The organism is Acinetobacter sp. WCHAc060025 (assembly GCF_004209355.1).
GTDB classification, from domain to species: domain Bacteria; phylum Pseudomonadota; class Gammaproteobacteria; order Pseudomonadales; family Moraxellaceae; genus Acinetobacter; species Acinetobacter wuhouensis.
In genome coordinates this window covers 1-57,671 of record NZ_SGSX01000003.1, presented here as the reverse complement: position 1 = coordinate 57,671, position 57,671 = coordinate 1, and the positions used below count along the sequence as shown (strand labels likewise).

Annotated in this window: 53 protein-coding genes and 4 tRNA genes (1 of these 57 running past the window's edge); 36 read left to right on the top strand and 21 right to left on the bottom strand. The window is 38.6% G+C overall.

What is annotated here, in order from left to right:
• Positions 1-1,316 carry the 3' portion of a phenylalanine--tRNA ligase subunit beta gene (pheT, locus tag EXE09_RS03115; protein WP_130116314.1) on the top strand. It extends 1,066 nt beyond the left edge of the window, so the window shows 1,316 of its 2,382 coding nt (coding positions 1,067-2,382); its start codon lies beyond the left edge, outside the window; its stop codon occupies positions 1,314-1,316.
• Entirely contained in the window at positions 1,313-1,609 is a 297-nt protein-coding gene (locus EXE09_RS03110) for an integration host factor subunit alpha (RefSeq protein WP_004723042.1), read from the top strand. The genes pheT and EXE09_RS03110 overlap by 4 nt, the downstream gene beginning before the upstream one ends.
• Positions 1,610-2,021: 412 nt before the next feature.
• Here the strand turns inward: EXE09_RS03110 and EXE09_RS03105 are convergent, their stop codons facing one another.
• The 3 genes from EXE09_RS03105 to trxA form a co-directional block, all read right to left on the bottom strand.
• On the bottom strand, positions 2,022-2,282 hold the full coding sequence (locus tag EXE09_RS03105) for a hypothetical protein (protein ID WP_130116313.1): 261 nt from the start codon (positions 2,280-2,282) through the stop codon (positions 2,022-2,024).
• Between the two features lie 382 nt (positions 2,283-2,664).
• The gene (rho, locus tag EXE09_RS03100) at positions 2,665-3,933 is read right to left on the bottom strand and encodes a transcription termination factor Rho (RefSeq protein WP_068972889.1); all 1,269 of its coding nucleotides are present in this window, start codon (positions 3,931-3,933) and stop codon (positions 2,665-2,667) included.
• A 347-nt stretch (positions 3,934-4,280) separates the two neighbouring features.
• Positions 4,281-4,607: a thioredoxin gene (trxA, locus tag EXE09_RS03095; RefSeq protein WP_068972890.1), complete on the bottom strand. Its 327-nt coding sequence runs from the start codon at positions 4,605-4,607 to the stop codon at positions 4,281-4,283.
• Between the two features lie 293 nt (positions 4,608-4,900).
• Between trxA and ppx the strand changes: the two genes are divergently transcribed.
• From ppx to EXE09_RS18705, 7 genes are all read left to right on the top strand, one after another.
• A complete protein-coding gene (ppx, locus tag EXE09_RS03090; RefSeq protein WP_068972891.1) occupies positions 4,901-6,421 on the top strand; it encodes an exopolyphosphatase in 1,521 nt (506 codons plus the stop codon).
• Between the two features lie 103 nt (positions 6,422-6,524).
• A complete protein-coding gene (locus tag EXE09_RS03085; protein WP_068972892.1) occupies positions 6,525-7,349 on the top strand; it encodes an acetyl-CoA carboxylase carboxyltransferase subunit alpha in 825 nt (274 codons plus the stop codon).
• A complete protein-coding gene (tilS, locus tag EXE09_RS03080; protein ID WP_130116312.1) occupies positions 7,286-8,638 on the top strand; it encodes a tRNA lysidine(34) synthetase TilS in 1,353 nt (450 codons plus the stop codon). Before EXE09_RS03085 ends, tilS begins: the two co-directional genes overlap by 64 nt.
• Positions 8,639-8,662: 24 nt before the next feature.
• The gene (gene proC, locus EXE09_RS03075) at positions 8,663-9,493 is read left to right on the top strand and encodes a pyrroline-5-carboxylate reductase (protein WP_130116311.1); all 831 of its coding nucleotides are present in this window, start codon (positions 8,663-8,665) and stop codon (positions 9,491-9,493) included.
• A 51-nt stretch (positions 9,494-9,544) separates the two neighbouring features.
• Positions 9,545-10,114 (top strand): YggT family protein, encoded by a 570-nt coding sequence (locus EXE09_RS03070; protein ID WP_130113349.1) that lies wholly within the window; start codon positions 9,545-9,547, stop codon positions 10,112-10,114.
• An 84-nt stretch (positions 10,115-10,198) separates the two neighbouring features.
• Positions 10,199-10,486, top strand: a complete 288-nt coding sequence (locus EXE09_RS18710) for a hypothetical protein (protein ID WP_165382029.1) — start codon at positions 10,199-10,201, stop codon at positions 10,484-10,486.
• A complete protein-coding gene (locus EXE09_RS18705) occupies positions 10,471-10,641 on the top strand; it encodes a DUF2314 domain-containing protein (RefSeq protein WP_165382028.1) in 171 nt (56 codons plus the stop codon). Before EXE09_RS18710 ends, EXE09_RS18705 begins: the two co-directional genes overlap by 16 nt.
• A 132-nt stretch (positions 10,642-10,773) precedes the next feature.
• On the opposite strand, the gene polA is transcribed toward EXE09_RS18705, so the two are convergent.
• Positions 10,774-13,533 carry a DNA polymerase I gene (gene polA / locus EXE09_RS03060; RefSeq protein WP_130116309.1) on the bottom strand — a complete coding sequence of 920 codons (2,760 nt, stop codon included), beginning with the start codon at positions 13,531-13,533 and terminating at the stop codon, positions 10,774-10,776.
• 162 nt (positions 13,534-13,695) lie between these two features.
• On the opposite strand from polA, the gene EXE09_RS03055 reads away from it, so the two are divergent.
• The gene (locus tag EXE09_RS03055; RefSeq protein ID WP_130116308.1) at positions 13,696-16,419 is read left to right on the top strand and encodes a DUF2339 domain-containing protein; all 2,724 of its coding nucleotides are present in this window, start codon (positions 13,696-13,698) and stop codon (positions 16,417-16,419) included.
• 70 nt (positions 16,420-16,489) lie between these two features.
• Here the strand turns inward: EXE09_RS03055 and EXE09_RS03050 are convergent, their stop codons facing one another.
• Both EXE09_RS03050 and EXE09_RS03045 read right to left on the bottom strand, forming a co-directional pair.
• Positions 16,490-17,665, bottom strand: a complete 1,176-nt coding sequence (locus tag EXE09_RS03050) for a thiolase family protein (RefSeq protein WP_130116307.1) — start codon at positions 17,663-17,665, stop codon at positions 16,490-16,492.
• A 138-nt stretch (positions 17,666-17,803) separates the two neighbouring features.
• Positions 17,804-18,331: a GspH/FimT family pseudopilin gene (locus EXE09_RS03045; RefSeq protein ID WP_130116424.1), complete on the bottom strand. Its 528-nt coding sequence runs from the start codon at positions 18,329-18,331 to the stop codon at positions 17,804-17,806.
• 375 nt (positions 18,332-18,706) lie between these two features.
• On the opposite strand from EXE09_RS03045, the gene omp38 reads away from it, so the two are divergent.
• The 3 genes from omp38 (at position 18,707) to EXE09_RS03030 (ending at position 20,950) form a co-directional block, all read left to right on the top strand.
• Complete coding sequence (gene omp38 / locus EXE09_RS03040) at positions 18,707-19,738, top strand: outer membrane protein Omp38 (protein WP_068972901.1); 1,032 nt, start codon at positions 18,707-18,709, stop codon at positions 19,736-19,738.
• Between the two features lie 117 nt (positions 19,739-19,855).
• Positions 19,856-20,323: an OmpA family protein gene (locus EXE09_RS03035; protein ID WP_068972902.1), complete on the top strand. Its 468-nt coding sequence runs from the start codon at positions 19,856-19,858 to the stop codon at positions 20,321-20,323.
• A 93-nt stretch (positions 20,324-20,416) separates the two neighbouring features.
• On the top strand, positions 20,417-20,950 hold the full coding sequence (locus EXE09_RS03030) for a cysteine peptidase family C39 domain-containing protein (RefSeq protein WP_130116423.1): 534 nt from the start codon (positions 20,417-20,419) through the stop codon (positions 20,948-20,950).
• Between the two features lie 112 nt (positions 20,951-21,062).
• Here the strand turns inward: EXE09_RS03030 and EXE09_RS03025 are convergent, their stop codons facing one another.
• From EXE09_RS03025 to EXE09_RS03010, 4 genes are all read right to left on the bottom strand, one after another.
• Positions 21,063-22,268, bottom strand: coding sequence for an RtcB family protein (locus EXE09_RS03025; protein ID WP_130116306.1), 1,206 nt, complete (start codon positions 22,266-22,268; stop codon positions 21,063-21,065).
• Positions 22,269-22,636: 368 nt separating this feature from the next.
• The gene (locus tag EXE09_RS03020) at positions 22,637-24,100 is read right to left on the bottom strand and encodes an amino acid permease (protein ID WP_087552680.1); all 1,464 of its coding nucleotides are present in this window, start codon (positions 24,098-24,100) and stop codon (positions 22,637-22,639) included.
• Complete coding sequence (locus EXE09_RS03015; protein WP_130116305.1) at positions 24,100-25,134, bottom strand: class I SAM-dependent methyltransferase; 1,035 nt, start codon at positions 25,132-25,134, stop codon at positions 24,100-24,102. The genes EXE09_RS03020 and EXE09_RS03015 overlap by 1 nt, the downstream gene beginning before the upstream one ends.
• Positions 25,135-25,242: 108 nt before the next feature.
• Positions 25,243-26,616 (bottom strand): uracil-xanthine permease family protein, encoded by a 1,374-nt coding sequence (locus EXE09_RS03010; protein WP_068972906.1) that lies wholly within the window; start codon positions 26,614-26,616, stop codon positions 25,243-25,245.
• A gap of 174 nt (positions 26,617-26,790) precedes the next feature.
• Here EXE09_RS03010 and typA point away from each other — a divergent pair, with 174 nt between their 5' ends.
• The 5 genes from typA to EXE09_RS02985 all read left to right on the top strand — a co-directional run bounded on the left by typA (position 26,791) and on the right by EXE09_RS02985 (position 32,465).
• The gene (gene typA / locus EXE09_RS03005; RefSeq protein WP_068972907.1) at positions 26,791-28,626 is read left to right on the top strand and encodes a translational GTPase TypA; all 1,836 of its coding nucleotides are present in this window, start codon (positions 26,791-26,793) and stop codon (positions 28,624-28,626) included.
• A 107-nt stretch (positions 28,627-28,733) separates the two neighbouring features.
• Positions 28,734-30,188 (top strand): DKNYY domain-containing protein, encoded by a 1,455-nt coding sequence (locus tag EXE09_RS03000; protein WP_130116304.1) that lies wholly within the window; start codon positions 28,734-28,736, stop codon positions 30,186-30,188.
• Positions 30,189-30,348: 160 nt separating this feature from the next.
• Positions 30,349-30,780 (top strand): large conductance mechanosensitive channel protein MscL, encoded by a 432-nt coding sequence (gene mscL, locus EXE09_RS02995; protein WP_130116303.1) that lies wholly within the window; start codon positions 30,349-30,351, stop codon positions 30,778-30,780.
• A 142-nt stretch (positions 30,781-30,922) separates the two neighbouring features.
• Positions 30,923-31,537 (top strand): hypothetical protein, encoded by a 615-nt coding sequence (locus EXE09_RS02990; protein WP_228257152.1) that lies wholly within the window; start codon positions 30,923-30,925, stop codon positions 31,535-31,537.
• Positions 31,538-31,541: 4 nt separating this feature from the next.
• On the top strand, positions 31,542-32,465 hold the full coding sequence (locus EXE09_RS02985) for a hypothetical protein (protein WP_228257151.1): 924 nt from the start codon (positions 31,542-31,544) through the stop codon (positions 32,463-32,465).
• On the opposite strand, the gene EXE09_RS02980 is transcribed toward EXE09_RS02985, so the two are convergent.
• Positions 32,462-32,746: a peptidylprolyl isomerase gene (locus EXE09_RS02980; protein WP_087552675.1), complete on the bottom strand. Its 285-nt coding sequence runs from the start codon at positions 32,744-32,746 to the stop codon at positions 32,462-32,464. The genes EXE09_RS02985 and EXE09_RS02980 overlap by 4 nt on opposite strands.
• Positions 32,743-33,597, bottom strand: a complete 855-nt coding sequence (gene mutM / locus EXE09_RS02975) for a bifunctional DNA-formamidopyrimidine glycosylase/DNA-(apurinic or apyrimidinic site) lyase (protein WP_130116301.1) — start codon at positions 33,595-33,597, stop codon at positions 32,743-32,745. Before mutM ends, EXE09_RS02980 begins: the two co-directional genes overlap by 4 nt.
• A gap of 389 nt (positions 33,598-33,986) precedes the next feature.
• Between mutM and EXE09_RS02970 the strand changes: the two genes are divergently transcribed.
• The 4 genes from EXE09_RS02970 to EXE09_RS02955 all read left to right on the top strand — a co-directional run bounded on the left by EXE09_RS02970 (position 33,987) and on the right by EXE09_RS02955 (position 39,722).
• Positions 33,987-35,285, top strand: a complete 1,299-nt coding sequence (locus EXE09_RS02970; RefSeq protein WP_130116300.1) for a carbohydrate porin — start codon at positions 33,987-33,989, stop codon at positions 35,283-35,285.
• A gap of 46 nt (positions 35,286-35,331) precedes the next feature.
• Complete coding sequence (locus EXE09_RS02965) at positions 35,332-37,500, top strand: TonB-dependent receptor (protein ID WP_130116299.1); 2,169 nt, start codon at positions 35,332-35,334, stop codon at positions 37,498-37,500.
• A gap of 39 nt (positions 37,501-37,539) precedes the next feature.
• Positions 37,540-38,676, top strand: a complete 1,137-nt coding sequence (locus tag EXE09_RS02960) for an NADH:flavin oxidoreductase/NADH oxidase (protein ID WP_130116298.1) — start codon at positions 37,540-37,542, stop codon at positions 38,674-38,676.
• A 122-nt stretch (positions 38,677-38,798) separates the two neighbouring features.
• The gene (locus tag EXE09_RS02955) at positions 38,799-39,722 is read left to right on the top strand and encodes an AEC family transporter (RefSeq protein ID WP_130116297.1); all 924 of its coding nucleotides are present in this window, start codon (positions 38,799-38,801) and stop codon (positions 39,720-39,722) included.
• 246 nt (positions 39,723-39,968) lie between these two features.
• On the opposite strand, the gene EXE09_RS02950 is transcribed toward EXE09_RS02955, so the two are convergent.
• From EXE09_RS02950 to EXE09_RS02930, 5 genes are all read right to left on the bottom strand, one after another.
• Positions 39,969-40,781: a tetratricopeptide repeat protein gene (locus EXE09_RS02950; RefSeq protein ID WP_068972916.1), complete on the bottom strand. Its 813-nt coding sequence runs from the start codon at positions 40,779-40,781 to the stop codon at positions 39,969-39,971.
• A gap of 227 nt (positions 40,782-41,008) precedes the next feature.
• Positions 41,009-41,716, bottom strand: a complete 708-nt coding sequence (locus EXE09_RS02945; RefSeq protein WP_130116296.1) for a DsbC family protein — start codon at positions 41,714-41,716, stop codon at positions 41,009-41,011.
• A 139-nt stretch (positions 41,717-41,855) separates the two neighbouring features.
• Positions 41,856-42,119, bottom strand: a complete 264-nt coding sequence (locus tag EXE09_RS02940) for a hypothetical protein (RefSeq protein ID WP_087552668.1) — start codon at positions 42,117-42,119, stop codon at positions 41,856-41,858.
• A 90-nt stretch (positions 42,120-42,209) separates the two neighbouring features.
• Positions 42,210-42,827, bottom strand: coding sequence for an L-threonylcarbamoyladenylate synthase (locus EXE09_RS02935; RefSeq protein WP_130116295.1), 618 nt, complete (start codon positions 42,825-42,827; stop codon positions 42,210-42,212).
• An 86-nt stretch (positions 42,828-42,913) separates the two neighbouring features.
• A complete protein-coding gene (locus tag EXE09_RS02930; protein WP_130116294.1) occupies positions 42,914-43,576 on the bottom strand; it encodes an elongation factor P hydroxylase in 663 nt (220 codons plus the stop codon).
• A 97-nt stretch (positions 43,577-43,673) separates the two neighbouring features.
• On the opposite strand from EXE09_RS02930, the gene EXE09_RS02925 reads away from it, so the two are divergent.
• The 6 genes from EXE09_RS02925 (at position 43,674) to lysM (ending at position 47,506) form a co-directional block, all read left to right on the top strand.
• Positions 43,674-44,237, top strand: coding sequence for a YceD family protein (locus EXE09_RS02925; RefSeq protein ID WP_130116293.1), 564 nt, complete (start codon positions 43,674-43,676; stop codon positions 44,235-44,237).
• Positions 44,238-44,310: 73 nt separating this feature from the next.
• Positions 44,311-44,496, top strand: coding sequence for a 50S ribosomal protein L32 (gene rpmF / locus EXE09_RS02920; protein ID WP_004723964.1), 186 nt, complete (start codon positions 44,311-44,313; stop codon positions 44,494-44,496).
• A gap of 175 nt (positions 44,497-44,671) precedes the next feature.
• Positions 44,672-45,658 carry an ACP S-malonyltransferase gene (gene fabD, locus EXE09_RS02915; protein ID WP_087552665.1) on the top strand — a complete coding sequence of 329 codons (987 nt, stop codon included), beginning with the start codon at positions 44,672-44,674 and terminating at the stop codon, positions 45,656-45,658.
• Complete coding sequence (fabG, locus tag EXE09_RS02910; protein WP_130116292.1) at positions 45,655-46,401, top strand: 3-oxoacyl-ACP reductase FabG; 747 nt, start codon at positions 45,655-45,657, stop codon at positions 46,399-46,401. The genes fabD and fabG overlap by 4 nt, the downstream gene beginning before the upstream one ends.
• An 86-nt stretch (positions 46,402-46,487) precedes the next feature.
• Positions 46,488-46,724, top strand: a complete 237-nt coding sequence (acpP, locus tag EXE09_RS02905; protein ID WP_004723957.1) for an acyl carrier protein — start codon at positions 46,488-46,490, stop codon at positions 46,722-46,724.
• Between the two features lie 308 nt (positions 46,725-47,032).
• Positions 47,033-47,506, top strand: a complete 474-nt coding sequence (gene lysM / locus EXE09_RS02900; protein ID WP_130116291.1) for a peptidoglycan-binding protein LysM — start codon at positions 47,033-47,035, stop codon at positions 47,504-47,506.
• Positions 47,507-47,672: 166 nt separating this feature from the next.
• Here lysM and EXE09_RS02895 read toward each other — a convergent pair whose 3' ends face one another.
• Complete coding sequence (locus EXE09_RS02895) at positions 47,673-48,311, bottom strand: peroxiredoxin (protein WP_130116290.1); 639 nt, start codon at positions 48,309-48,311, stop codon at positions 47,673-47,675.
• Between the two features lie 341 nt (positions 48,312-48,652).
• On the opposite strand from EXE09_RS02895, the gene secA reads away from it, so the two are divergent.
• From secA to EXE09_RS02855, 8 genes are all read left to right on the top strand, one after another.
• Positions 48,653-51,364, top strand: coding sequence for a preprotein translocase subunit SecA (gene secA, locus EXE09_RS02890; protein ID WP_130116289.1), 2,712 nt, complete (start codon positions 48,653-48,655; stop codon positions 51,362-51,364).
• A gap of 159 nt (positions 51,365-51,523) precedes the next feature.
• Positions 51,524-51,904 (top strand): hypothetical protein, encoded by a 381-nt coding sequence (locus EXE09_RS02885; RefSeq protein WP_068972927.1) that lies wholly within the window; start codon positions 51,524-51,526, stop codon positions 51,902-51,904.
• Between the two features lie 199 nt (positions 51,905-52,103).
• Positions 52,104-53,324 (top strand): bifunctional glutamate N-acetyltransferase/amino-acid acetyltransferase ArgJ, encoded by a 1,221-nt coding sequence (gene argJ, locus EXE09_RS02880; RefSeq protein WP_130116288.1) that lies wholly within the window; start codon positions 52,104-52,106, stop codon positions 53,322-53,324.
• Between the two features lie 165 nt (positions 53,325-53,489).
• Positions 53,490-54,557 carry a quinolinate synthase NadA gene (gene nadA / locus EXE09_RS02875; protein WP_130116287.1) on the top strand — a complete coding sequence of 356 codons (1,068 nt, stop codon included), beginning with the start codon at positions 53,490-53,492 and terminating at the stop codon, positions 54,555-54,557.
• Between the two features lie 151 nt (positions 54,558-54,708).
• A tRNA-Pro gene (locus EXE09_RS02870) sits at positions 54,709-54,785 on the top strand.
• 44 nt (positions 54,786-54,829) lie between these two features.
• Positions 54,830-54,906 (top strand) — tRNA-Arg (locus EXE09_RS02865).
• Positions 54,907-54,944: 38 nt separating this feature from the next.
• A tRNA-His gene (locus EXE09_RS02860) sits at positions 54,945-55,020 on the top strand.
• 22 nt (positions 55,021-55,042) lie between these two features.
• Positions 55,043-55,119 (top strand) — tRNA-Pro (locus tag EXE09_RS02855).
• 158 nt (positions 55,120-55,277) lie between these two features.
• Here EXE09_RS02855 and EXE09_RS02850 read toward each other — a convergent pair.
• From EXE09_RS02850 to EXE09_RS02840, 3 genes are read right to left on the bottom strand one after another with little or no spacing between them, the layout of a single operon-like run.
• The gene (locus EXE09_RS02850; RefSeq protein WP_130116286.1) at positions 55,278-55,757 is read right to left on the bottom strand and encodes an OmpA family protein; all 480 of its coding nucleotides are present in this window, start codon (positions 55,755-55,757) and stop codon (positions 55,278-55,280) included.
• A gap of 35 nt (positions 55,758-55,792) precedes the next feature.
• Positions 55,793-57,010: a sensor domain-containing diguanylate cyclase gene (locus tag EXE09_RS02845; protein WP_130116285.1), complete on the bottom strand. Its 1,218-nt coding sequence runs from the start codon at positions 57,008-57,010 to the stop codon at positions 55,793-55,795.
• 4 nt (positions 57,011-57,014) lie between these two features.
• Positions 57,015-57,518 (bottom strand): YfiR family protein, encoded by a 504-nt coding sequence (locus tag EXE09_RS02840; RefSeq protein ID WP_130114314.1) that lies wholly within the window; start codon positions 57,516-57,518, stop codon positions 57,015-57,017.
• Positions 57,519-57,671: the final 153 nt, after the last annotated feature.

Genomic DNA, 57,671 nt, shown 5'->3' with positions numbered 1-57,671 from the left:
CGCAACGTTATGAACGTGGTGTAGATTTTGAATTACCAATGATTGCCATGCATCGTGCATCGCAATTGATTGCTGAACTTGCCGGTGGTGAATTTGGTCCGATTACTGTTGCTGAACAAGCAGCGTTATTGCCAACACGTGAAGCGATTGAATTGAATCAAGCGCAAGTGGATCAATTGCTTGGCTATAAAGTTGAATCAGATTTTATTACCGATGCTTTACAGCGTTTAGGTTGTAATGTAACCGTTAAAGCACAAGGTGAATGGACAGTTGTTCCGCCATCACATCGTTATGATATGGCAATTTATCAGGATTTGATTGAAGAAGTTGCGCGTATTCATGGCTATGACAATATTCAAATGAGCTTGCCAGTCATTGATGTGAGATTAGCAAAACATCAAGACCAGTTTGAATTACCACAATTACGCCAAACTTTGGTGGCTTTAGGCTACCAAGAAGCGATTAGCTTTAGCTTTGCAGATTTAAAACTTGAAAAGCAATTGAATTCACAAGTGAATCCTTTGGCATTGGCAAATCCAATCTCAAGTGATCTGGCTGTGATGCGTTCAACTTTACTTTCAAGCTTGATCCCTTGTGTGCAATACAATATCAATCGTCAGCAAAGCCGTGTGCGTTTCTTCGAGCTTGGTTTACGTTTTGATTATCAAAATGCACAAAATATTGATGATCTTAAACAGATCCCTACTTTGGCGATGATCGCTGTGGGGTCTAAGCAAGCAGAATCTTGGCATGCTAAGCCTCAAGCGATGGATTTCTTTGATTTAAAAGGTGAAGTTGAAGAAGTTTTAGCAGCAGGTCGCGTCCAAGTTGAGTATGTACGTTCTGAACGTGAATGGTTACATCCAGGGCAATCCGCTGAAATTTTGGTGAATGGTCAATCGATTGGTTATTTAGGTCGTTTGCACCCATCTTTAGAAAATGCACTCGATTTGGGCACAACTTGGGTTGCTGAGCTCGATCAATCGGCTGTTTTGCAAACTTATGTATCTAATTTTACAGAATTATCACGATTTCCATCGGTTAGACGTGATATTGCTCTTGTAATTAGTGATAAGATTAATGTCAGTGAAATTCAGCAACTTATCGAAAAGACTGGTGGAGAGTTACTCGACTCAAGTTGGTTATTCGATGTGTACACTGGGCAAGGGGTTGAACAAGGTAAGCGCTCATTGGCATTTGCATTGTTATGGCAACATCCAACTCGTACACTTGAAGATGCTGAAATTAAATCCGGTATGGATCATATTATTCAAGTGTTAGAAAGCACTTACCAAGCGACATTGAGGGCCTCATGACAGCATTAACAAAAGCAGAAATGGCTGATCATTTAAGTGAGCTTACGAGTTTAAATCGTCGTGAAGCGAAACAAATGGTTGAATTGTTCTTTGACGAAATTAGCCAAGCATTAATTGCCGGTGAACAAGTTAAACTTTCAGGTTTTGGTAACTTTGAACTACGTGACAAACGTCAACGTCCAGGTCGAAATCCAAAAACTGGAGAAGAAATTCCGATTTCAGCACGTCGAGTGGTAACGTTCCGTGCAGGTCAGAAATTCAGACAACGTGTAGGTACAGAACAAGAAGATTAATTTTCGATTCGTTATGTATAAATAAAAGCCCTGAGTATTTACTTGGGGCTTTTTTGTATGTGCGGAGCAAAGGTGAATATAATCGTTTTGAAGATCAGACTATTTGCAAAAGTTGGTTTTGAATAGATAGAGATCAATAATGAATGTTCTCTTTCCTTGCGGAGTGAGAATCAGTGTTTTGCAAGCGGGAGAAACTTCATTCTCTTGTGGAATTGTGCTCTTCATTTCTGAGCCATATATAGTTAATAGAAGTACACTTTTGGATACATTTTAAATATATAGTTTGAGTGCTTTATGAATTAGCCAAGAAGTTTATTGCTGTGTGAGTAAACTAGAGTATAGAGATATTTTTTATAGACATAAAAAAGAGAACCTAAGGTTCTCTTTTTTCTGATAATAATCTAAGTGATTATTATTGAGCAGCAGAAGCTGGAGCAGAAGCGTCAGCAACAGCAGCAGTAGCTTCAGAAGCAGCGTCAGTAGCAACTGCAGCAGCGTCAGTAGCAGAAGCAGCAGCAGCGTCAACAGCAGCAGTAGCTTCAGAAGCAGCTTCTACAGCTTGAGAAGCAGCAGCAGTTGCGTCAGCAGCAGCTTCTTCAGTTTTTTTAGCACAACCAACAAAAGCTAAAGTAGTAGCAACTGCAGCAGCAATAGCGATTTTTTTGAATAACATGGCATCACTCTCATAAATTAAATTGAGACAAAAAACCCAAGTTAGCCTGTTTATTGCTTTTTGCATGAGCAGTCTAACTGGTATGCGAATATGCTATCACTGCGCATTTTGAATTGCTACTGTCTAAATTAAAAAAACTGTCAAAAATGATGCAAAAATGATGGTTTTTTAACAGATATTTACAATTGATTTTGAGTTTTAGATTGGTTTATTAAAGGGTAAATACTTAAAAAACATGGGGAAAACTATTTATTAATTTTAATTTTCAAACATTTGCAACTTTGTGTTAAATCAAAACGCTGCAATTGTATATTTATGTAAATAATGTCAACCAAATAAAAAGGCTATCGTTATAGATAGCCTTTTTATCATTTTCTTTAAATTAGTTTGCCGCTTTACGCTTCATTTGATCAAAGAAATCATCATTGGTTTTGGTTTCTTTCATGCGATCTAGCAAGAATTCCATTGCTGCAAGTTCATCCATAGGGTGAAGTAATTTACGTAAAATCCAGACTTTACGTAGGTTTTCTTCGCTCATGAGACGTTCTTCACGACGCGTACCTGATTTTTTGATGTTCATTGAAGGGAAGACGCGTTTTTCAGCAATACGGCGATCAAGTGTAATCTCTTGGTTACCTGTACCTTTGAATTCTTCGTAAATGACTTCATCCATTTTACTGCCTGTTTCGATCAATGCAGTAGAAATAATGGTCAATGAGCCACCTTCTTCGATATTACGTGCAGCACCAAAGAAGCGTTTAGGGCGTTCTAATGCATGTGCATCTACACCACCAGTTAACACTTTACCTGATGATGGTACAACCGTGTTGTACGCACGTGCTAAGCGAGTGATTGAGTCGAGTAGAATGACGACATCTTTTTTGTGCTCAACGAGGCGTTTGGCTTTTTCAATCACCATTTCAGCCACTTGTACGTGACGCGCAGGTGATTCGTCAAATGTAGATGCAACAACTTCACCTCGAACTGTACGTTCCATTTCGGTTACCTCTTCAGGACGTTCGTCAATAAGAAGTACGATGAGGAAGCATTCTGGGTTGTTACGAACAATCGATTGCGCGATGTTTTGTAACAACATCGTTTTACCAGCTTTTGGTGGTGCAACAATGATTGAACGTTGACCTTTACCAATTGGCGCAATTAAATCGACTACACGTGCAGTTAAATCTTCAGAAGAACCATTACCCAATTCCATAACCAATTGTTCAGTCGGGAAAAGTGGGGTTAAGTTTTCAAATAAGATTTTATTACGTGAGTTTTCAGGTGTATCGTAGTTAATTTGGTTTACTTTTAATAATGCAAAGTAACGTTCACCTTCTTTCGGTGGGCGAATCGTACCTGTAATCGTATCACCTGTACGTAGGTTAAAACGACGAATTTGTGATGGGCTTACATAAATATCATCCGGACCAGCAAGGTAAGAACCCGCTGCTGAGCGGAGGAAGCCGAAGCCATCCGACAAAATCTCTAGAACACCATCACCAAAAATTTCTTCGCCATTCATTGCATGGCGTTTCAAGATGGCAAAAATGATGTCTTGCTTACGGTTACGCGCCATTCCTTCAAGGCCCATAAACTCAGCAATTTTAATGAGTTCGCCGATCGGTTTTTTCTTGAGTTCAGTTAAATTCATAGATGGTCAGATTGAATAAGGATGTGTGGAACACAGATAAAAGAGAAAAGAAGCAAAAGTCGTCCGCAGTGCAATCGTTGAGCTGAAAATGCATTTGAGCAAAAACAGACTCAGAAGCTATGTAGTTCTTTCGAGGAGAAATGTGTTAAACAATTTCTGTTGCCGAGCGGCGATCTTATGTGTTGTCTTTTAAGAAACAGGAAAAAGATAATCCTAATGTTCCTTGTGCATGAAATATAAGTGAGATCAATGTATTTGTCAAATTATAGTCAAAAAAATACGCTAGTTTTTCTAGCGTATTTTTGAATATTTAAAATTTTGCAGATCAGTACTGCAAAAATCTAAAATTAGATATTTTCATCAATGAATGAAGTCAATTTAGACTTTGGCACTGCACCGATTTGTTGTGCAACAACTTCACCGTTTTTGAACATTAATAATGCTGGGATATTACGGATGTTGTAGTTCACAGCAGTTTGTTCGCAAGCCGTTACATCAACCTTAACGATTTTAACTTTGCCTTCGTATTCATTAGAAAGGACTTCTAATACAGGTGCGATGGCTTTACATGGTGCACACCAACCTGCCCAGAAATCAACAATTACAGGAATGTCAGATTGAAGAACATCAGCGTCAAAGTTTGCATCAGTTGTATTTACGATATTGCCAGACATGGATTTTGCTCCAAAAATATTTTAAAGATGAATCTATCTATGGATATAAGTATTACACAGTCATCTTTAACAATGTAGGGGAATGCGTAAATTTTCAGGCGAATTGATTAAATTGTCCAATTGATGCTCACGATATTTACAATCGGAACTTTGAAAAAAGGGTGGTTTCTGTAACACAATTGTCATATATGCTGAAAAAATAATGACTCGTCAAATTGTCTAAATAAATGGCTTTTAAATTGCGTGCATGTGAATTAATCTAGGCAACAATTCAGTATGAGTTTGTATAAATAATGTCTGATTTTTTGATTGATGAAGAATTACTTGCTGCCATTGATATGGGGTCAAACAGTTTCCACTTGGCAATCGCACGTGTGGATCATGGTGAAGTTAAGAAAGTTGCTTCTATGTCAGAAAAAGTTCAGCTTGCTGCTGGATTGGATGAAAATAAGAATTTAACTGAAGCTGCACAACAGCGTGGTTTGGCGTGTTTAGCACGTTTTGTTGGGCGGTTGAGTTCTGTACAACCAACGCGTTTGCGTATTGTTGCGACCAATGCTTTGCGTCAAGCTAAAAATGGTCACGAATTTATTCAAAAAGCTGCCGAAATTTTACCAAAGCCAATTGAAATTATTGCAGGCCGTGAAGAAGCGCGTCTAATTTACTTAGGTGTTTCGCATACTATGGTCAATAGTGGTCGTCGTTTGGTGATTGATATTGGTGGTGGATCGACTGAGCTGATTATTGGTGAAGAGTTTGAACCGATCCATACCGAATCTTTGCAAATGGGTTGCGTTGCATTTACCAAAGCCTATTTCCCAGAAGGCGATATTAATAGTAAAGCCTTTGATAAAGCTGTAGTGGCAGCACGAAAAGAATTGACCTCAATTGCTAATACTTATAAAGCTGCTGGTTGGGATACGGTGGTTGGCTCAAGTGGAACAATCAAGGCTTGTCGTCAAATTGCGGTCAATATGGGGTGGAGTGATGAACAAGAAAACTTGACCCGTGAAGGCTTAGAAAAACTCAAAGAAAAAATGCTGAAATTCAAACATATTTCAGATATGGAGTTTGAAGGTTTAAAAGAAGATCGTCGAGCTGTTTTACCTGCAGGTGTTGCGATTTTGTATGCTGTATTCGAAGTACTAAATATTGATAAATTGGTTTACTCCGATGGCGCATTGCGTGAAGGGGTGATGTACGATCTTCTAGGGCGTTTTCAACATGAAGATGTCCGTGATCGTAGCGTACAAGCCATGATGGGGCGCTATGGCGCAGACCAAAAACAAGCAGAACGTGTAGTAGAAACCGCACAGCATTTATTTGATGGCGTGGCTGTTGCACTGAATTTAAACAGTGATGATAGTGATTTATTGCGTCGCGCTGCGTATTTACATGAAATCGGTTTAGCCATTAGTCACAGTGGTTATCATAAACATAGTGCTTATTTATTACAGCATTCTGACATTCCTGGTTTTTCGCAAATCGATCAAAACCATTTGTCACATTTGGTCGCTCATCATCGTCGTAAATTACGTCCAGATGCCAAATTAGATGTGCTCAAGGTCGGTAGTCACAAGCTTGTCTACTTATGCTTATTGCTTCGTCTTGCCGTTTTACTGAATCACAGCCGTAGCGATGAGATGCTTCCTGCCATTGAATTGACGGTGGATAATGAGCAACAATGGCATCTCAGCGTTTCTGGTGATGCCAAACAATGGCCACTGCTGGTTGCAGATTTGCATGATGAGCAAGTGCAATTTAAGCATTGGGACATTGCATTGAATATTCAGTCGGAACAGTTTATCGATTAACTTCAGGTCGGGTGATGATTGTCTGAGATCAGTCATGCAATATTACCCGAACCTAAACTTCCGAAGGGTGAACCCTCGGTAAATTAGGGATAATACTCGACTTATGAAAAGTAAAGCTGCTCAATCTAAAGCTTGGAAAACGGTTCAAATTGCACGTCATCCTGAACGTCCGCAATTTTTGGATTATGTAGGCGAAATTTTTACAGAATTTGATACCTTGCATGGTGATCGTCTTTATGGTGATGACGGTGCAATGGTCGGTGGTTTAGCACGTTTTAATGGTCAACCTGTGATGGTGGTTGGTCAGCATCGTGGTCGTAGTACCCGTGAAAAATTACAACATAACTTCGGTATGTGTAATCCAGAAGGTTACCGTAAGTCACAGCGTTTGCTTGATATGGCAGAGCGTTTCAATCTACCTGTATTTACTTTTATTGACACAATGGGAGCTTACCCAGGTGTTGGTGCGGAAGAGCGTGGTCAAGCAGAAGCGATTGCGACAAGCTTGGCTCAGCTTTCTAGTTTGAAAGTGCCTGTTATTGCGACCGTTTTAGGTGAAGGCGGTTCTGGTGGTGCACTCGGTATAGGTGTGGCTGACCGTGTGGTAATGCTTTCACACAGTATTTACTCTGTGATTTCACCAGAAGGTTGTGCATCCATTCTGTGGAAAACGGCTGAAAAAGCAGAACAAGCCAGCGAAGCACTTGCATTAACCGCAGACAAACTTCAAAAAATCGGTATTGTTGAATACGTGGTTGATGAAGGTGAGGGCGCGCATTTACATCCATTAGAAGTTATGGAAAAACTCAAGGATGTGTTACAACAAGCGCTTGATGAATTACAGCCTCTAACTGCGGAAGAACGATGCGAAGCACGTTATCAACGTTTAATGAAGTTTGGCAGCGACAACTTAGGACTCGCTTCTTAAAACAGCATTCTCAATTTGCTGAAAATACGCAATTTCTGATCGGATGTAGTGGTGGCATGGATTCCATGCTGTTGCTACATGTGATGTCTCAGCTTTTCCCCCATCAAATTCGTGCGATTTACGTCAATCATCAACTACAACAAGTCAGCGATGAATGGGCTGATTTTGTCGCTGAACAATGCACACAACTGAATATTCCTTATATCATTCAGCCTGTTCAAGTTGCTCAAGGTAATCTTGAAAATCAAGCACGCCAAGCACGCTATGATGCCTATCTACAACATTTAAAAGAAAATGAAGTTCTTGTTTTAGCACATCATCAACAAGACCAAGCTGAAACTTTATTGTTACGTCTATTCTCAGGCGCTGGTGTTGCTGGTTTGTCGGCAATGCAAGCCATTGATCAGCGTGATGATTTGACCATTTGGCGACCACTGTTAGATACGACGCGTGAGCAGATTTGCCAATGGGTAGCGCAATTACACATTTGCTATGTTGATGATCCTACGAACTTAGATACGCATCATGATCGTGCATGGTGTCGACATGAACTTTGGCATATTTTGCAAAGCCGTTATCCCAAAATGCAGCAAGCTTTGGCTCGAACCAGTTATCTAATGCAAGATGCGGATGAAATTCTCAATGAAGTTCTACAGCAAGATTTAAAGTTGTGTGGAAATGCTGAACAGCTTGATTTAGAAAAATTACAACAATTATCATTGGCACGACAAAGACAACTTTTATCCGCATGGATGAAAGGGCAGGATACTTATCGCCCCGCATTTGAAATGGTGCAACGCCTACAAGATGAAGTGATTTATTCAAAAACAGATTCGCAAGCGGCTTTACATTGGAATCAGTTTTATTATTTACGTTATCAAAATCAGCTTTATCGGATTGCACAAACACAATATTTGGCATCAAAGTCTAAGGAGTTGATTCCAATACAAGCGTTGCAATTACAGCTCCATCAACAGCTACAATTACCCGCTGGTAACTTTCAATTAGAACGTTCTAAAATAGGTTTGGCTTTTACATTGATTGGAAAACAACTGACATTGAAAGCACGTCAAGGTGGAGAGAAAATTCATCTATACGGTCGGGTCGGTGCTTGGCCATTGAAAAAAGCCATTCAAGATGCGCATATTTTTCCTTGGAAGCGTCATACAATTCAAATATTAAGTGTAGATAATGTTATGCTTGGTGTGTTTACACCAAATGGTTTTTGGTTGGCGCAATCTGAATATTGTGAAGTCGACGGTTGGCAACCAAATTTAATCTCAGCGTAACAAAACTAAGGTCGAGTGTGATTCATGAGTGCAGTGTTAAATTGTAATATTACTTTTATTGGTGGTGGAAATATGGCTCAAGCCCTGATTGGTGGCTTGTTGAGTCGTGGTTTACCTGCAACACGTATTACAGTTTCAGACCCCGTTGAAAAAGTTCGTGAATTACTCAAAGAAAAAGATGTGCATGTGACTGACGATAATGTTGCAGCGATTAAAGATGCCGATATTGTTGTATTTGCTGTGAAACCGCAAGTTTTAGGCACGGTGTTAAAACCATTAAACGGCTTATTTTCGAATAAATTGATTATTTCGATTGTCGCAGGTGCTGAAATCAAAACCATTTCAGACCTGACTGGCAATAATCGTATTGTCCGTGTGATGCCAAATACACCGGCTTTGGTGCAAACGGGTGCGCATGGTATGTATGCGAATGAAGAAGTTGAAACAAAAGATCGCGAGTTGGCGACTCAAGTTTTGGCTTCAACAGGTTTAACCATTTGGGTGGGTACAGAAGCGCAAATTGATGCTGTGACTGCGGTTTCTGGTTCTGGTCCTGCGTATTTTTTCTATATGATGGAAAGTATGATTCGTGCAGGTAAGAATATGGGCTTAGATGAAAAGGTGGCAACGGCTTTAACCTTGCAAACAGCACTAGGCGCTGCGCAAATGGCGATCACCAGTTCAAGTGCACCGTCAGAGTTGCGTAAAAATGTAACCTCACCAAATGGTACGACTCAAGCCGCGATCGAAGTATTTGATCGTGCACAAATTTCACAAAATATTCAAACAGCTTTGGCTGCTGCGCAAAAACGTAGTCAGGAATTGGCTGTAGAGTTAAGTGACAGCATTAAATAATTTTTTAATCATCGTTTTAAGCATATATTGATTTTTTAGGAACGTTCCAATATGGGTGCAAATTCTGCGCAAATTTTTGGCATTATCATTAACGTAGCGATTTTGCTCGTATTCTTTCGTTTTTTAATGCAGTTGGCGATGGTCAGTCCATACAATCCAGTGGTTTTGTCGACGGTCAAAGCAACTAAAATTGTGGATATGTTTAGCCGAATTTTCCCAACTTTAGCGAAAGGTCGTGTAAATACTGCTGCTTTGGTTTTAGTCGTTGTTCTATATCTGCTGAAGATTTTTGGCATGATGTACTTGCAAGGTGCGATACCGAATAGCCCTGTGCATTTAATTATTTTGACTTTTGTGACGATGATTCAGGATTTGATTCGTTTCTGCCGTTATTTAATTTTTGCAACGATTATCTTAAGTTGGGTGGTGATGTTTACACAGTCACGTTCACCTTATATTGAAGTGATTCAAGAGCTTGCTGAACCATTATTGGCGCCATTTCGTCGTATTATGCCCAATATGGGGATGATTGATTTATCTCCGATCTTGGCATTCCTAGCACTCTATGTTGCTGAAATCCTGATGAATGAAGTCGCTAAGGTTTTATTGACTGGTTTGTAATTCATTCTTGTATAAGTAGAAAAGGACTCGAAAGAGTCCTTTTTACTATTATTAGTTATTTAAAATAAATGAAGTATGAAAATAATGAGCAATAAAAATGATCCTATCTTTATGAATTTAGATAAGAAAGTTGACGGATACGAAAATACAATTCAATTGGCTGTAGGTTCACTTTCTATTTTCAAAAGCCAAATAGAGCAGTTATCTAAAGGTGATTTTGCTTGTGTGAAATTTTATATTCCAGAATATCAAGACGCTTCTCATGGTGCAAATATTTGGCTGATGAGTCCCTTTTTGAAGAGGGATTTTGTTATGCACAACCATTTGAGTTGCCAAAAGAATTTGAATGGATCCATGTGGGACAATGGTTGAAGTTTGCTGAAGAGGATTTATTGGATTGGTATATTTTATCTGAGAATGGGGAAATGAAAGGAGGTTATTCTTTACGTTATCAACGGTCGTTATTGTTAGAAGATGATAAGGCTGAATTTGATCAGCATATTGGCTTATCTAGATTTATTGATTGATTTTTGAAAAATGAATAAATAAAACGAAGCATTTGAGTTTTATGAAGAATAACTCTTTGAATATAAAAGAGGCACTTCTAAAAGCACCTCTTTTTAAAATTTTTATTTCAAAGTGAAAAGGTCGTTAAGGGATCAATGCGCCTCATCCCAATTACTGCCTTTACCTACTTCTACAACCAAAGGTACAGACAAGGTGCATACTTTTTGCATCACATCTTTGATTTGTTCAGCCAACTGATCTGCAATGGCTTCATCGACTTCAAACACCAATTCATCGTGTACTTGCAATAATAATTTAGCTTGATCATTTGGTAGGATTTTAGCCACTTCAATCATGGCCATTTTAATAATTTCAGCAGCAGAACCTTGCAGTGGAGCGTTAATCGCTGCACGTTCTGCACCTTTACGTACCATCATATTTCGTGCATCAATATCAGGTGTATATAAGCGACGTCCTGTAATGGTTTCAACAAAACCTTGTTCCAAAGCGACTTGACGCGTACGTTGCATATACTCGTAAATACCAGGATAGCGATGGAAATATTGTTTGATATAATCTTGCGATTCTTGGCGAGTAAAACCAAGCTGACGAATCAAACCAAATTCTGACATACCATAAAGAAGACCGAAGTTGACTGCTTTGGCTTGACGACGCTGATCTGAAGTTACATCTTCAAGTGCTACACCCAAGACTTCTGAAGCGGTACGACGATGGACATCTTGACCATGCTTAAAGGCATCGACTAAGGCATCATCTTGAGAGAAATGTGCCATTAAACGCAATTCAATTTGAGAATAATCGGCTGCGAGCAGTACACGTCCTTTCGGTGCGATAAATGCTTTACGAATTTGACGGCCAATTTCCTCACGAACTGGAATATTCTGTAAGTTTGGATCAGTCGATGACAAGCGCCCAGTCGCTGTTAAAGCTTGGTGATAACTGGTATGCACACGATGAGTATCATTATTGGCTTGCTTCACTAAAGCTTCTGTATATGTGCTTTTGAGCTTGGTTAAGCCACGATATTCAATGATCAAAGCTGTAATTGGATGGTCAATTTTTTCTAAAACCGCTTCCGAAGTACTGTATTGACCCGTTGCAGTTTTCTTACCACCTTTTAAACCGAGTTTTTCGAACAGTATTTCACCAACCTGCTTCGGTGAGGCAACGTTGAATGATTCACCCGCAATTTCAATAATCTGATTTTCCAAATTTTGAATGGTTTCTGCAAAATCGACACTGAGTTGATCTAAGAAAGTTAAATCTAGCTCAATCCCATTTTCTTCCATTGTCGTTAAAACACTGGCAACAGGCATTTCAATATTGTGCAAAATTCCACTCAGTTCAGGAATTTCTTTCAGTTTGCGATCGAGAACTTCATATAAGCGATAAGTGACATGGGCATCTTCAGCTGCATAGTGTGCGGCCGTTTCAAGCTCAATTTGATTAAAGGTTTTTTGTTTTGCACCTTTACCCGCAACTTGTTCATAGGTTGTAGTCAAATGGCTGAGGTAAACACGTGCCACATCATCCATACCATGACGTGTAGCTACAGCATTTAGTACATACGATGCCAACATCGTATCGAAATACCAACCTTGTAAATGGATGCCGTGATTCTCAAAAATATGCGCATCGTATTTTAAATGATGCCCAATTTTTTCAACTTTTGGATCTTCTAAAATAGGTTTGATTTGCTGAATGATGATTTCACGATTGAGTTGTTCAGGTGCACCTTCATAGTCATGCGCAAGTGGAATGTAATAAGCATCTTTGGCATCGAAAGCCACTGAAAAACCGACCATTTCAGCAACACGATAATCTAAACTTGTGGTTTCAGTATCAATTGCAAAACGCTTTTCAGTGCTTAAACGTTGGAATAATTTGTCCCAATCTGCTTGAGTCAAAACGGTATGGTAATTTGCCTCACCTAAACGGTCATCAACACTCGAACTGATTGCTTGATCTGGTGTTGCTTCTGATACTTGTTCAGTTTTGGCAATTTCTTTCGTGGTTTGTTTATAGACTGAACTGTTTGGATTATTCGGATGATCAAGTGATTGTAATTGGTTACGGAACTCAAGTTCAGTATAGAGATTACGAAGCTTTTCAACATCTGGATCAGCCAGTTTTAAATCGTCATAAGTCAGATTTAAATCTAAGTCGATAACAATACTTGCAAGTTGGTGATCGAGTGCAATCCCTTCAACATTGTCTTTAATATTTTGACCAACTTTACCTTTAATATTATCGACATTTTCTAAAATGCCACCAATCGAATCATATTCATTTAAAAGTTTTGCAGCCGTCTTAGCACCTACACCTGGCACACCACGGATACCATCAGAGGCATCGCCCATGAGGGTTAAATAATCAATAATTTGATCAGGACGGACACCAAATTTTTCAATGACACCATCCACATCCATTGGTTTATCTTTAAAGCTGTCTTCCAAGGTCACTTTGTCAGTGACAAGTTGCGCCATGTCTTTGTCACCAGTTGAAATCAAAACTTGGTGACCAGCGGCTTCGGCACGTTTGGCTAATGTTCCAATAATATCATCAGCTTCAGCACCCGGAAGCATGTGTAAAGGAATGCCAAGCGCACGAATTAATGCATGTAAATACGGAATTTGCTGAGAGAGCTCGTCAGGCATACTTGGACGATCACCTTTATAAATCGGTGAAAGCTCATGACGGAAAGTTGGCTCAGCGGTATCAAAAATTACAGCCATGTGCGTTGGCTGAACGCGACGCATCAATTTTTGAATTGCAGAAATTGCCCCACGAATCGCATTGGTCTGTAATCCAGTTGATGTGGTTAAAGGTGGGAGTGCGTGAAAGGCACGAAATAAAAAGTATGACCCATCGACCAATACAAATGGTGGCATTGATAAATTCCTAATCCAAATAACCGCTTTATTGTACGTGATTTTTCGCTATTGCGAAGCGACAACGGTCATCCTTGTGTTACTGAATATCTGATGAATACATGCAATGTCATCACATGACTGTTGTATCATCAAATGACTCAGGACAGAGAAAGAGCAAATATGCTGAAAGGGCAGAGTGAAATTCGCATTATTTGGTTGATGATGCTGATGATTATCGCAGTCAGTGCATGGTTTTTTGATACAAAAATCGTGACTTATATCTGTGGCTTGGCATTTGTTATGAGTGTGATGCACTATGTCGATGCCATTCAAAATCCAATGCAAGAGATTGCATCTAAAACTCAGATTCCATTGCAGAATACCTCGAAAGTCCCGCTTTATATTTCTTCGATTGTCTCTGTTGTAGGATTAACCCTACATTTTAGTTGGTTGGTCGGTTTGGGTTTAACCGCTTGGATTTTCTTTTTCCTACGATGGCTCAGGCGTTTAGAGCGTTATTTAAGTCAAGTTCAAATGCAATTACAGCGTTTACAGTCTTCAGTTGATTTACCATTTAAAACTGATCATTCAGCACATCAATCTCTTCAACATGCTCCAATTACTTCAGTAGATCGTTCGTCAACAGATAGCTTAATGACACAAGTTCGACAATGGATTTTTCAAGGTAATCCCGTGTTAAAAGTTGCCATTCTAGTTTTGGTGATCGGGATTGTGCTATTGCTGCGCTTTGCCACGGAACATTGGCAACTGAGTCTGGCGGTTAAACTTGCCATTGTTGCTTTGGTGAGTATTGGCATCACGGGATTAGGTTTTATTTTACAAAATAAAAATCGTAGTTTTGCTTTAGCATTGGAAGGGCTAGGCTTGGCAGGACTTTTTCTGACTTTATTCTTTGCCTATTACAATCAAGTGATTCCCAATATTTTCATCGCAGGAATATGTTTTGCAGTCATCATGCTTGTGACTTTGGGATTAAGTCTAAAACAGCAAAGTATCGAATTGGCTTTAATGGCAATGCTCATTGCCTATATTGCGCCTTTTACTTTACCTATTCGTAGTGCAACAGCAACCGAGCTAGTTGCCTATTATTTGGTGATTAATATTGCGATTGCGATATTGAGTACACTGCGACCTTGGAAATACCTGAATCAAATTGGTTTTTTAGTGACCGCTATTGTTGGTGGTGCTTATGTTTTTTATCATGGTTATGCACAAGAAAAATCACGATTAACACTTTTAGTTATCGCGAATATTGCAATCTTTGTTTGGTTGGGATTTAGATTTAGTCAATTAATTGCGAAACAAGATATTGAACAATTCAAATTGAAGCCTAGCCTAGATATTGCGTTAATTTTCGGTGCGCCAATCATCGGTTTTCTGTGCTTATATTTGATGTATTTTCATCAGGAATGGCATCTAGCCAGTTTTAGTTTAGCTTTTTCTGTTGTTTTCATCATTATTTATCAACTTTCAAAACGTAATCAATCCATTCAGTTGATTTCTCAAAGTTTTTTTAGTTTGGCTTTGATTTTCCTTGCTTTAATCCCACCGATTCTTTTGCATGGACAATGGAGTGTTGTCGGTTGGGCGATTGAAGGTTTATTGATTTTTGCTTTTGCACTATATCAACAATCCAATATTAGCCGTTATATGGCTATGGCATTGCTGATCGTGGCGGGTTGTTCGAGCCTGTATTATTTAGTTGAATTGGCAAATTTTCCAACCACCATGTATTGGTGTTTAAGTCTAAGTTATGTTGCTGTCGTAGTTTTAGCCAATAGTCGTGCTGATTTTCAAAAGCAAATTAGTGCGATGACAACCTTATTTTTAAGTGTGTTAATGCTGTCTGCAACCACAATGATGCTGTATTTATTATTGGATTATTTTGAAGGTGGCAATCAATATATTTATAGTTTACTGGTTCTGAGTTTTGGCTATTTAGTCTTGAATGAAGTGTTATTAAAGCTTCAAACCGCTTGGACATGGCTCATTCCTAAATGGATCGGTGTTATTCCGCTGTATGTTTTTGCATTGATTCTCATTCTAGATATCAGTCAAAATGGCGTGATACTTTGGAATAACTCTGTTGAGCGGTGGGGGATGCTTGTTTCGGGCGTGTTATTGACATGGATTTGGTTAAGACCTTTACGTGGGATTCGCCTTGAAAATGAATGGGTAAGCTTGGGTGTTTTGACTAGCCTGAGCCTTGCTAGTTTAAGTCTGATTCCGAGTATGCCTTATATCAGTGTGGTGATTTTGCCGTTACTATTTTGCGGATGGTGTTTCTTCCAAAAGAATGCTGAATGGGTGATGTTTTGGCAAACACGTAGCAGTTTAGCGTTGATGTTGCTGTGGATGGTTTGTTCGCAATTATTTTCGCAACAAGCATTTCAAGCCTATTTATTACCTATACTGAATCCATTCGATTTAGTTAGCATTGCAATATTGATCGGTTTTTTATGGATGCTAAATTTACAAGTCAAGCAACAATATCAACAAGGCATGGATCAAGGGATTTTGGCGGTACTTTCTGTACTTAGCGTGTTGTGGCTCAGCAGTTATATTTTACTACGTGCTTTGCATGTGTATTTTGCGACACCGTATAACGATTTAAGTTTGTGGCAAGATGCAACAGTACAACTGAGTTTAACTTTGCTGTGGGTCAGTTTGGCTTTTATTGCCATGAGTTATGCAACTCGAAAAGTTATTCGCCCTTTGTGGATTTTGGGTGGCAGTATTCTTGTCATTGTGACATTGAAATTGGTGTTATTTGATCTTTCTCATATAGGAACTTTAACACGTGTGATTTCTTTCTTGGGTGCTGGTTTTATTATGTTAATTATTGCTTATATTGCACCAATTCCAGAGCTAAAAGAAAATTAAGTCGTTGTGATAATAGATAAAACAAAAAAGCATCTAGAGGTCTAGATGCTTTTTTGATGGATTGAAAATATTAAAGAATTTCAATTGCAACCGCTGTTGCTTCACCACCACCGATACACAATGCCGCAATACCTTTTTTACCGCCTGTGCGTTTTAAAGCATGGATCAGAGTTAAAATAATGCGTGAGCCTGTTGAACCGACTGGGTGACCCAAAGCACATGCACCACCGTTGATATTGACTTTTTCAGCATCTAATTTAAATTCATCCATTGGACACATAGTCACCATAGCAAAAGCTTCATTGATTTCCCAAAGGTCAACGTCTTGAGTATCCCAACCTGTTTTATTTAACACTTTTTGGATTGCACCAACAGGTGCGATGGTAAATTCAGAAGGATGTTGTGAATTCGATGCATAAGCGACAATTTTCGCCAAAGGATTTAAACCTTTTGATGCAGCATGTTCGGCAGAAGTTAGCACTAAAGCTGATGCGCCGTCTGAAATTGAGCTGGCATTTGCTGCTGTAATTGTTCCATCTTTTGCAAAAGCAGGGCGTAAAGTTGGAATTTTTTCAATATTGGCATTAAACGGCTGTTCATCTTGGTCAACAACCACATCACCTTTACGACCAGAAATGGTTACAGGCACGATCTCATCTTTAAACCAACCTTCGGTAATGGCCTTTTGTGCACGTTGTAAAGAACGAATCGCAAAATCATCCATCTGTTGGCGGGTATAGCCTTTGTTATTTGCCATATCTTGAGCAAAAGAACCCATTAAGCGACCTGTTTCAGCATCTTCTAGACCATCAAAGAACATATGGTCTTTCACTTCGCCGTGACCCATACGTAAACCGCCACGCGCTTTTGGAAGTAAATAAGGTGCATTGGTCATGGATTCCATACCACCTGCAACAATCACTTCTGCCGAGCCAGCTTTGATCGCATCAGCAGCTTGCATCACTGCTTTCATACCAGAACCACATAATTTGTTAATGGTGACTGCACCAGTAGAATCAGGTAAGCCCGCTTTACGCATTGCTTGACGCGCAGGACCTTGTTTTAAACCTGCTGGAAGTACACAACCCATAATGACTTCTTGCACATCACTTGCTTGTAATCCAGAACGAGTAATGGCTTCTTTGATTGATGCAGCACCCAGTTCAGGGGCAGTTGCACTCGCAAGACTACCTTGAAAGCCACCCATTGCAGTACGTGCACCATTGACAATTACGATGTCAGTCATTGTTCTAATCTCCACTTGATTATTCTGAGAATGTATCCAAACTTAAGCAGTATATAAAAATAAATTGGAGAATAAAGTCTATTCAGTCAAGAATAATGGACTAAACAGGTCAGTTTTTTGAAAATTAATTACATTCAATTAACAGGCATAGCTCTCGACTCTTAATAATCCTGTTTTGGGAAGGGCAAATCGGCGGTGTAATGAGGAAGCGTGTTGGCTACAATAATAAAAACTTCCGAAAGAGCTACGAGGTAGACCAGTATCTCCTTGAAAGGTCAATACTTTGGTACTCGTGACACCACCATCCCAAGTCAGTGAACCATATTTAAGTTTTGTATCTACAACGCTATGGATTCTTTCATCTGGGTCTACTTGTTGATTGCTATTGAGGTCACTGAACATGATTATGCCTGTATTCCATTGATCATTAGCACATTGAGTTGCATTGGTAGATGAGCAAATCACGATGATGGAATGGTAAGTGACAGCATTACTTTTTGCAGTCTGATTCAATAGTTGTATAAGTGCGGAGATGTGGTTTAACTCTTGTTTAGCTTTGAAGTTAATATAAGAAGGAATCGCTAAAGTTGCTAGGATGGCAAGAACTGAAATAGTGACAATCAATTCTACAAGCGTAAAAGCTTGTTCTTTACAATAAGAATACATGTGTTAATCTTCGTTTAAGTATTGTTTTTTATTTGAAAAATAATAATTTTTCTTATAAATTTAAATGAATTGCGTATAGTGGAAAAAAAATATTACTATCGCTTTCTTTTGCTGTTAAAATGCTAGCAAGTAAAAGATAAGCTATTCGCAAAAAAAAATTGAGTAAAAAGTTACCGAATTACAACGGAAATTGTAAGTAATTTTGTCAATAATTTACTTGATTAAAGTTATCAAGCACTTGGAAAAAGCCTCAAGTGTTTGTATGATTCAACGTGAGTAGCTTAAAAATAATACTGGGGTATTAAGTTTATCTCGGATAAGCCAAAAAATTTTAGGCTAAGCTTGAACAACAATTGTTATCTCTGGAGGATATCCATGAAATTGAGTCGTATCGCACTTGCTATGCTTGTTGCTGCTCCATTCGCTGCTGCTAATGCTGGCGTAACTGTTACACCTTTACTAGTTGGTTACACTTTCCAAGACTCTCAACACAATAACGGTGGTGATAAAGGTGAGTTAACTAACGGTCCTGAGCTACAAGACGATTTATTCGTTGGTGCTGCTTTAGGTGTTGAGCTTACTCCATGGTTAGGTTTTGAAGCTGAATATAACCAAGTTAAAGGTGATCTTGACGGTACTGGCGTAGCTGGTTCTGAATACAAACAAACTCAAATCAACGGTAACTTCTATGCTACTTCTGATTTGATCACTAAAAACTATGACAGCAAAATCAAGCCATACGTATTATTAGGTGCTGGTCACTATAAATACAAACTTGATGACATGTCTTACCACAACAACGAAGAAGGTACTTTAGGTAACGCTGGTGTTGGTGCTTTCTGGCGCTTAAACGATGCTTTATCTCTTCGTACAGAAGCTCGTGGTACTTATAACTTCGACGAAAAATTCTGGAACTATACTGCACTTGCAGGTCTTAACGTAGTTCTTGGTGGTCACTTGAAACCTGCTGCTCCTGTAGTAGAAGTTGCTCCAGTTGCTCCAGTTGTTCCAGCTCCAGTTGAACCAGCTCCTCAACCACAAGTTGAAGATCTACAAATGGAACTTCGCGTATTCTTTGATACAAACAAATCAAACATCAAAGATCAATACAAACCAGAAGTTGCTAAAGTAGCTGATGCATTATCTGCGTTCCCGAATGCGACTGCTCGTATCGAAGGTCACACAGATAACACTGGTCCACGTAAATTGAACGAACGTTTATCTTTAGCTCGTGCTAACTCTGTTAAATCAGCGCTAGTAAGCGAATATAATGTTGATGCTTCTCGTTTGACTACTCAAGGTTTTGCATGGGATCAACCGATCGCTGACAACAAAACTAAAGAAGGTCGTGCTATGAACCGTCGCGTATTCGCTACGATCACTGGTAGCCGTACTGTAACTAAATAATTTGTTATTTAGTTTAAAAAAAGCGACTCAATAGAGTCGCTTTTTTAATGGAAATATCTATAATTAAAATTATGCTAAATAATAATTGAATGTAAAATTAATAATTAAAGGTTAACAATGAAATTTATTATTCTCGGATTTATGCTATTGGGTCTAGTCGCTTGTACAACGGCAGATCCACTCATGCCAACAAACTCAATAACTGTTGCGATTCAAAAGCAACACCCTAAAGAGGTTAAGTCCTTAAAAAAAGGTGTGCGAATTTATTTCCAACCAAAATCAACAATGATCGATGAAGAGTATCAACCAGCTTTGTCTGTTGCAGCACAGTTGCTTCAAGCAAATAAGAATTTTGCCTTACAAATTGAGGGGCATACTGATAGCTCTGGATCTTTGGCATCGAATAATAAAGTATCATTAAATCGTGCAAATCTTGTAAAAGACTATTTAATCAATGAATATAAAGTTAATCCTGAGCAGTTAATGATATTAGGCTCTGGGCCTACAAAACCGATTGCAGATAATAAAACAGCAGATGGTAAAGCGAAGAATAGACGAGTAGAGGTTATTTTAAAAATTAAATAATTGAAATTTAAAATAACAAGAGATATAGCATCTCTATATAAAATGCTTTATCGCTTATAATCATGTTTCTTGGTTTTGAAACTATGTGGTGAAATAAGCGTGCAGCTACCTGATGAGTTATTAGATTTAGAAGCAAATTGCGGTATTTATGCGATCTGGATGATTTTTCATCATTATGGTGTAGATCTTCATATTCCAGATCTTGTGAAACTCTGTAAGCATAATGATCAAGATGGTACTTTTGGTATCGCTCTTGCTGTTGCATTACAAAAGTTAGGTTTGGACGTTACTTTTTATAGTGATGAAGATTTGGCTCAGCATTCAACAGAAGTTGAGTTCTACCAAGAAGCTCAAGTGCTTGGAATCAGTGTTCAACAACCTTCTAGTAGTTATCAAGATATTCAGTACGCAGTTGAAAATGGTAATTTCGTGATTGTGTACTATGACACATTAGAAGGTGTTGGAAATCATTCATTGGTATATTCAATTGATGATGTCGAAATTAGTTTCTTTGATAGTTTCGAGCCTATGCCTAAAACTGTTTTTGAACAGCAACGTCAAGTTGAAGGAATTTGTCGTCAAGTGATCATCGTTGATGATCGAAAATTTTGCATGCGTGATGCGTAATTTATTCAATATGATGTAAATTGAGTTTTTTCTAGATCAGCTTAATTGATAAAAATATGATGAAAATGTATTTCAGCAAAGCGAACTCTGCTGAAATATGTATTCTAGCTATTTATCCTTTGATACATAAAACTTGTTTAAGTGTATGAACGACTTCAATTAAATCACTTTGATTTGCCATGACTTGATGAATATCTTTGTATGCACTCGGAATTTCATCCACAACGCCTTTGTCTTTACGACATTCAATACCTTCTGTTTGTGCAATCAAATCTTGCTGACTAAATAAATGCTTGGCTTTAGTTCGGCTCATTTTTCTTCCTGCACCATGTGAGCATGAGCAGAACGAATCGGGATTGCCTTTGCCTTTAACAATAAAAGATTGTGCGCCCATTGAGCCTGGAATAATGCCATATTCATCAAGCCCTGCACGAATTGCCCCTTTACGTGTCACAAATACTTCTTCACCAAAGTGAACTTCTTTACGGACGTAATTATGGTGACAATTAATTGCTTCTTTGTTCATTTGAAAACTTGGTAGTAATGGGCGAATTGCCTCTAAGATTAAACGCATCATTTCACGTCTATTCTCATAGGCATATTCTTGCGCCCATTCTACAGCTTCAAAATAATCATCAAAGTTATTTGAACCCTCAGCAAAGTAACTTAAATCTTTATCTGGTACATGCCCAAAACGGCTTTGGGCTTCTTTTTTGGCACGTTCAATAAAGTAAGTCCCAATCACATTGCCCAAACCACGACTGCCTGAATGTAGCATGATCCAAACATCATCATTTTCATCTAAGCAGAGTTCAATAAAGTGATTTCCACCACCTAAAGTACCAAGCTGTTTTTGCCAGGTTGAATCAAAGCTACGTAACATACGTTTCAGCGCAGGGTGCTTATCTGTAATCAATTTCAACCTTTTGTCTAAAGGAGAAAGCGTAGAGGCCTTGGCTTTAAGTTGCTTATGCATTTCAAAACCAACGGGTACTTTTCTTTCAATCGCATTACGTAAGGCACTTAAATTATCAGGCAACTGTGATGCTTTTAAACTGATTCTTAGTGCATTCATACCACAACCAATATCCACACCAACCGCAGCAGGGATAATGGCATTCTTGGTTGGAATGACACTACCTACAGTTGCACCCTTACCTAAATGTACATCAGGCATCACTGCAATATGCGAGTGAATAAATTGTAGCTGTGACATTTTCCGAAGTTGCGTTAGGCTTTCTTCATCCACATCTTGTGTATAAATTTTTACTGGAACGCCATATTCTGCTTTGGCGTTCAAAATCATTTGTATTGCCATGATTTTCTCTTCTTGAATTTTTATTTTGTCCGTGCATATCAAACATGTAGGCATAAAAAAACCTAGCGAATGCTAGGCTTTATTACATTGTAATATTTTGCATTCGGACACAATTGTAAACAGTGCCCGTAAGTAGACATCTGCTTGTTTAGTTTTGCTTGTTCTCTGTAAATGGCATGATGTACTCCTTAAATCTGTGAATTCGATATTTGTAAGAATTCGGTATAGAGGAATTGAACTAATCTTATTCAATTTTCAGGTTATTCTATAAATAAAAAAAAGTTTGTCAATTTATTCTTTAAATTTTATTTTGCGGTAAGAATTAAAAAAGCAGCCCTAAGGCTGCTTCATATTGATGAATAAAGAAATTATTCTTTTTCAACCTGCATTGGTTTTACATCCATTTCATCATAGGCGACAAATTTTGATTTGAATTTCCATTTATAACCTAGCCAAATTGCAAGGAAGAGTGGAATACTGATATAGGTTGATAATACGCCCATCCAGTCACCTTTCATAAAGGCTTCATAGTTTTGACCTAAGACCACGATCGCACAGAGAATAAATGCAAACCATGGGCCGAATGGGAAAAACTTAGCACGATAAGCAAGGTCTTCGAGTTTGTAGCCCTGAGCCACATAGCCTTTACGGAAGCGGTAATGTGAAATTGCAATCCCTAGCCAAACGATGAATCCACACATCCCTGACATATTGAGCAACCAAGTAAATACAACACTTTCACCAATAAATGTGGTTAAGAAACAGAGTGCTGCAATTGCAGTTGTTGCATAAAGGGCATTCATTGGAACACCACGAAGATCCAGTTTCGAGAATACTTTTGGCGCTTTCCCTTCACGTGCCATGTCAAACAGCATACGTGTTGAAGAATACATCCCTGAGTTACCCGCAGACATGATCGCAGTTAAAATCACCGCATTCATTAAGCCCGCAGCAAAGGCTAAACCTGCTTTTTCATAGAGCAATGTGAAGGGCGAAAGGGTAATATTACCGTCGCCTTCAGCAGCCAAAGCAAGGTTTGGATCTGTATATGCCACCAATGTACCGATGATGAAAATACACAAGATATAGAATAAAAGAATACGCCAGAAGATTTGCTTAATCGCAATCGGAATGGTCTTTTTCGGATCTTTAGATTCACCTGCTGCAACACCGACCATTTCGGTACCTTGGAAAGAGAATCCCGCAATCATTGCCACACCAACTAAGGCTTGGAAACCACCTACAAAAGGAGCTTCACCAATCGTCCAGTTTTTGGTAATTGAATCTGTTGGATCAAGCATGATTTTACCGATCATGAACAGACCGATTGCAATAAAGAAGATAATCGCAATGACTTTGACCAGTGAAAATAAGAACTCACTTTCACCAAAACCTTTAACCGTTAAAGCATTGATAAAGAAAATGATGGCAAGGAACAAGGCGCTCCACCAGAAGCCTGGAATGTCTGGAAACCAAAATTTCATGATGAATTGAACAGCAACCAATTCAAATGCAACTGTAATTGCCCAGTTATACCAGTAGTTCCAGCCTAGTGCGAAACCAAAGCCTTCTTCTACATATTTATTACCATAAGTAAAAAATGCTCCAGAAGTTGGGTTGTGCGTAGCCAATTCACCAAGACTGGTCATCAAGAAATAAATCATGACACCAATTAATACATAGGCAAGTAATGCACCGCCTGGACCCGCTGTTGCAATGGTTTGACCTGAAGCAAGGAATAAACCTGTTCCGATTGAACCACCAATGGCGATCATATTTAAATGTCTTGCTCCAAGCTTTCGCTGAAGTTTTGGATGACCATTATCGCTCATCATGATTCCTTACTATTTTTTTGAGTATTGGCAAATAACACTTTAAAGCCTTGTTGATCTGCTTTAGTCTCACATCGACCAAAGCTTTGCTCAATCAGTAATGGGTAATTGAGGAAGCGGTTCGCCACAATCCACAACTCCCCCCCCGATTTTAAATGTCGTCTTGCCGTTTTACATAAATTTTCACTGGCATTGTAATCTGTTTGAATCCCCTGATGAAATGGGGGATTGCTGACGATTGCGTGCAAGAATAGCGGTGCATCTTCAATTCCAGTTACAGCTTTGACTTCAAGTTGTTCTAATGGCAAAGCATTTTTTTCAAAAGTCATTTGCGTCGAAGCCAATGCAAATGCATCTACATCTAAAGCAAAGATACGGTTTTTAGGATTTAATTTGGATAAATATGCACTGATCACGCCTGCACCACAACCAAAATCAGCAATTTTCCCAGCAGTCACCTGTTTTAAATGAGGCAATAATACTGCAGTACCGACATCCAAACGATTTTGACTGAAAACGCCTGGTAATGCGCAAATCGTCAATTCTCCAGCTGGTGTTTCCACTGGATAATGTTGAACCCATTCAGTAAGAGGTTTGGCAACGACAGTTTTATCAGTTGTTAGTTGCCACATTTGGCAATGGCGTGCGCTGTCTAACTTAATCGCTTGCCCAAACGGTTGTAATTGCTTGGAAGCACGTTCTACGCCGCCTTTTTTCTCTCCAACTAAAAAGATGGATGCACCAATCGGTAGGCGATTGACTAAATTATGCAAAATATAATTGAGTAATTCTTTTGATTTGGGAACAAAAACTACAGCTTGATCAAAGCTAGATTCTGGAAGACCTGTTCCAAAATGTACATCTGATTGTTGGTTTTGGAAGTATTGAAATTCATTAAAATTCCACGTCCAAACACTTGCTTCGATGTCATGAGCTAAATTTGAAAGTAGGTCATCCATTGGTGCATTGACCAATAACACGCGTCCAGAAAGGTAGTCATGCTGTCGAATGACAACTTCACTTCTCGGCTCCATATTCACCATCCATCATTAAATAAAAAAGTATGTTTATCTTCATTAAAATGAAGCTCAAACAAACCAAATGCCCAGACTAAGCTGGGCATTATACAAAGAATTGATTCGTTATTTTTTAGTTTCAGGTAAAACTAAATTTAAAATCAAGGCAGCAATACCACCAGTTGCAACACCAGAACTAAAAATGTTTTTCGGTAGTTCTGGTAAATGTTCTAAAATTTGAGGAACTTGCGCAACGCCTAAACCTAGAGCTAAAGAAATTGCGATGATTAATAAAGCACGACGATCTAGCTGAATTCCCGATAAAATGTTAATACCAGATGCAGCAACAGCACCAAACATCACCATCACAGCACCACCAAGCACAGCTTGTGGCACAGCTTGGATCACACCTGCAACCGCAGGGAATAAGCCAAGGATGATGAGCATGATTGCGATCCAGATCCCGACATAACGGCTCGCAACACCAGTCAGTTGAATTACACCGTTATTTTGTGCAAAAACAGAACTTGGGAATGTATTGAAAATACCTGCAAGGAAAGAGTTTGCACCATTTACCAATACACCACCCTTAATACGTTGCATCCAAATTGGACCATCAACTGGTTGATTTGAAATTTTAGAGGTTGCGGTAACATCACCAATTGCTTCCAAAGAGGTCACAAGGTAAATGAAAGCCATTGGAATAAATAAGCTCCAAGAGAAGCTAAGACCAAAGTGCATAGGGGTAGGGATTTGAATCACGGGTGTATTTTCTAAACCTGCAAAATTTAAATGCCCCATATAGCCTGCCAGGATGTAACCAATCACCAATGCGATTAAGATCGCTGAACTTTTCAGCCATACGATTTTAAAACGATTGAGCAAAATAATGATGGCTAATACAGTGCATGACATGATTAAGTTATCAGCACTGGCAAAGGTTTTATCTGACATGGCTTGATAACCACCGCCCATGCTGATGAGACCTTCTTTAATCAAAGTTAAACCGATGAGAAGTACAACAATACCAGTAACTAATGGTGTGATCAGTTTTTTTACCCAAGGTAAAATACGGGAAACACCCATTTCGATAAACGATCCTGCAATGACAACACCAAAAATAGATGCCATAACAGCTTCTACAGGTGTGCCAGCTGCAACCATGGCAGAACCAATCCCGATGATAGGACCAATAAAGTTAAAACTTGTTCCTTGAACAATTAATAAACCAGCGCCAAATGGACCAACTTTTTTACATTGTAAGAATGTTGCAATCCCCGAAATCACCAAAGACATGGATAAAATCATGTTGGTGTCATGTGGAGACACCCCTAATGCCAAGCAAATTAATAAACCCGGCGTTACAATTGGAACAATGATTGCAAGCAAATGTTGCAGGGCTGCAAAAAAAGCGATAAGTGGTTTTGGGCGATCATTTAAGCCATAAACAAGATCAATTTGACCCTGTTTTTGCTCGGGAGAGGTATGAATATCAGACATGACACAGAGAGAGAAAGCAGCAAGATGGCGCTATTCTAATCTGTTTACACACTATTACAAAACAAAAAGCCGACTGTTGTGAAAAAAACTTGTAACTGACAATAAACTGTCACTACTAAAAGTTATATTTTTTCTGTATAATTTGCCCTCAAACTTTAGGCGTATCGAATTTACATGTCAGATATTAAAACTCTCCGTAACATTGCCATCATTGCGCACGTCGATCATGGTAAGACGACTCTTGTAGACAAACTTTTACAGCAATCTGGTGCTCTTGGTGATCGCGCGGGCGAGATTGAGCGTGTCATGGATTCGGGCGCTATTGAAAGCGAACGTGGTATTACCATTCTTGCAAAAAACACTGCAATCAAATGGTTAGACAAACGTACTGATACTGAATACCGTATTAACATCGTGGACACCCCAGGACACGCCGACTTCGGTGGTGAAGTTGAACGTGTAATGTCGATGGTTGACTGCGTATTGCTTCTTGTAGATTCACAAGAAGGTCCAATGCCACAAACTCGTTTCGTAACGCAAAAAGCGTTCGCACGTGGTTTGAAACCAATCGTGATCATTAACAAAGTCGACAAGCCAAGTGCGCGTCCAGACTGGGTTATTGATCAAGTATTTGATTTGTTTGATAACTTAGGTGGTACTGACGAACAGTTAGACTTCCCAGTTGTATATGCATCTGGTCTTCGTGGTGTGGCTGGTCCATCTCCAGAAGAACTTGCTGAAGACATGACACCATTGTTCCAAAAAATTGTTGATGTTGTTGAACCACCAGCAGTTGACGTTGATGGTCCATTCCAAATGCAAGTGTCTTCACTTGACTATAACAGCTTCGTAGGCGTTATCGGTGTTGGTCGTATCCAACGCGGTTCAGTGAAATTAAACACCCCTGTAACTGTTATCGACAAAGACGGTAAAACACGTAACGGTCGTATCTTAAAAATCATGGGTTACCACGGTTTAGAACGTATCGACGTTGAAACTGCATCTGCTGGTGATATTGTTTGTGTAACTGGTATTGATGAACTTCATATCTCTGACACAATCTGTGATCCTAAAGCAGTTGAAGCGCTTCCAGCACTTTCTGTAGATGAACCTACAGTGTCTATGACTTTCCAAGTCAACAACTCACCATTTGCGGGTAAAGAAGGTAAATTCGTAACTTCACGTAACATCCGTGAACGTCTTGACCGCGAATTGATCCACAACGTAGCACTTCGTGTTGAAGATACTGACAGTCCAGACCGTTTCAAAGTTTCTGGTCGTGGTGAACTTCACCTTTCTGTATTGATCGAAAACATGCGTCGTGAAGGTTTCGAGATGGGCGTATCTCGTCCTCAAGTAATCTTGAAAGAAGTTGATGGTGAAAAACAAGAGCCATACGAAAACGTAACTTTTGACGTTGAAGAACAGCACCAGGGTTCTGTAATGGAACAAATGGGTCACCGTAAAGGTGAAATGACCAATATGGAAGTTGACGGCAAAGGTCGTATCCGTATTGAAGCTACTGTTCCTTCACGTGGTTTGATCGGTTTCCGTTCTGAATTCTTGACCATGACTTCTGGTACAGGGATCATGACTTCAAGCTTCTCTCACTATGGTCCTATGAAACAAGGTACTGTTGCGAAACGTCAAAACGGTGTGTTGATTTCTATGGTTCAAGGTACTTGCTTGGGCTATGCATTGTTCACACTACAAGACCGTGGTCGTCTATTTGCTAAACCACAGTTAGAAGTTTATGAAGGTATGATCGTAGGTATTAATTCACGTTCAGACGACATGACTGTTAACCCAACTAAAGCAAAACAGTTAACAAACGTACGTGCTTCTGGTACTGATGATGCGTTGACTCTTGTTCCTGCAATCGAATACACGCTTGAACAAGCGCTTGAATTCATTGAAGATGATGAATTAGTTGAAGTAACACCTAAGTCAATCCGTATCCGTAAACGCTGGTTGACTGAAAACGAACGTAAACGTAACCGTAACGGCTAAGCCTTACCGTTAAGTTGAAGAAAACCGCCATTCATTGGCGGTTTTTTTATGGCTGAATATTTTGCTATAGTGGTTTTATAATAAATATGACGATATAGGTATGGCGTTTGAACAGTCATTTACCCACAGAAAAACAGCAAAAACTGAAACAGCTTATGGTGATATTCAGTATTTTACTGATCACCCTTCTATTTGTATTTACTTTTTTAATCGCTAAACCCACTCGGGAACTGAGTAGTTTTGAACTTGATCGGCAGGGTCAGAAAGTGGGCTCAGGTCCGACAGAGTTTAGAATTTATAATCAGCAGGTCTATGTCGCTGTACCGAGTAATGGTCATTATCTAATTCCTGAGGCAGATCTAAAGACGATTCGCATGCTTTCGGATGACATCGCGACCAGACAGATAGCTGTGGATCAAAAGCATGTCTATTGTGGCAATATGATTCTGAAAAATTTAAATTCGCAGACAGTTCGCTCGATTGGTGATGGTTATATTACCGATGGTCAGGTCAGTTATTATTGTTCGCAGATCACGGAACGTAATACTGAGTTGAATGTTGTGCAGGAGGTCTGGCAGATTTTGCTTCATCACACTGGAATCGGTTCAAAGCCACAAAATTACTGGTATCCATATTATCAACTGGAAACCAGTCAGTCTCCGTATCAGTTAACGGTTCAGGGAACGGTCAGTAATGGAGAGTACACCTATTTCAGGGGGAAACTGATTGAACAGGCAAATGGTCATACTATGCGGTATTTGCCATCTTATTCAGGCAGTTCAGATCGATTACGAGAGAGTAGCTATTACACCGCTGATGGAACACATGTTTATTATAAGAATCAAAGTGTTCCTGTTCAGGATCATCCTCAGTTAATGGTATTTGATTTTGGTGGTGGGATTGAGTCTGAATTTTTACATGATTCAGAAACACAGAATTTTTATTATCAGACATCGCCATTTTCACAAAAATATTCGCCTTATCTTCTGCTCAATAAAGATGATGAACATGCGCATGATCCATTATTTCTCAGTCAGCAGGGCATTTATTTTTATCATCGAAAAGAGCAAAAATTAAAGCGTGTAGGTGATAATCCATTCAGTCAAAAGCTGATACAACTAGCTCCTGATGTTTTTCATAATGGACAGGATACCTATTATCTGGGGCTGTACGATAAATACATCCGCAGTGGGCGGGGAACGAAACTCTGCTATCGTTCAAATGTGCTTTATCGGTTGAAGAATGCACCTGTAAATCGTTGGCAGAAAATTGCTGAAGTGAAATATGGTGATGGTAGGTGGCGTGCTGCAACGATATGGAAAAATGGTACGCAATATTATTATTTTGACGAGTTTGGGCAGGGGCAGGGTTTTAATCAGGCGGTTTATCTGATCAAAGATGCGTATGCATTACGATTTATATTAAACCCATCGCGATCCAGTGATGATATCCGTCAGTATGTAGGGCGTGGGATCTTATTATCTCCACAGGCTGATCGCTTATTACAAGCCAAATATGACGAAAAATTCTGCTTAAGCTTATTTTGGTCGGAAAGTGAATAGGAAAAGAAGCCGTAATGTGAAAATAAAAGTGTTTTTAGGCATAAAATGTAAATAAATATTGGAATTTTTTAAAAACCAAGTAAATTAGCTAACTATATATATTAGAAATTAATGTATACTTCGTCACATAAAAATACGCACAAGGCGCGTGGAGATACACATGGGTATTATTGCAGAATTTAAAGAATTTGCTGTTAAAGGCAATATGATGGACATGGCGATCGGTGTAATCATCGGTGGTGCATTTGGTAAAATTATTGATTCATTAGTAAAAGACATTATCATGCCACTAATCACTGTGATTACTGGCGGTGGTGTAGATTTCACACAAAAGTTTTTCGTACTTGGTAGTAGCCCGAATAACCTAACTTCATTAGATGAGTTGACTAAAGCGGGTGTTAACGTTTTAACTTATGGTAACTTCCTGACTATCTTCTTGAACTTCTTGATTTTAGCTTGGGTTGTTTTCTTATTGGTTAAATTCTTGAATAAAATCCGTAAGCCAGCAGAAGAAGCGCCTGCAGCTACACCAGAAGATATTGAATTATTACGTGAAATTCGTGATCAATTAAAAAATCGCCCTCAGGGTTAATTGACTCAAAGCGGTTATTTTAGGTGGCTTATACTTAAAAATAATTCGAATTAAGTTGAATAAAACGGTGCAATCAAGTACCGTTTTTTTATGGAAAATTGAGTTAAGGATGATGAGTTTGATGAACAAAAGTATATGGATCATGACTGTAGTTATAAGTTTATATGCTTGTTCTGATCATTCGTCAGCCGATATTGAAAAATCAAAAAAAGAAGAACAAAAAATAGTTGAAACAGGCTTAACTTTTAAAGAGATGCCGAATGAAAATACCACCTATATTACGATCGAGACAGATACAATTGATGAAAATGATGCATTAATGTTGGCATTGCAGACTCGATTATTAAAAGCCAATTTTGAGTTTATTGAAAAAGACAGTGGTACCTCTTGGTCAGAAAATGACTGTAGTTTAAATAAAATTATTCAAGTCAAAGGACAAGGCATACGTTCTTATACTGCGGTGAGTAATGAAAAAGTAGGTGAAGATAAAAAGGTACGCCCAGACTTCGTGCTTTTGGTTTTTGGTTTTGAAAATGAACAAATTGCGGAACAAAACTTTCAAATCATTGCATCTGCGGTGCATTCAGCCAATGGCTATTGTAATGGTAAGTCTCCTGAAAATATTGTGAGAAATGGCAAGGAAATATTTTACTTCACAACACGTGCTGAAATGTTTAGACCTTATATTGATGAATATACACAGTTTATTCGTGATTTTAAAATTCAGAAAGAAAATTTAGAAAATAAGGCAATATAAATTGATGAAAATGCGTCTACCATTATTTGCTTTTACATGCTTTTTACTGGCAGGTTGTCAGTCTAAAGCAAAAGTAGATGAAAGTTTTCTCAATGAATTTAGTCCATCTATTCGAGCTAAAGTACAATCATTATGTGAGGGCTATGATATAGATCACGAGAAAGAAGGTATATATTTTAGCAATCAAGCATTGGGCGTTTATACATTCATTGGTTTGAAGAATCATAATTTTGAAATTTTACGTTTTACAGATCGACGTTATCTTCCAAATTCAAAAGTAACGGATGTTTCTTCTCATTCTGGAGATTATCTTCAAAATAAAAATTGGATTAATTTTAAAACAGAGCACGCGGAAAACTCAGAACCACAGCGAAGATCATCCGATAGTTTTGATAAACTATATTATTTAAATAGCCCAACAGCATCGTTTTTAATTCAAGATATTGAGGATGTTGCTAATTCAATTTCATGGTCTAACACGATGGGGTTGGAGCAATCCTTTTTTAAGAGAATTCATTGTAATATCAAAGATTATAAGGCGTATAAAGGCGAGGAGGAGCTTGCACCAAGCTTTAAGAATCTTCCTGATGAAATGAAAGCGCTGGTCTTAGAACAGCCTTTACATTTGAAAGTAGAGTTTGCAGAAAATATTCGTAAACAACTTGCAGAAAATGATGATCCTGAAACAGCTGTGGAACAACAGATTAGAATTTCGACCCCAACGCTTCAAAAGTTACATCAAAACCAACCCATCTGTATCATGCAAGGAAATGGAAAGGGCTTAAGTGGTTATATCGATCAATCAAAGACACCATTTACAACAGCATGGTTAAGTGTTTACCAATTTGAAGGTGAGTCGAATGCGCAGATCGCACAACAAGGCGATCTTATTTCTACCTCTCAAGCAGAATGTGAAAGCTTAGATTAAAAATCCATACGAAATTTAATTTCGAGTAAGTGCCAACCGAACTGACTTTTAATTGGCCCATGTAATTCACGTTCAGCTAATGTAAAAACTGCTTTATCAATCGGTGCAACCAATTGTCCTTTTTTAACATCACCGAGTTCACCACCTTTTTTAGCAGATGGGCAAGTCGAGTGTTGTTTCGCAATTTTAGTAAAATCAGCACCTGCTTTAATTTTCTTTTTCAGTTGTTCACAGAGTTCTTTATCTTTCACTAAAATGTGACGAACGATAGCAGACTTCATGATTTATTACCCTTAGATACTTTCTTTGCGATCATTTTAACTTTTTTGAGTGGCTGACATTGTGGACAAAAAACACTGGCTCTTTGACCAAGCTTTAAGTTTTCCAAGGTGGTTTCACAGTTCACGCACATTTCACCTGCACGACCATAAGCCAAAAGAGTTTGTTGGAAATAACCATTTTCACCCATGGCATTGCTATAGTCTCTTAAAGTTGAACCACCCAAATCAATCGCTTGTTTTAAAATGCGTTTTACTTCGATGACGAGTTTTTCAATCTGATCGACGCTTAGACTAGAAGCAGGTTGAGCAGGATGAATACCAAGATTAAATAGGCTTTCAGTGGCATAAATATTGCCGACTCCCACGACGATATGGTTGTCCATAATCGCGACTTTTGCACCGACATTTTTATTTTTAAACTTTGAAGCAAGATATTCAGCATTAAAAGCATCACTCAGCGGTTCAGGGCCAAGTGTATCAATCAGTTTCGTTTGGCTTTGTTCATTCAGCCAAATGATGCACCCAAAACGACGAGGATCGTGATAGCGTAGCTCACAGTCTTCAAATTGGATAATCAAATGGTCATGCTTTCTCAGTTCATCCTCTGGATTACAGATTCTAAAACTACCAGACATACCTAGATGCCATAGCATGGTATGATGCTCAAATTCTGCTAAGATGTATTTTGAACGACGGCTCAGGCTGATTAATTTTTGCCCTTGAAGTTGCTGAATATCCTCAGGAATTGGCCAACGTAAACGTGATTCACGAACTTGTACCTGCATCACTTTTTGATCAAGCAAGGGCAGTAAACTGGTTTTTGTGGTTTCAACTTCTGGTAATTCAGGCATTGCTCAGCATTTCTGATTGGGAGGTGGGCTATTGTAAGCAAGAATCACAGTGGGATAAAGCACAGTATTTACTTGTTGCCTTTTTCTACATTGGTCTAAGTACAGATTTATTATTTAGAAATAAACATCTGTTATTTAAAACAAAGTTAACTCATAACGAGAAGTTATGAAACTAATAAAAATTATCTGATAGTTATATGTAAAAAAATGTGTAAATTTCTAGTGAATAATTTCTCTTTATTGACTTAAAAGGTCAATTAAGTAGAGGAATTTTGTTTTTTTATAAGTTGATTTTTCAATTAAATATTTGAAATTTAGGTCTTTGAAATTTCGAAGTTTTCATATTGATTAACTCACTATTTTTGTTTTGCTTCACACTAGGCTTTCCCATGAAAAAAATTGCGCATTTATTATTGGCAATCTCGATTTGTACCATGATGTCTTCGGTTTCATTTGCAGAAGATGCTTTTGATTTAAATGGCTCAACCATGACCGGTGACTGGGGTGGTACGCGTACTGAACTGGCTGATAAAGGGGTCAAGTTCGATGGTACGATTGCAATGGATAGCTCGTATCTTGCCGATGGTGGTTATGATGCACACCAGTCGCCAACATTTGCGACGCAATTTGGCTTAGGCACAACCTTAGATATGACAAAGCTCGCAGGCTGGAGCGGTGTTACGATTCGTGCTTTAGTTACCGCGCGTCAAGGTGAAAGTACGTCTTTACGCGGGATTCAAGCACCTGATGCTCCACAGTGGGCAAATTCTCAAGCCAACTGGGGGCGTGGTAACTCTGGTAGCCGTTTGAGTGAATTGTATATTGATAAAAAATTTGATTCGGGTTGGGATGTCCGTTTGGGGCGTATGGGCTTAGGGACTGAATTTAATACTATGGCATGTGATTTCCAAGGCAATGCTTTTTGTGCAGCGCAAATGGGGAAATGGCAAGGCAAGCTTTGGTATAACACACCAGTTTCACAATGGGGTGGTCGTGTGAAATATCAGTTCAATCCTGAATTATTTGCCCAAGTGGGGGTATTTGAATATAACCCTGAAAATGCTTTGGAGCGTCAAGGGTGGAATCTTGATACAGATCATGCCGATGGTGTGAATATTCTGTCAGAAGTTGTATGGTCGCCAAAACAAGGGTTGAATAATCTTCCTGGTAGTTATCGCTTTGGTACGCTTTACAACACAGCAGATGATGCGAAAAATCAGTACGATATTGCTCATAAAGCAGGAACAAAAGGCGAAGATCGTAGCTATGGTGGATGGATTGCATTTGAACAGCAATTGACTTCGACGGGTGAAGGTAAGCGAGGCTTACATAGCTTTGGTAATTTTACGTTGCATGATCGTACAACGACGGCTGTCAATGATTCACAACAGTTAGGGCTAAAATATTATGGATTATTAGAAGGTCGTTCCAATGATATTTTAGGTTTAGCAGTCAATCGTGTGCATTTAAACGATCGTTATGTCAGTTATGTGAATAATAACCGCCTTGGCACAAATTCAAGACAGTTAAATGAAGATGCGGAGTATAATATTGAGCTGAACTACTCATATTACCCAACCAAATGGTTCATGCTTCGCCCTTTGATACAGTATGTGGTGCATCCAGGTGCGACGAATCAAGTAGACAATGCCTTTGTTATTGGTTTGGGGTCTAAAGTTATTTTCTAAAATTATTATCTAGAGTTATTTTCTACAAGCTCCCGAGGAATCCGTTATGCAAAGTGTGAAATATTTAAATTTTAAAACAACACTACTTTGCTTAACGGCATGCATCGCACAGAATTTGTATGCTGAGACGGAAACTCAGGTTTCCACTCAGCAATTACCCACCATCAAAGTGCAAGCAACACGTTCAGATACCAGTTTGCTTCAAACCCCAGCCTCTGTTTATCGCATTGAACAGTCTCAAAATCAAAATAATATCGGCGTGAATCTTACAGAAACACTCAAAGGTGTTCCGGGTCTACAACTCAATAATCGTGAAAATTACGCACAAGATTTACAATTATCAATGCGTGGATTCGGTGCACGCTCAACCTTTGGTGTGCGTGGTATTCGTTTGTATGTAGATGGCATTCCCGCAACCATGCCAGATGGACAAGGTCAAACTTCCAATATTGATTTGTCTAGTTTGGATCATATCGAAGTTTTAGGCGGCCCATTTTCAGCACTTTATGGTAACTCATCTGGTGGGGCGATTTTAACCACAACCAAAGAAGGGCAAGGGCGAGATTCTATTGAATTGGGCTATTCAACAGGCAGTCATAATAAAAATCGTGCTGATGTCGTTTTGCAAGGCGGTTCAGGTCAAGCCAATGAACCAAGTTATGTGGTGAGTACTTCTTACTTTGATACCGATGGTTATCGGGAACATGGTGATGCTCAAAAAGTATTGAGTAATGCAAAGCTTACTTGGAACTTGGATGATGGTTCTAAAATTAACTGGTTAATGAATTATGTGGATATCTCTGCCAATGATCCACAGGGTTTGAGTCAGCAAGAATGGAAAGACAACCCAAAACAAGTTCAAGCAAATGTTTTGAAGTATCAAGTTCGTAAAGATATTCAGCAAGCTCAGACAGGGCTTACATGGTCTAAACCAATCAATGATCATCATGAAATCTATGTCATGGGATATGCAGGGCATCGTGAAGTTACCCAATATCAAGGTATTCCAAATACGGTGCAAAGAAATCCTAATCATGCAGGTGGGGTGATTGATTTTGACCGTGATTATTACGGAGCTGATTTTCGTTGGACTGGGAAAGATATATTGCCGAATACACGCATTAGTCTTGGTTTAGCTGTTGATCAAATGGATGAAGATCGACGCGGTTATGAAAATTTTAAACGAACTTCTGTGAATACTTCTGCAACAGATTATGATTTTGGTAATAAGGGGAATTTACGCCGTGAAGAAAGCAATACACTTTGGAATATCGATCCGTATTTGCAAGCTTCGTGGCAGTTTTTACCTCAAGTTCGATTAGATACAGGCTTACGATATAGCAATGTCCGTTATGAATCTAAAGATCATTATTTAGCAAATGGTGATGATAGTGGTAAAAATAAGTATGATAAATTTTTACCATCAGTAGCGTTATCTTGGGAAATTATTCCCGACTTGACCAGTTATGTCAGTTATGCGAAAGGCTTCGAAACACCTACATTTACCGAAAGTGCTTACCGTTTAGATCCAATTGACCAAAGTCAAATTATTGGTGGAATAAATACCGATTTAAGCCCATCTTCAAGTGATAATTATGAGTTGGGTTTTAAAGCGCAGAATGAATTTGGTTTGTTCACTTTGGCAGGATTTTATACAGAAACGCATGATGATATTGTTTCATATCTCAGCGATACAGGTCGTACAGTTTATAAAAATGCTGATAAAACATTGAGAAAGGGCGTTGAGTTCTCTTGGCAAAATAAGCTTTGGAAAGATTTAACTGCACAGGCGAGCTATAGCTATATTGATGCAAAATTTGATTCTCCATATTCAAACTCAGATGGTTTGGCGATTGAAAAGGGTAATTACATTCCAGGCATTGCGAAGAACCAAGCTTATGTTGCATTAGGTTGGCAACCTGAAGTTGGTTTTAATGCGGGGCTTGATGTACGTTATATGGATAAAATTTATGCCAATGATGCTAACTCTGAATTTGCACCAAGTTATAGTGTGACTTCTGTTAATATTGGTTATTTATGGAAAAATAACGATTGGAAAGTAAGTAGCTATGCACGTGTAGATAATGTTTTTGATAAGGATTATGTCGGTTCAGTAATCGTCAATACATCAGGGTCACAAGGCGTCTATCGTTACTATGAACCTGCGGATGGTTTAAATTGGAGCGCTGGTCTGAGCGTGACTAAGCAATTTTAATAGAAGATGATAAATTTTATAGCGTAAGAGGAAAGTGTGATGTCAGGAAAACAGCCTAAGTTATTTGAGCAAAAATTATTTGAGCAAATCCAGTTCGGATCACTTTCTCTTTGCAATAAAATTATTATTGCACCGATGTGTCAATATTCTGCGACTGATCAAGGTGAAGTCACCTATTGGCATGAGCAACAATGGGCAAATTATGCTTTGTCTGGCGCAGGCTTATGTATTATTGAAGCCACTGCGGTGCAAGCGGAAGGGCGGATCAGTTATGCTGATGTGGGACTTTGGAATGATCAACAACGTGATCAAATCAAAACACTATTAAATAAAGTCAAAACACTTTCACCGATGCCTTTTGCGGTACAGCTTGCACATGCAGGACGTAAAGCATCAACCGATAAGCCGTGGTTGGGTAAAGGACAAATTGCGCCTAATCATGAACACGGTTGGCAGACTGTTTCAGCAAGTCCTGTTGCTTTTAATTCGACGGATATCGCACCGCATGAATTGTCAAAAACTGAAATTAATCAAATTATTCAAGATTTTGCATCCGCGGCAGTCCGTGCTGTGGATGCAGGTTTTTCTTTAATAGAAATCCATGCGGCACATGGTTATTTATTGCATCAATTCATGTCACCATTGTCCAATCAGCGGACAGATGAATATGGTGGCTGTTTAGAAAATCGTCTCAAATTAACGTTAGAAGTTTTTAAAGCCATACGAGATGCTGTGCCACAAGACTATCCAGTCGGTGTGCGTATTTCGGCAACAGATTGGATGGATCATGAAAATGGTTGGAATATTGAGTCGAGTATTGAACTTTCTAAAGCTTTAGCACAATTAGGTGCAGCATATATTCACGTGTCTTCTGGTGGATTACATGCAAATCAAGACATTAAAATTGGGGCAAATTACCAAGTACCTTTTGCTGAACAAATCAAAAAGCAAGTGAATGTTCCAGTAATTGCTGTTGGATTAATTACTGAAGCAGAACAAGCAGAACAGATTTTGCAAAGTGGGCAAGCAGATGCGATCGCACTGGCAAGAGCATTCTTATATGACCCACGTTGGGCATGGCATGCGGCAGCAAAATTAGGTGCTCAAGTCGCTATTGCGCCACAATATTTACGCTGTCAGCCTCATGGATTAAGAGATTTATTTAAAGAATTTTAAATTGATATGCGCTCTGATTATTGCAAAGGAGTAAGTGCTTATTCCTTTAAAGTATTTAAGTTTTGATTCATTCTATTTTAGGATAGAGTTTTATTGTGTTGATAAATTACAGGAAGCTTTAGATGATTTTTTCGGTAATTTTTCCTGTATTTTTCTTATTATTTCTTGGTTTTACTTCTGTCAAAATTGCATTGATTAGCAAAGAGCAAATTACGGCTTTAGGTGCTTTTGTTATCAAAATTGCTTTGCCTGCTTTATTGCTTCACGCGCTTTCTTCTAAAGATTTGCATGAGATTTGGTATCCCTCGTATTTCTTTACTTATATTGGCATCACGGCTTTATTATTTGGTTTGTCATTTTTTATTGGTCAAAAATTCTTTAAAAACTCGTTTACTCATGCTTCGGTTTATTCGTTGGGTGCTTCGATGTCCAATACAGGACTTTTAGGTGCGGCGATTTTAACCCTGCTCATGGGCAATGAAGCCATGGTTTATATTTCTTTGATCGTGATTATTGAAAGTGTATTCCTTGTTCCATTGATGCTGACACTTGCAGAAATAGGGCGACAATGGCAAGCCAATTTATTCTCAATTTTAAAAACGACATTCATTACTTTATTTAAAAATCCGCTCTTTTTATCAGTTCTGATTGGAATGAGTTGTGCCATTTTTAAAATCCAAATTCCACATCTAGTCGATCAAGTGTTTGCAATGATTGGTCAAACTGCATCACCATTGGCTTTATTCATTATTGGTGGGGGAATGGTTGGGTTGAGTATCCAATCTTTTAATTTGCAAACAGTCTATCTCGTCGTCTCTAAAAATATTTGTATGCCAATTTTGGTGTATTTAGGGCTGACTTATTTAACGGATTTAGAACAAAAAATGATTTATGCAGGAACATTGATTGCTGCACTGCCAATGCCGTCAATCTTTGGCATATTTGGGCAGGTTTATGGGGTTAATGAGAAAGCATTAACACCGTTAATGGTGAGTACGCTTTTGGGATTTGTTGTGGTAAGTGGTCTGATTGGTCTTTGGTGGTAGCGAAGATTGAGTTAAAAAAATACTCTCCGTAGAGATAATGCTGATCAGTTAAGCAAAATTATTGGAAAAATTTCTAAAATCTCCCCTAACCCCTCTTTGAGAAAGAGGGGAACTTCTTGTAACTAAAATCATTTTTAGTAATGAAGACCCCCTCCTTTGAAAAAGGAGGGTTGGGGAGGATTTAAAAAACCTTAACTGTCTGGCATTATTCCGTAGAGAGTATTTTTGAAAAGTGTATAAGCTGATTTATTTTTTCGCAGGTGCTTTCGCTACTGGTTTCTTCCCTTGTTCAGCAATCAGCTTATTTACGATTTCTAAAGACTCTTTGGCCTTAGGTACATTACTCTTTGCAAGTTCTGAGAAGATTTTTTTCGCTTCAGGTAGATTTTGATCAATGATATTGCCATTCACCATCATATTACCTACAGCCATCAATGCAGGAATATAACCTTTTTTCGCTAAATTTTGGATTGCAGTAAGCCCTTGGTTAATGAGCGTTGCATTTTTCTTTTTTGCACCTTCGGTGATGTCATACAATGCTTTGGCATGAATGGCTGGAGCAAAGTCTTTTTTCAATAGTGGATCAAGTTTTTGTAAAGCTAGTTTGTCTGAGGCTGGTGTACCTTCTGAAAATAGTAGTACCGCCAATTCCACAGTTGCATCATCGAAACCTTGATTTGATGATTTCTCTAAGAATTCACGCATTTTTTTAGGATCTTTGGGCAAACCGAGTTGACCCACAGCATAACTTTGCGCGAGTACATAACTCGCTACTGGATAGCCTTTTGCTGATGAGTCTTGATAATATTTGAGGGCTTTTGCATCATTTTTTGCTGTGCCTTGTCCAGTTTGAGTGAGATAACCGAGGTTATATAAGGCTTGAGCATTTCCCGCTTTGCCAAGGCGATCTAGCTCTTGAAAAGCAGCAGTGTAATTTTTCGCTTGGATCAATTCCTGTGCTTTGGCAAAAGCAGGATCTACATTTGATTGCGGTGCTTCTGCTGCAAACGCAGAAACACATGAAATGCTAAGTAATGTTGCTAAAAGAATTTTTTTCATTGTGACTATATACCTTGTTTTAATTTCAACACAATTCCATTTTTCGTGAGAGGATATCGTTGAAGACATATTTTATCTTAATTTGAAATTTGTAAATGTAAATATAGCAAATGTGTATGTTGATGTATTTATGTATAAATTAGGAATAAATACCAAGAAATTAAGGATTTTTAAAGATAATTAGGCGTAGAAATAAAGTTAACTACGCTTAATCAATCTGGCTTTTGTTATTTTATTGATTTTAAAAGTGATTCAATTTCTTCAGCATCTCGGACACCAGAGATACGTGAACCATCTTTGAGGAAAAAGGTTGGCGTACCATCTACCTCTAATTTTTTGGCAAGTGCAATATTTTTATCAATTGGTGTGGTACAAGTTTTGACTAAAGCTGGCTGTTTTTTATCAATTAAATAGTCTTGCCATGCTTGATATGCATCTTTAGAGCACCAAATTTGTTGAGCGATTTTCTCGGCATTTGGATGTAATGATTTAATTGGGTATAAGAATAAATAGATCGTCAGGTTATCTATATTTTTCAAGTCTTTTTCAAGATGTTGACAGTAAGGGCAATCTGGGTCGCTGAATAAGTAAATGACTCGTTCACCTTTGCCTTTGACATGCTTAATTGCTTGATTGAGTGGTAAGGATTTGACATCAATCGCAGTTAAAGCACTTTGGCGTTCTTCAGTCAGGTTCTTTTGTGCTTTGAGATCAATCAAATTCCCAACAAAGAAATATTTCGCATCTTCATTGGTATAAACAATACGTCCACCCATATAGACTTCATAAATGTCTTTGATAGGCGTTGTATTTACCGATTTAGCTTCTATTTCAGGATATTGTGTCTTTAGATTTTGTTTGAGTGTTGAAATATCAGCATGGGCAGACGTTATAGAAAATATACTGATTGTGAGGAGGGAGAGCCATTGTTTCATTGGATTACACAGCAAATTAAATTTGAATCATCTTGCCTAATTTGCTGCATTATTCATATTGTTAAAGTGTAGAAATTTAAGAAAGAGAGAATTAAAAATAAGCCTTGCGAATGATAGAAATGCCGATTTGAAATCTAAGTTAAGCATCATTTAGCGCGTATTCAATAACTTTTAAACATTGATCTTGAAGACATACATTTTGAGTTTCATAGTCTTCAAAAAGTTCTTTAATGATAAAAATCTCTAAAAAATATTCATATTTTATGTTGTTACACATGATTGGCTGTGTATCTTCTTTTGTTGTTAATATGGCGTCTGATTCTAAAGCCCAAGGTTGTTCGACATAGAGTATGTCTTCATCAGAATACTCATGGATATTGAGTAAAACTGTAAATAGATTCATTTCAATACCATTTAGATACTCAAAACACGACCAAGTGATTTAAAGTGTACTTTGTCGTGTATGTTTTATTATAGATAGTGTGCGAAGTGCTTACTCAAAAGCGCTGACATCACCGACACCACGTCGAATAATTTCTGGATTAGCACCCGATAAATCAACAATACTTGTCGTTGTCAGCGTACCTAAACCGCTATCAATAAATACATCAATACGCTTTTCTAAAAGTTGTTCAATATCATAAGGGTCATCCATTGGTGCTTCTTGACCTGGTAAAATCAATGTACTGGTCAATAACGGTTCACCTAATTCTTTAAGCAACATTTGACAGACTGGATTACTAGGAACACGTAAACCAATGGTTTTCTTCTTCGGATGCATTAAACGACGAGGTACTTCACTGGTCGCTGGTAAAATATAAGTCGTGACTGCTGGCGTATTGGCTTTCAGTAGACGATACATGGCATTGTCGACTTTGGCATAAGTCGCAATATCAGATAAATCAGCACAAATAATTGCATATTGGTGTTTTGCACCAAGGTCACGGATTTGTGCGATACGTTCCATCGCACTCTTATTTCCAATCTGACAGCCAATTGCGTAGGCTGCATCAGTTGGATAAACCACGACATCACCCGCGCGGATTCTTTCAACTGCTTGGCTGATTAAACGGGGTTGAGGATTGTCAGGATGTACTCTTAAATGCAACATAATGATTTCCTCCTTGATTTATTATGTATTCAATTATCACTTGAGTATAAGGTGTGTTGCAATCATTGTTTTGACTGTTTCATTCTTTAGTCTAATGCATCACGCTGAAATTCATCACTTTGTAATGTTTTGCCACCTCGTGTTACTTCGCAAATACAATCAATAAAATATTTTGCATCCCGCGGAAGATTGACCTCACCACTTAAATATTGTTGTAGTTGTGCATAAACATTGTCTTTGAATGTTGAACCATCACCACCGTCACCAGTTAAATTATCCAGTGATACACGAAATTTACGTCCAAAGGCTTTGGAAAATAACCATTCAATCGCTTGAGGCTTAATTTCAACTTGTTCAAATAAAGCTTGTTGTTCAGCTGTACGACCATCTGGCGCATACCAATAACCTAGATCTGGTAGTAGACGACGCTTATCACCCGCAATGGTCCAATGGCTGATTTCATGCAGTGCACTATTAAAAAAACCATGAGCAAATTGGATGCGCGCAGGGGACTCAGTTGTCGCTGGGAAATATTCTGGTTCAAACTCACCACGAACAAGCGTCACATTTAAGTGGGAAAACCAATCATTAAAGTGTAAGATAAGCCAATCGACCTGTTGAACTTCGGTCTGTAAATTTTCCCAAGCGAAGCGTTGCACTTGGGTGGTGTTTTGAGCAGAATTTGAAGCTAAATGTGTGTCGAACTGTAATGAAGTGGTGACTTCAGGTTGCGGCTGCAACTGATGCATGACTTGTATTACCCAAAAGATCTGTCTAAATAAGTACAAAATTGTATCTTAATCTTTGACAGAGTACCTATGAATTTGTAGAATTGCCGCCTTAATTATGTCAGCAAATACCTTTCCGGCACAGATTGAGCCGTTTAAATGGGCTGAACAAGGCTTTACATGGTCAGGTACACTGCCATTGTCTCGCTTTGTTCGTATTTCCCGTGAAGCTGTTGGATCAATTGATGATCAATTGATCACTATAGACTGTAAGCTATCAATGGATGCGTATCATCGTATCGTTTGGTTAGATGGTCATGTAGAAACAAAAGCACCTATGGAGTGTCAGCGTTGTCTGGATTCTGTAGAAATTCCTTTAGTTTCTGATTTCCATTTGGCTTTAATTGACGATGAGTCACTGATAGAGCGCTTGGATGAGGATGCTGATTTCATCGTACTAGGTGAAAGTGAAGCGACAACAAAGGGTGATTACGTAACGAATACCCCTGCAACTGTTGATTTACTTGCACTTTTAGAAGATGAATTATTATTGTTGATGCCTTTATCTCCCAAGCATGACGTTTGTGAGCATAAGCATCAACCAGCCGTTCAGAACATTGTCGAAGAAAAACGAGATAATCCGTTTGATGTTTTGGCAAGTTTGAAGGGTAAACTTAACTAATTTTTGTGTTATAATCTTAGTTAAGACAACCGAATTTGTTCTGATCCATTTTTTCGATTTGTAAGGAGCCATCATGGCCGTTCAGCAAAACCGTAAAAGTCGCTCTCGCCGTGACATGCGCCGTTCACATGACGCTTTAACCGAGAATGCATTAACTGTAGACCAAACTACGGGTGAAACTCACCGTCGTCACCACGTGACTAAAGATGGTTTCTACCGTGGTCGTCAATTATTCGCTAAAGCAGCTGATGCTGAATAATTGGTGATGCATTAGGCGAAAGCTTAGTGAAAAAAATGGGAGCGAAAGCTCCCTTTTTTTGTTTTAGGATTTTACAAAAGCATTTTTTTTGTTGTATTTCGCAATTAAATTAAATTTTTTTTTCTGTAAAATTGCCGCATCGGAAACGATCAAGATTACATAAAGGACTTTTTATATGTCTGCTAAACGACTCGAACAAGCAGCTCAAGCAACAAAAACTGCATTTTTGTTTCCAGGTCAAGGTTCACAAAAAGTTGGAATGCTGGCTGAACTTGCTGAACAGTTCAGTGGTGTAAAAGAAACCTTTGCTGAAGCTTCAGATGCGATTGGTTTTGATTTGTGGAATATTGCACAAAGTGGTGAAGGTTTAGATCAAACTGAAAATACACAGCCGGTTTTATTGACTGCAAGTATTGCATTATGGCGCGTATGGTTGGATTTGGGTGGTGTTGCACCAAAATACCTAGCGGGTCATTCATTGGGTGAATACAGCGCTTTAGTGGCTGCCAATTCAATGACTTTGGCAGATGCTGTGAAATTGGTGAATTTGCGTGGCAAATTGATGCAATCCGCAGTACCACAAGGTCAAGGCGCAATGGCTGCGATTCTTGGTTTAGAAGATGCAAAAGTATTAGAGCTTTGTGAACAAGCCAATATTCAAGGTCGCGGTTCTGTTGAAGCAGCAAATTACAATGCTCAAGGGCAAGTTGTGATTGCAGGGGATAAAACTTTAGTTGATGCTGTGATGGCAACTGCAAAAGAGAATGGCGGTAAAGCGATTGCCTTGCCTGTCTCTGTCCCATCGCATTGTTCTTTGATGAAGCCTGCGGCTGAACAGTTTGCAGAAGCTTTGGAACAAACTGCCATTGAGCTACCAAGTATTCCTGTAATACAAAATGTCAACGCAGGCATCGCGACAGATGTTGCGCAGTTACGTCAAGCATTGACTGCTCAACTGTACCAATCTGTACAATGGACGCAAACAATGCAATTCCTTCAAGATCAAGGGATTCAATATGTTGCTGAATGTGGTCCAGGCAATGTGTTGGCTAATTTGGCAAAACGTTTACCAAAAATCGAAAAAGCATTTCCATTAGATACACAAAGCCGTATGGAAGATGCACTTAATGCCATTTTAGTGGCTGAAGGGAAAATTGCATGACCAAAGTAGAAAATCAGGAACGTAAAGTTGCATTAGTCACTGGTGCAAGTCGAGGGATTGGCGCCGCTATTGCTCAACAACTCATTCAAGACGGTTTTTTTGTAGTAGGTACAGCAACCTCTGAATCAGGTGCAGAAAAACTATCTACTGCATTTGCTGAAAATGGTGTAGGTGCTGTGCTAGATGTACGTGATGGTGCTGCAATTGATGCCTTGGTATCTGATATTGAACAAAAATATGGTTCAGTATTGGTATTGGTGAACAATGCAGGCATTACCAAAGACAACTTATTGTTGCGTATGTCGGAAGATGATTGGGATGACATTCTCAATATTCACCTTAAAGCAGTGTTCCGTTTATCTAAGCGTGTATTGAAAGGTATGACCAAAGCACGCTTTGGTCGCATTATCAATATCAGCTCTGTGGTGGCTCACTTTGCTAACCCAGGTCAAGCGAACTATTCTGCTGCTAAAGCAGGGATTGAAGCATTCAGTCGTAGCCTTGCAAAAGAAATGGGCAGTCGTCAGATTACTGTAAACAGCATCGCGCCTGGTTTTATTGCAACAGAAATGACTGAGCAGTTAAGCGAAGATATTCGTAAAAAAATGAGCGATCAAGTTGCGTTAAATCGTTTTGGTGAACCGCAAGATATTGCAAATGCAGTAAGTTTCTTGGCTTCTGACAAAGCTAGTTACATTACAGGCACAGTATTACACGTAAATGGTGGTTTATACATGGCGTAATGCGATGTATAAACTTTGAAAAAACTTAATATTCAATTAAACTATCAGGCAATTAAACGCCGCCACAAGCAATGAGGAGAATTCCTGTGAGCGATATCGAACAACGCATTAAACAAGCTGTTGCAGAACAACTAGGTATTAAAGCTGAAGAAATCAAAAACGAAGCATCTTTCATGGATGATTTGGGCGCTGACTCTTTAGATCTAGTAGAACTTGTTATGTCTTTCGAAAATGACTTCGACATCACGATTCCTGATGAAGATTCTAACGAAATCACAACTGTTCAATCTGCTATTGACTACGTAACTAAGAAACTTGGTTAATACGTTGATGGTGTAGCACTTTCGTGTTACATGAAAAGACCACCGTTTCGGTGGTTTTTTTATGTCTGAAATCATATTCAAATCAGAAAAAAGTTTAAAATCAAAAACATTGGTTACATATCGTTACCTTTCTGTCACCAATGACTACGCATTTCAGTATATTTTTTAGCTATAAAAATAGAGTTCTAAATTTTTATAAGGTTGCAGTGAAATATTCGGCGTTCAATTAAAAAAGGTCGGTGAAATATTCATAATTCAATGCAACATTCACAGTACAACAAGTTTTAATAAATAGACGGAGAACATAAATGGGTCTTTTTGATTTTGTTAAAGGCATTGGTAAAAAGAATACAGCGCCAGCAGAGCCACAAGCTGCACCTGCAACACCAACAGAACCTTCAGCGCAAGAGATTGCCAATAAATTATTAGGACATATTAAGTCTTTAGGACTACCTGTAATGGGTTTATCTGTGAGCTATAACGGCGCAACGGATTTGGCGACAGTTTCTGGTCAAGTGCAAACACAGGCGGATAAAGAGAAAATTATTCTTGCTGTAGGTAATATTGATCATGTTGCACAAGTGGATGATCAACTGACAGTGGCTACACCAGAACCTGAAAGTAAGTTCTATACTGTGAAATCAGGCGATAACTTATCTAAAATTTCAAAAGAGTTTTATGGTGATGCGAACCAGTACAACAAAATTTTTGAAGCAAACCGTCCATTGTTAAAAAATGCAGATGATATTTTCCCTGGACAAGTATTACGTATTCCTGCGTAATGGATTGTTGAATAAAAAAGACTCCTTGAAGGGGTCTTTTTTTATGGCTATTCATTTAGATTTTCTATGAAGTTTGGTGGATAGCACTTGGTACATTATTTTTGAGCATAAAAAAGACCACAACAAAGTTGTGATCTAGCGAATGTTGCTTGATGCTTAAAATGTTTTATTTATTCGGCTGTGGTGTTAAACGTAAATAAGGTTTAACCACCGTATAGCCTTTTGGGAAGCGTTCTTTGAGTTCAGTCTCATCTTTAAGGGATGGTACGATCACAACATCTTCACCTTGCTGCCAATTTGCAGGCGTTGCAACTTTATAGTTATCGGTAAGTTGCAAAGAATCGATCACACGTAAAATTTCATGGAAATTACGACCAGTAGATGCTGGATAGGTAATGATTAAGCGGACTTTTTTATTTGGATCAATGATCACCAATGAACGTACTGTGAGTGTTTCACTGGCATTTGGATGAATAAAGTCATATAAGGTAGAAACTTTACGATCTTTGTCAGCCAGAATTGGAAAGTTGACAGTCGTTTCTTGCGTTTCATTGATGTCATTGATCCAACCTTTGTGCGACTCAACATCATCGACTGAAAGTGCAATGGCCTTTACGCCACGTTGTTCAAATTCATCTTTGAGTTTGGCGGTATAACCCAGTTCTGTTGTACATACTGGTGTATAGTCAGCAGGGTGTGAAAATAAAATACCCCAATGATCTCCTAAATAGTCATAGAATTTAATTGTGCCTTGGCTTGAGTCTTGTTCAAAGTCGGGTGCAATATCACCTAATCGTAAAGTCATTTTAAACCTCATATTCATTTAGAAATTGAAAAAATTGTTCGTTATTTAGCTCGTCCTAAATACTATTGCGTAGTTTTTTTATAATTAAAAATAGTGTTTTTTTATTTCTTTATGAAAAAAATAGCTATAAAAAAGTGCAGATGAAAAAAATATAGAATTGAACACGACCTCGCTGTAAATATCGGTTAAATTTGCTACATTAATGCGCCTTAGCTGATACGTGCTAGAACGGGTCGTCAGATTTTTTTGATAGGATTTGTGCAAAACCCTTGTACTTCAAATTTCTACCACCATAATATCGTCTGAGAAAAATTTATTTCACAAAGATTTAGAGAGTTTATATGTTGGCAAGTCTGATCGGGGGAATCTTCGGTACTAAAAACGAGCGCGAACTAAAACGTATGCGTAAAATTGTCGAAAATATCAATGCGCTCGAGCCGACGATATCTGCACTCAGCGATGCAGACTTATCTGCAAAAACTGAAGAATTCAAAGAAAGATATAAGAAAGGCGAGAGTCTAGATAAATTAATGCCAGAAGCGTTTGCGGTGTGTCGTGAGGCTGCAAAACGTGTCATGGGTATGCGTCATTATGATGTACAGCTCATTGGTGGTATTACCTTGCACGAAGGTAAAATTGCAGAGATGCGTACAGGTGAAGGTAAAACCCTGATGGGTACTTTGGCCGTTTATCTCAATGCAATCAGTGAACAAGGTGTTCATGTAATTACCGTCAATGATTATTTGGCACAGCGTGATGCTGAGTTAAACCGTCCTTTGTATGAGTTTTTAGGTTTATCTGTCGGTGTGATTTATTCTATGCAATCGCCGATTGAAAAAGCAGAAGCTTATCAATCAGATATTACTTACGGAACCAACAACGAATTCGGTTTTGACTATCTACGTGACAACATGGTTTTCTCTATGGCAGAGAAAAAACAACGTGGTTTAGTTTATGCGATTATCGATGAGGTCGATTCGATTTTAATCGATGAAGCACGTACTCCATTGATCATTTCTGGTCAAAGTGATGATTCATCACAACTCTATGTGGCAATCAATAGCATTCCTCCGAAGCTACATGCTCAAAAAGAAGAAAAAGTTCCAGATGGTGGACATTTCTGGATTGATGAAAAGCAACGCCAAGTTGAAATGACTGAAGCGGGTTATGAAGCTGTAGAGCAAGAATTGATTCAAATGGGCTTGTTGGCTGAAGGCGAAAGCTTGTATTCACCATCAAACTTAAACCTTGTACATCACGTTTCAGCGGCAATTCGTGCGCATTATTTATATCAACGTAATGTTCACTATATCGTGCATGATGGTGAAGTGATCATTGTCGATGAAAATACAGGTCGTACCATGCCTGGTCGTCGTTGGTCTGAAGGTTTGCACCAAGCGACTGAAGCAAAAGAAGGTTTAGAAGTTCAACCTGAAAACCAAACTTTAGCGACGACAACATTCCAAAACTATTTCCGTTTGTATAAAAAGCTTTCAGGTATGACAGGTACTGCTGATACTGAAGCGGCGGAAATGAAAGAAATTTATGGTTTGGATGTGGTATTGATTCCAACGCATCGTCCAATGATTCGTGTTGATCAAAACGATTTAATTTATTTAAACCGTAATGGTAAATACAACGCAATCATTGAAGAAATTCAAAAAATTCATGAAGCAGGTGTTGCACCAATTTTGATTGGTACGGCAACAATTGAAGCGTCTGAAATTCTTTCTGATAAATTGAAAGAAGCAGGCATTGCTCATGAGGTTTTGAATGCGAAACAACACGAACGTGAAGCCGATATTATCGCTCAAGCTGGTGCGCCACGTGCCGTAACCATTGCAACCAACATGGCCGGTCGTGGTACAGATATTCTGCTTGGTGGTAACTGGAAAGCGTTATTGGCGAAGATTGAAAACCACACAGCCGAAGACGAAGCTCGTCTTAAAGCTGAATGGGAACAAAATAATGAAATGGTGTTAAGTTCAGGTGGTTTACATATCATCGGTTCTGAGCGTCATGAATCACGCCGTATCGACAACCAGTTACGTGGTCGTTCTGGTCGTCAAGGTGACCCTGGTGTTTCACGTTTCTTCTTATCACTTGAAGATGATTTGATGCGTATTTTCGCAGGTGATCGCGTGGTTGGTATGATGCGCGCAATGGGCTTGCAAGAAAACGAAGCCATTGAACATAAAATGGTGTCACGTTCGATTGAAAATGCACAACGTAAAGTTGAAGCACGTAACTTCGATATTCGTAAAAACTTATTGAAATACGATGATGTAAATAACGAACAACGTAAGATTATTTACTCGCAACGTGATGAAATTTTAGAAGAAAGTTCACTTCAAGATTATATTGAAGAAATGCACCGTGAAGTGGCAAAAGGCTTAATTGAAAACTATATTCCACCAGAGTCGATTCATGATCAATGGGATATTAATGGGCTTGAAAATGCATTGCGTGAAGATTTCGGTATAGATTTACCCGTTAACCAATGGTTGGAAGAAGATCGTCGTTTAGATGAAGAAGCTTTGGTTGAACGTATTTCTGATGAAATCGTAGCGCGTTATCGTGATCGTCGTACACAAATGGGCGATGAAACAGCAGTGACACTTGAACGTCATTTCATGTTGGGTTCATTGGATCGTCATTGGAAAGATCATTTGGCGGCAATGGACTATTTACGTCAAGGGATTCATTTACGTGGTTATGCGCAGAAGAACCCTGAGCAAGAATACAAAAAAGAAGCATTCAATTTATTCGTGAATATGTTGGGTGTGATCAAATCTGATGTCGTGACAGATATTTCACGTGTACATATTCCAACACCAGAAGAACTGGCTGAAATGGAAGCGCAACAGCAAGCTCAAGCGGAAGCAATGCGTTTGAACTTCGCACATGATGATATTGATGGGATCAGTGGTTCGGATGAAGTGATTGATGCAAAATTTGCAGAAACTGAAACAGTACCAGTGCCAGAAAGCCGTAATGCACCATGTCCATGTGGTTCAGGTTTGAAATATAAACAGTGTCACGGCAAGATCTAAATTTTTTGATATTTTCAAAGATATTTTAGAAAGTGGGAAAAGCAGGACAAATGTTCTGCTTTTTTTACAAGATATTACAGTAGGTTAATTTTCATTGCAGTAAAAGCAATTAAATGGTATTAACTTGCACAATTGATTTGATTCACTGGAATGACGACAATGACAAAATTATTAAAACCTTTATTTATTGCAACGCTAGCTGTTCCTGCTTTAGCATTTGCTGATACGGCTCCACAAACAACCACTGTAGAAAAAGTTCAAGCGGCGACTGGTGCGGTTTCTGCACAAGCTGAAGTTAAAAATGATACAACAACAGTGATCAGCCCACGCACAGGCATTCGTTATACTTTAGGTAATACAGGAGGTCGTCCGATTATCCTGAAAACTGCAGCGATTGCAGCAGTTACACCTGCGACGATTAATCGTGTAGTTGCGACAAATCCAGCATTGTCAGCATCAAGTCAAGAAAAAGTAAAACAAGCTTTGATTGGTGTGGATGCAACAACAGCGGCAGCAGTTGCACCAGCTACAGCTCAGTAATGATTTCAATGCTGTGTCATTGAGAATAATTTTATGCTAAAAGCATGAAAAGCCAGTATATTTACTGGCTTTTTTAATTTTATATTTAAATCAATAAGAATTTCTTATCGTATAAATAAATAAGCATTTTAATAAGCTCGATTTTTATCGAGAATTCTAATAAGCTGTGTTTTCAAATTAATTCTGTGGACATTTAAAAATGGCTGTTGGTGACGTGTCTATGCCGCAAATGCATGCGGTAAAAGGTGTAAAAATTGGCTCTGCTGAGGCGTATGTACGTTACCCGAATCGACGAGATTTAGTGATTTTTGAATTTGCTCAAGGCACCAATGTTGCGGGTGTTTTTACCCAAAACGCATTTTGTGCCGCACCTGTGCATGTTTCTAAAAAGCATTTGCAAATGGGCAATCCACGCTATTTAGTCATTAACACAGGCAATGCCAATGCAGGTACAGGCAAGCTAGGCATGGAAAATGCTGAAGCGACTTGTTCTAAACTTGCTGAATTGGCAGGTGTACAAGCTTTTGAAGTTTTACCATTTTCAACAGGTGTGATTGGTGAACAACTGCCAATCGAGCGTTTAACACAAGGTTTACAACCTGCTTTAAGTTCATTAAATGAAAGCGCGTGGGCGGATGCTGCAACGGGCATTATGACCACTGATACCACCCCTAAAGGCGCTTCTGAGCAGTTTGAACTGGATGGTATCACGTATACCATGACGGGTATTTCTAAAGGCGCAGGTATGATCCGCCCGAATATGGCGACAATGCTTGGTTTCGTGGCAACGGATGCACCGATTTCACGTGAATTGACACAGTTGATGTTAAAAACTGCGGTAGAGCAATCATTTAACCGTATTACCATTGATGGCGATACATCAACCAATGATTCATGTATTTTTGCTGCAACTGGGCTTGCGGGTGGTACAGAAATCCAATCTGTAGATGATGCTCGCTATGACGATGTCTTAGAAGTATTAGTCCGTGTGATGAAGCGTTTGGCACAACTTATTGTCCGTGATGGTGAGGGTGCAACTAAATTTATGACTGTTGCTGTCGAAGGTGGTAATAATACCCAAGAATGTTGTGATATCGCTTATAGCATTGCGCATTCGCCATTGGTTAAAACCGCATTTTTTGCATCTGATCCAAACTGGGGACGTATTCTTGCTGCGATTGGTTATGCGGGTGTCAAAGATTTAGATGTAGAGAAAATCCAAGTTTGGTTGGATGATGTGCAAATCTGTAAAGATGGTGGCGCTGCTGCGGACTATACCGAAGAAGCGGGTGCTAAAGTGATGGCGCAGACAGAAATTACTATTCGTGTGGATTTAGGGCGTGGACAGGCTAAAGACACGGTTTATACCTGTGACCTGTCATATGACTATGTCAAAATCAATGCAGACTATCGTTCTTAATTTTACATTTTAAAAACAGAGCCTCATTCGTGAGGCTTTTTTATAACGGTGTATTTTCACAAAAACATTTTTCGTGGTGAATTTGTGTGCGATAAAAAGTACAATTAATTCACAAATGTGTAGACGCTAGCAAGACGCCAGCGACAAGGAAAGAGAAGACCTCTTATGAATGATGCGAATAACTTAATTGCCAACGAAGCGAAGTCGATTGTGCAAGCGCATTTAGATCGTTTAGGTGAGCCAAAGGACAATAGTTTAAGTCCTGAGCTGAAACAGCAGAAATTTGAACAAATCAAAGCAGAATTACAAAAGCGTAATGCTGTATTGGTTGCACATTATTATTGTGATCCTGAAGTGCAAGAGCTTGCTGAGGCGACTGGTGGCTGTGTTTCGGATTCGTTAGAAATGGCGCGTTTTGGGCGTGATCATGAGGCGTCGACACTGGTTGTTGCAGGTGTGAAATTTATGGGAGAAACATCGAAAATTCTTTCTCCTGAAAAAACAGTACTGATGCCAACTCTAGAGGCGACTTGCTCGCTTGATCTTGGTTGCCCTGTAGATGAGTTTACAGCGTTCTGTGATGCACATCCAGATTATACAGTGGTGGTCTATGCCAATACGTCTGCTGCTGTTAAAGCACGAGCGGATTGGGTAGTCACATCAAGCTGTGCAGTTGAAATTGTTGAGCACCTTGATAGCCTAGGTGAAAAAATCATTTGGGCACCAGATCAACATCTTGGACGTTATATTCAAAAGAAAACTGGCGCAGATATGTTGCTTTGGGATGGTTCATGTATCGTACATGAAGAGTTCCGTGCACGTGGTATTGAAAATATGCGTGCGTTATATCCAAATGCTGCAGTGTTGGTTCATCCAGAGTCGCCAGAGTCTGTGATTGATATTGCAGATGCAGTAGGGAGTACTTCACAGCTGATTAAAGCTGCACAAACACTTCCTCACGATACCTTAATCGTCGCGACAGATCGTGGTATTTTCTACAAGATGCAGCAAGCTGTACCAAACAAAACCTTAATTGAGGCGCCAACAGCAGGGGAAGGTGCAACATGCCGTTCTTGCGCACACTGTCCATGGATGGCGATGAATGAGCTAGATGGCATTTTGGACGTTTTGCAAAAGGGTGATCAAGAAATATTCGTAGATCCTGCATTGGCACTACGTGCTAAATTGCCTTTAGACCGTATGTTGAACTTCAGTGCACAATTAAAACGTTAAAATCGTATAAAAAACATCTGAAATGCTTGATAAATATACATTTGACGTGTTTTTTTAACTTTTTTTCAATATAGGTGTTGACGTCTAAGGGCGTCACGCCTAGAATGCACACCGTACCGAACGACAAGTTCGATACAAAAGCTGAGATGAACGGAGCATAGCACAGCCTGGTAGTGCACCTGGTTTGGGACCAGGGGGTCGTAGGTTCGAATCCTACTGCTCCGACCAATTCTTCAAGGCAAGGTAATTTATGATATTTATATCATTGTTCTGCGCCTGTAGCTCAGTTGGATAGAGCATCCGCCTTCTAAGCGGATGGTCACAGGTTCGAATCCTGTCAGGCGCACCAAAGCTTGATATTATAGATCCTGAAAACTTAATGTGACGGTGGATGTAGCTCAGTTGGTAGAGCCCCGGATTGTGATTCCGGTTGTCGTGGGTTCGAGCCCCATCATTCACCCCAATTAATTAAGTTGTTTGTGAGACGGAGCATAGCACAGCCTGGTAGTGCACCTGGTTTGGGACCAGGGGGTCGTAGGTTCGAATCCTACTGCTCCGACCATTTAAGCTAACCCATGATGAAAAGCTTAAATAATAAATTATCCGCTTAAATGCGGTTTTTTTATGTCTGAAATTTGCGACTATAAAACTATAATTCAAAAAACTTTAGAATATAAAAAAACCTCCGAAGAGGTCTTTTTAATGGAAATGATTTATTGGTTAAGGAACAATGATCACAGCTACACGTCTATTTTCTGCTTTATGTTCTTCTGTGTCATTTGGTTTGATAGGTTGTTCAGCACCTTTACCTACGACTTGAATATTTTGTGGTTTAAATTTTTGCTCAATAAAAATATTAGAAACGTTTTGTGCACGAACTTCAGACAATTTTAAATTATATTCAGCAGCACCGACATTATCGGTATGACCAACCACTTTAAGCTTATTGAGATTGTACTTGTTCAATTGATTGGCTAAGCGAATGATTTCAGTTTGATGTTCAGGTTTAATATCGGATTCATTAAAACCAAATAATAAACGCTCAGGTAATCCTAAACTCCAACCCTCATCAGTCAGTACAAAGCCTTCTTTTTTCACGGCTTTGGCTTGTTTATAACTCAGTCCACCCAAATTCATACATCCAGAAAGTACTAGGCAGAGTAGCGCAAGTATAGAGAGTTGCACATTTTTAAACGTCATAAGAACCCCGAATATTGAGAATGGTAAATAAAAAATTAAGAATGGTAAATAAACCAGTGATGTTGCAAAGATTTTGCTTTATACATTGCTTGATCTGCTTGAGAAATGAGATCCTCAGGACTCGAAGCTTGAGTTGAGATTGCAATCCCTAAACTAAAACTAAATGCAATTGCTTGTTCCTTATAGATCAAAGGTTCTTCACAACATTTAATTAGGTTTTCTGCAATCGAAATGAGGTGCTCAACTTTAGAAATTGAGCGCAAAATAATGGCGAATTCATCGCCTGCAAGCCGTGCAACAAAATCATTTTGACGAATATGGCGCTTAAGACGATTAGACATTTCCTTTAACACTTCGTCACCGACTAAATGTCCATATTGGTCATTAATTGCTTTGAAGTTGTTATTGTCAATAAAAACGAGCGCGAGATTTTGACGCTGATTTGGATCTTCAAATAAATTACATAATACTTGATAAAAATAACTGCGATTGGGTAGTTGGGTTAAATGGTCATGCTGTACTTGATAGGAGAGCGCATTATTCTCATTTTGTAAGTGTGTATGCCATGTTTGGATTTCATCTAATAATTGATTGAATGTTCCATTGAGCTCTTGGAATTCTTTAATATCACTTTGAGGGAAACGTAAATTATAGGCTTTTTGCTGTTTTAAAAGCTGCGCAATCTGAATTAAGGGTGAAAAAGATTCCATAATATGGCGATAGGTTAAATTGACCGACCACCAGACTGCAAAAATCATAAACAACATCCCAAATGCTAAGCCAATAAAAATTTTGATAATAAACATCAAAATCTCATTAGAGCTTCCATAAAGAATAACTTGACCAACCAATTGTCCTTGGTGTTGGACTTTTAACTTGATCGGTTCTTTTAAGAAAAATTGATCGAAAATCTTTTGAATATAAGAATAATGCTCGGCATTTTTTAAACTTTCAGCAACTTTATTGCCTTTCATGTCATACACTTCAATCAAACGAACTGAATGTTGAAAGGTGTATTCATTAATAATTTGTGAAATTGTGATTTTATCTGAAAAGACCAGTGCGGGTTGCACACGTTCAGAAACAGTACGGCTGATCAATAGTAGATTCTGTTTAGCATAGGATTCAACGGTAAATACTGAAATAGTGACAAATGTTGAAGTGCATATAAATAAGGTAATCGCAAAGATCGTAAATTGGGACTTACGAAATAAAGTTTGTAATGAGGTTGATTTAAATAGATTCAGAATCATGTTGTCATCCTGAATTCTTTGCGAGCAATAAAACTCGCGGATCAATATGTACTTTAGATTGAGCTAAGCTATCTAAATTCACTTTAAAAATAGTATTCCCAGCTTTATTGGTAGAAAGGCAGAAAACACTCCCTATTTCACATTCGAGATTACTAGAGCTGAATGATAAAATTAATGGGTTGAGGGACTTATTTATCAGTAATTGTTCAGTTTGTGCAGAGGTATTGGAAAAAAATACAGCATCACAATGTTGATTTTTCAATTCGGAAGAATGTATTGCACTGACATTAAACAGGGATTTATTGGGTTTTATATAGTTGGAAAATTGGTTGGCATAAGTAGGGTTGTCAACAACACACAATTCAGGGTTTGGATTCTTTAATTTTGCATAACTTAAAATAGAAAGCGTCATTGTAAAAATATTATGTGACGAATCAGCCAAGGAGTAGTTGCTACAAAAGAGCAAAACCCCTAAACAGAAAGCTTTTCTATTTATTAAATGGACCATATTCGAATTAATTTATTGGACATTAACTTACATGGAGTAGTTTAAAGAAAAAATACAAATATAAATAGGTTAAAATTTGAATAATTATGCTTTAAATCACGTTAAATTGATTAAATAAAAAACAATTAATAAATAAAATTAAAAATAAATTCC

Excerpts from the sequence above, each read along its gene's own strand:
- rho (WP_068972889.1), bottom strand. The coding sequence starts at position 3,933 with ATGAATTTAACTGAACTCAAGAAAAAACCGATCGGCGAACTCATTAAA.
- EXE09_RS03035 (WP_068972902.1), top strand. The coding sequence starts at position 19,856 with ATGAAATTTATTATTCTCGGATTTATGCTATTGGGTCTAGTCGCTTGT.
- EXE09_RS18710 (WP_165382029.1), top strand. The coding sequence starts at position 10,199 with ATGAGCAATAAAAATGATCCTATCTTTATGAATTTAGATAAGAAAGTT.
- tilS (WP_130116312.1), top strand. The coding sequence starts at position 7,286 with ATGCGAAGCACGTTATCAACGTTTAATGAAGTTTGGCAGCGACAACTT.
- mutM (WP_130116301.1), bottom strand. The coding sequence starts at position 33,597 with ATGCCTGAATTACCAGAAGTTGAAACCACAAAAACCAGTTTACTGCCC.
- EXE09_RS03085 (WP_068972892.1), top strand. The coding sequence starts at position 6,525 with ATGAAAAGTAAAGCTGCTCAATCTAAAGCTTGGAAAACGGTTCAAATT.
- secA (WP_130116289.1), top strand. The coding sequence starts at position 48,653 with ATGTTGGCAAGTCTGATCGGGGGAATCTTCGGTACTAAAAACGAGCGC.
- EXE09_RS02935 (WP_130116295.1), bottom strand. The coding sequence starts at position 42,827 with ATGTTGCATTTAAGAGTACATCCTGACAATCCTCAACCCCGTTTAATC.
- EXE09_RS03025 (WP_130116306.1), bottom strand. The coding sequence starts at position 22,268 with ATGGCAATACAAATGATTTTGAACGCCAAAGCAGAATATGGCGTTCCA.
- EXE09_RS02885 (WP_068972927.1), top strand. The coding sequence starts at position 51,524 with ATGACAAAATTATTAAAACCTTTATTTATTGCAACGCTAGCTGTTCCT.
- proC (WP_130116311.1), top strand. The coding sequence starts at position 8,663 with ATGAGTGCAGTGTTAAATTGTAATATTACTTTTATTGGTGGTGGAAAT.
- fabG (WP_130116292.1), top strand. The coding sequence starts at position 45,655 with ATGACCAAAGTAGAAAATCAGGAACGTAAAGTTGCATTAGTCACTGGT.
- nadA (WP_130116287.1), top strand. The coding sequence starts at position 53,490 with ATGAATGATGCGAATAACTTAATTGCCAACGAAGCGAAGTCGATTGTG.
- typA (WP_068972907.1), top strand. The coding sequence starts at position 26,791 with ATGTCAGATATTAAAACTCTCCGTAACATTGCCATCATTGCGCACGTC.
- EXE09_RS02985 (WP_228257151.1), top strand. The coding sequence starts at position 31,542 with ATGAAAATGCGTCTACCATTATTTGCTTTTACATGCTTTTTACTGGCA.
- EXE09_RS02980 (WP_087552675.1), bottom strand. The coding sequence starts at position 32,746 with ATGAAGTCTGCTATCGTTCGTCACATTTTAGTGAAAGATAAAGAACTC.
- EXE09_RS02840 (WP_130114314.1), bottom strand. The coding sequence starts at position 57,518 with ATGGTCCATTTAATAAATAGAAAAGCTTTCTGTTTAGGGGTTTTGCTC.
- EXE09_RS02845 (WP_130116285.1), bottom strand. The coding sequence starts at position 57,010 with ATGATTCTGAATCTATTTAAATCAACCTCATTACAAACTTTATTTCGT.
- EXE09_RS03010 (WP_068972906.1), bottom strand. The coding sequence starts at position 26,616 with ATGTCTGATATTCATACCTCTCCCGAGCAAAAACAGGGTCAAATTGAT.
- EXE09_RS02990 (WP_228257152.1), top strand. The coding sequence starts at position 30,923 with ATGACTGTAGTTATAAGTTTATATGCTTGTTCTGATCATTCGTCAGCC.
- EXE09_RS02970 (WP_130116300.1), top strand. The coding sequence starts at position 33,987 with ATGAAAAAAATTGCGCATTTATTATTGGCAATCTCGATTTGTACCATG.
- ppx (WP_068972891.1), top strand. The coding sequence starts at position 4,901 with ATGTCTGATTTTTTGATTGATGAAGAATTACTTGCTGCCATTGATATG.
- polA (WP_130116309.1), bottom strand. The coding sequence starts at position 13,533 with ATGCCACCATTTGTATTGGTCGATGGGTCATACTTTTTATTTCGTGCC.
- EXE09_RS02945 (WP_130116296.1), bottom strand. The coding sequence starts at position 41,716 with ATGAAACAATGGCTCTCCCTCCTCACAATCAGTATATTTTCTATAACG.
- EXE09_RS03110 (WP_004723042.1), top strand. The coding sequence starts at position 1,313 with ATGACAGCATTAACAAAAGCAGAAATGGCTGATCATTTAAGTGAGCTT.
- EXE09_RS03020 (WP_087552680.1), bottom strand. The coding sequence starts at position 24,100 with ATGAGCGATAATGGTCATCCAAAACTTCAGCGAAAGCTTGGAGCAAGA.
- mscL (WP_130116303.1), top strand. The coding sequence starts at position 30,349 with ATGGGTATTATTGCAGAATTTAAAGAATTTGCTGTTAAAGGCAATATG.
- argJ (WP_130116288.1), top strand. The coding sequence starts at position 52,104 with ATGGCTGTTGGTGACGTGTCTATGCCGCAAATGCATGCGGTAAAAGGT.
- EXE09_RS02930 (WP_130116294.1), bottom strand. The coding sequence starts at position 43,576 with ATGCATCAGTTGCAGCCGCAACCTGAAGTCACCACTTCATTACAGTTC.
- omp38 (WP_068972901.1), top strand. The coding sequence starts at position 18,707 with ATGAAATTGAGTCGTATCGCACTTGCTATGCTTGTTGCTGCTCCATTC.
- EXE09_RS02850 (WP_130116286.1), bottom strand. The coding sequence starts at position 55,757 with ATGACGTTTAAAAATGTGCAACTCTCTATACTTGCGCTACTCTGCCTA.
- EXE09_RS03105 (WP_130116313.1), bottom strand. The coding sequence starts at position 2,282 with ATGTTATTCAAAAAAATCGCTATTGCTGCTGCAGTTGCTACTACTTTA.
- EXE09_RS03015 (WP_130116305.1), bottom strand. The coding sequence starts at position 25,134 with ATGGAGCCGAGAAGTGAAGTTGTCATTCGACAGCATGACTACCTTTCT.
- EXE09_RS03045 (WP_130116424.1), bottom strand. The coding sequence starts at position 18,331 with ATGTATTCTTATTGTAAAGAACAAGCTTTTACGCTTGTAGAATTGATT.
- EXE09_RS02955 (WP_130116297.1), top strand. The coding sequence starts at position 38,799 with ATGATTTTTTCGGTAATTTTTCCTGTATTTTTCTTATTATTTCTTGGT.
- fabD (WP_087552665.1), top strand. The coding sequence starts at position 44,672 with ATGTCTGCTAAACGACTCGAACAAGCAGCTCAAGCAACAAAAACTGCA.
- EXE09_RS02965 (WP_130116299.1), top strand. The coding sequence starts at position 35,332 with ATGCAAAGTGTGAAATATTTAAATTTTAAAACAACACTACTTTGCTTA.
- rpmF (WP_004723964.1), top strand. The coding sequence starts at position 44,311 with ATGGCCGTTCAGCAAAACCGTAAAAGTCGCTCTCGCCGTGACATGCGC.
- EXE09_RS02925 (WP_130116293.1), top strand. The coding sequence starts at position 43,674 with ATGTCAGCAAATACCTTTCCGGCACAGATTGAGCCGTTTAAATGGGCT.
- trxA (WP_068972890.1), bottom strand. The coding sequence starts at position 4,607 with ATGTCTGGCAATATCGTAAATACAACTGATGCAAACTTTGACGCTGAT.
- EXE09_RS02960 (WP_130116298.1), top strand. The coding sequence starts at position 37,540 with ATGTCAGGAAAACAGCCTAAGTTATTTGAGCAAAAATTATTTGAGCAA.
- EXE09_RS02950 (WP_068972916.1), bottom strand. The coding sequence starts at position 40,781 with ATGAAAAAAATTCTTTTAGCAACATTACTTAGCATTTCATGTGTTTCT.
- lysM (WP_130116291.1), top strand. The coding sequence starts at position 47,033 with ATGGGTCTTTTTGATTTTGTTAAAGGCATTGGTAAAAAGAATACAGCG.
- EXE09_RS03070 (WP_130113349.1), top strand. The coding sequence starts at position 9,545 with ATGGGTGCAAATTCTGCGCAAATTTTTGGCATTATCATTAACGTAGCG.
- EXE09_RS02895 (WP_130116290.1), bottom strand. The coding sequence starts at position 48,311 with ATGACTTTACGATTAGGTGATATTGCACCCGACTTTGAACAAGACTCA.
- EXE09_RS03055 (WP_130116308.1), top strand. The coding sequence starts at position 13,696 with ATGCTGAAAGGGCAGAGTGAAATTCGCATTATTTGGTTGATGATGCTG.
- EXE09_RS02940 (WP_087552668.1), bottom strand. The coding sequence starts at position 42,119 with ATGAATCTATTTACAGTTTTACTCAATATCCATGAGTATTCTGATGAA.
- EXE09_RS03050 (WP_130116307.1), bottom strand. The coding sequence starts at position 17,665 with ATGACTGACATCGTAATTGTCAATGGTGCACGTACTGCAATGGGTGGC.